This window comes from Shewanella canadensis (assembly GCF_003966225.1).
Taxonomy (GTDB): Bacteria; Pseudomonadota; Gammaproteobacteria; order Enterobacterales; family Shewanellaceae; genus Shewanella; species Shewanella canadensis.
In genome coordinates, this window is record NZ_RXNU01000006.1 from 230,687 (window position 1) to 288,357 (window position 57,671).

The 57,671-nt window shown below is 46.2% G+C and carries 44 protein-coding genes (2 of these 44 running past the window's edge); 20 read left to right on the forward strand and 24 right to left on the reverse strand.

Annotated features, from left to right (window positions below):
* The 4 genes from EKG38_RS13490 to EKG38_RS13505 all read left to right on the forward strand — a co-directional run.
* Positions 1-210: the 3' portion of a LysR family transcriptional regulator gene (locus EKG38_RS13490; RefSeq protein ID WP_126520759.1), read on the forward strand. It extends 720 nt beyond the left edge of the window; 210 of the gene's 930 nt are visible here — the last part of the coding sequence; the start codon falls outside the window, past its left edge; its stop codon occupies positions 208-210.
* 153 nt (positions 211-363) lie between these two features.
* Positions 364-1,623, forward strand: coding sequence for a guanitoxin biosynthesis MBL fold metallo-hydrolase GntH (gene gntH / locus EKG38_RS13495; RefSeq protein WP_126520760.1), 1,260 nt, complete (start codon positions 364-366; stop codon positions 1,621-1,623).
* Positions 1,624-1,912: 289 nt separating this feature from the next.
* Positions 1,913-3,511, forward strand: a complete 1,599-nt coding sequence (locus EKG38_RS13500) for an ABC-F family ATPase (RefSeq protein ID WP_126520761.1) — start codon at positions 1,913-1,915, stop codon at positions 3,509-3,511.
* Positions 3,512-3,790: 279 nt separating this feature from the next.
* A complete protein-coding gene (locus tag EKG38_RS13505; RefSeq protein ID WP_126520762.1) occupies positions 3,791-5,359 on the forward strand; it encodes a hypothetical protein in 1,569 nt (522 codons plus the stop codon).
* 172 nt (positions 5,360-5,531) lie between these two features.
* Here EKG38_RS13505 and EKG38_RS13510 read toward each other — a convergent pair whose 3' ends face one another.
* The 4 genes from EKG38_RS13510 to EKG38_RS13525 all read right to left on the reverse strand — a co-directional run bounded on the left by EKG38_RS13510 (position 5,532) and on the right by EKG38_RS13525 (position 10,237).
* Entirely contained in the window at positions 5,532-6,317 is a 786-nt protein-coding gene (locus EKG38_RS13510; RefSeq protein ID WP_185826853.1) for a helix-turn-helix transcriptional regulator, read from the reverse strand.
* A gap of 266 nt (positions 6,318-6,583) precedes the next feature.
* Positions 6,584-7,792: a NupC/NupG family nucleoside CNT transporter gene (locus tag EKG38_RS13515; protein ID WP_126520764.1), complete on the reverse strand. Its 1,209-nt coding sequence runs from the start codon at positions 7,790-7,792 to the stop codon at positions 6,584-6,586.
* A 480-nt stretch (positions 7,793-8,272) separates the two neighbouring features.
* A complete protein-coding gene (locus EKG38_RS13520) occupies positions 8,273-9,634 on the reverse strand; it encodes a leucyl aminopeptidase family protein (protein ID WP_126520765.1) in 1,362 nt (453 codons plus the stop codon).
* Positions 9,635-9,838: 204 nt separating this feature from the next.
* Positions 9,839-10,237: a hypothetical protein gene (locus EKG38_RS13525; RefSeq protein WP_126520766.1), complete on the reverse strand. Its 399-nt coding sequence runs from the start codon at positions 10,235-10,237 to the stop codon at positions 9,839-9,841.
* 904 nt (positions 10,238-11,141) lie between these two features.
* On the opposite strand from EKG38_RS13525, the gene EKG38_RS13530 reads away from it, so the two are divergent.
* Positions 11,142-12,605, forward strand: coding sequence for an MFS transporter (locus EKG38_RS13530; RefSeq protein WP_221767760.1), 1,464 nt, complete (start codon positions 11,142-11,144; stop codon positions 12,603-12,605).
* A gap of 132 nt (positions 12,606-12,737) precedes the next feature.
* Here EKG38_RS13530 and EKG38_RS13535 read toward each other — a convergent pair whose 3' ends face one another.
* From EKG38_RS13535 to EKG38_RS13545, 3 genes are all read right to left on the reverse strand, one after another.
* A complete protein-coding gene (locus tag EKG38_RS13535) occupies positions 12,738-13,493 on the reverse strand; it encodes a ribonuclease H family protein (protein ID WP_126520768.1) in 756 nt (251 codons plus the stop codon).
* A 148-nt stretch (positions 13,494-13,641) separates the two neighbouring features.
* Complete coding sequence (locus EKG38_RS13540) at positions 13,642-14,214, reverse strand: DUF1415 domain-containing protein (protein ID WP_126520865.1); 573 nt, start codon at positions 14,212-14,214, stop codon at positions 13,642-13,644.
* A 69-nt stretch (positions 14,215-14,283) separates the two neighbouring features.
* Positions 14,284-14,877, reverse strand: a complete 594-nt coding sequence (locus EKG38_RS13545) for a LysE family translocator (RefSeq protein ID WP_126520769.1) — start codon at positions 14,875-14,877, stop codon at positions 14,284-14,286.
* A gap of 195 nt (positions 14,878-15,072) precedes the next feature.
* Between EKG38_RS13545 and EKG38_RS13550 the strand changes: the two genes are divergently transcribed.
* The gene (locus EKG38_RS13550; protein ID WP_126520770.1) at positions 15,073-15,639 is read left to right on the forward strand and encodes a DUF4136 domain-containing protein; all 567 of its coding nucleotides are present in this window, start codon (positions 15,073-15,075) and stop codon (positions 15,637-15,639) included.
* 168 nt (positions 15,640-15,807) lie between these two features.
* Here EKG38_RS13550 and EKG38_RS13555 read toward each other — a convergent pair whose 3' ends face one another.
* The 4 genes from EKG38_RS13555 to EKG38_RS13570 form a co-directional block, all read right to left on the reverse strand.
* Positions 15,808-17,958: a TonB-dependent receptor gene (locus EKG38_RS13555; protein WP_126520771.1), complete on the reverse strand. Its 2,151-nt coding sequence runs from the start codon at positions 17,956-17,958 to the stop codon at positions 15,808-15,810.
* 284 nt (positions 17,959-18,242) lie between these two features.
* Entirely contained in the window at positions 18,243-20,309 is a 2,067-nt protein-coding gene (locus EKG38_RS13560; protein ID WP_126520772.1) for a methyl-accepting chemotaxis protein, read from the reverse strand.
* 423 nt (positions 20,310-20,732) lie between these two features.
* On the reverse strand, positions 20,733-21,572 hold the full coding sequence (locus EKG38_RS13565; RefSeq protein WP_246033165.1) for a DUF2797 domain-containing protein: 840 nt from the start codon (positions 21,570-21,572) through the stop codon (positions 20,733-20,735).
* Positions 21,573-21,806: 234 nt separating this feature from the next.
* Entirely contained in the window at positions 21,807-22,307 is a 501-nt protein-coding gene (locus tag EKG38_RS13570; protein ID WP_126520773.1) for a glycine cleavage system transcriptional repressor, read from the reverse strand.
* 182 nt (positions 22,308-22,489) lie between these two features.
* On the opposite strand from EKG38_RS13570, the gene EKG38_RS13575 reads away from it, so the two are divergent.
* The 6 genes from EKG38_RS13575 to EKG38_RS13600 all read left to right on the forward strand — a co-directional run bounded on the left by EKG38_RS13575 (position 22,490) and on the right by EKG38_RS13600 (position 31,408).
* Positions 22,490-24,748 carry an ABC transporter permease subunit gene (locus EKG38_RS13575; protein WP_126520774.1) on the forward strand — a complete coding sequence of 753 codons (2,259 nt, stop codon included), beginning with the start codon at positions 22,490-22,492 and terminating at the stop codon, positions 24,746-24,748.
* A gap of 369 nt (positions 24,749-25,117) precedes the next feature.
* On the forward strand, positions 25,118-26,770 hold the full coding sequence (gene pstA / locus EKG38_RS13580) for a phosphate ABC transporter permease PstA (protein WP_126520775.1): 1,653 nt from the start codon (positions 25,118-25,120) through the stop codon (positions 26,768-26,770).
* Between the two features lie 71 nt (positions 26,771-26,841).
* Positions 26,842-27,660, forward strand: a complete 819-nt coding sequence (pstB, locus tag EKG38_RS13585; RefSeq protein WP_126520776.1) for a phosphate ABC transporter ATP-binding protein PstB — start codon at positions 26,842-26,844, stop codon at positions 27,658-27,660.
* 71 nt (positions 27,661-27,731) lie between these two features.
* Positions 27,732-28,442, forward strand: coding sequence for a phosphate signaling complex protein PhoU (gene phoU, locus EKG38_RS13590; protein ID WP_126520777.1), 711 nt, complete (start codon positions 27,732-27,734; stop codon positions 28,440-28,442).
* 402 nt (positions 28,443-28,844) lie between these two features.
* Positions 28,845-30,812, forward strand: coding sequence for a BCCT family transporter (locus tag EKG38_RS13595; RefSeq protein ID WP_126520778.1), 1,968 nt, complete (start codon positions 28,845-28,847; stop codon positions 30,810-30,812).
* 233 nt (positions 30,813-31,045) lie between these two features.
* On the forward strand, positions 31,046-31,408 hold the full coding sequence (locus EKG38_RS13600; protein WP_126520779.1) for a YajD family HNH nuclease: 363 nt from the start codon (positions 31,046-31,048) through the stop codon (positions 31,406-31,408).
* A gap of 110 nt (positions 31,409-31,518) precedes the next feature.
* Here EKG38_RS13600 and EKG38_RS13605 read toward each other — a convergent pair whose 3' ends face one another.
* Complete coding sequence (locus EKG38_RS13605; RefSeq protein WP_126520780.1) at positions 31,519-31,755, reverse strand: DUF1289 domain-containing protein; 237 nt, start codon at positions 31,753-31,755, stop codon at positions 31,519-31,521.
* A 291-nt stretch (positions 31,756-32,046) separates the two neighbouring features.
* On the opposite strand from EKG38_RS13605, the gene EKG38_RS13610 reads away from it, so the two are divergent.
* The 7 genes from EKG38_RS13610 to EKG38_RS13640 all read left to right on the forward strand — a co-directional run bounded on the left by EKG38_RS13610 (position 32,047) and on the right by EKG38_RS13640 (position 40,629).
* A complete protein-coding gene (locus EKG38_RS13610; RefSeq protein ID WP_126520781.1) occupies positions 32,047-33,231 on the forward strand; it encodes a chemotaxis protein in 1,185 nt (394 codons plus the stop codon).
* A 221-nt stretch (positions 33,232-33,452) separates the two neighbouring features.
* Positions 33,453-34,706 (forward strand): methyltransferase, encoded by a 1,254-nt coding sequence (locus EKG38_RS13615; RefSeq protein ID WP_439332662.1) that lies wholly within the window; start codon positions 33,453-33,455, stop codon positions 34,704-34,706.
* A gap of 258 nt (positions 34,707-34,964) precedes the next feature.
* Complete coding sequence (locus EKG38_RS13620; protein WP_126520782.1) at positions 34,965-36,014, forward strand: 3-oxoacyl-ACP synthase III; 1,050 nt, start codon at positions 34,965-34,967, stop codon at positions 36,012-36,014.
* Between the two features lie 163 nt (positions 36,015-36,177).
* Complete coding sequence (locus tag EKG38_RS13625) at positions 36,178-37,065, forward strand: alpha/beta fold hydrolase (RefSeq protein ID WP_126520783.1); 888 nt, start codon at positions 36,178-36,180, stop codon at positions 37,063-37,065.
* A 96-nt stretch (positions 37,066-37,161) separates the two neighbouring features.
* Complete coding sequence (gene oleC, locus EKG38_RS13630) at positions 37,162-38,919, forward strand: olefin beta-lactone synthetase (RefSeq protein WP_126520784.1); 1,758 nt, start codon at positions 37,162-37,164, stop codon at positions 38,917-38,919.
* A 5-nt stretch (positions 38,920-38,924) separates the two neighbouring features.
* On the forward strand, positions 38,925-40,022 hold the full coding sequence (gene oleD / locus EKG38_RS13635; protein ID WP_126520785.1) for a 2-alkyl-3-oxoalkanoate reductase: 1,098 nt from the start codon (positions 38,925-38,927) through the stop codon (positions 40,020-40,022).
* A gap of 157 nt (positions 40,023-40,179) precedes the next feature.
* Positions 40,180-40,629 carry a GFA family protein gene (locus tag EKG38_RS13640; RefSeq protein ID WP_126520868.1) on the forward strand — a complete coding sequence of 150 codons (450 nt, stop codon included), beginning with the start codon at positions 40,180-40,182 and terminating at the stop codon, positions 40,627-40,629.
* Positions 40,630-40,788: 159 nt separating this feature from the next.
* Here the strand turns inward: EKG38_RS13640 and EKG38_RS13645 are convergent, their stop codons facing one another.
* On the reverse strand, positions 40,789-41,637 hold the full coding sequence (locus EKG38_RS13645) for an RluA family pseudouridine synthase (RefSeq protein WP_126520786.1): 849 nt from the start codon (positions 41,635-41,637) through the stop codon (positions 40,789-40,791).
* Between the two features lie 67 nt (positions 41,638-41,704).
* The gene (locus EKG38_RS13650) at positions 41,705-42,031 is read right to left on the reverse strand and encodes a DMT family transporter (RefSeq protein ID WP_342775846.1); all 327 of its coding nucleotides are present in this window, start codon (positions 42,029-42,031) and stop codon (positions 41,705-41,707) included.
* A gap of 511 nt (positions 42,032-42,542) precedes the next feature.
* On the opposite strand from EKG38_RS13650, the gene EKG38_RS13655 reads away from it, so the two are divergent.
* A complete protein-coding gene (locus EKG38_RS13655) occupies positions 42,543-44,291 on the forward strand; it encodes a phospho-sugar mutase (RefSeq protein WP_126520788.1) in 1,749 nt (582 codons plus the stop codon).
* A gap of 42 nt (positions 44,292-44,333) precedes the next feature.
* On the opposite strand, the gene EKG38_RS13660 is transcribed toward EKG38_RS13655, so the two are convergent.
* The 10 genes from EKG38_RS13660 to EKG38_RS13705 all read right to left on the reverse strand — a co-directional run.
* The gene (locus EKG38_RS13660; RefSeq protein ID WP_126520789.1) at positions 44,334-45,491 is read right to left on the reverse strand and encodes a sugar diacid recognition domain-containing protein; all 1,158 of its coding nucleotides are present in this window, start codon (positions 45,489-45,491) and stop codon (positions 44,334-44,336) included.
* Between the two features lie 74 nt (positions 45,492-45,565).
* Positions 45,566-46,339, reverse strand: coding sequence for a hypothetical protein (locus EKG38_RS13665; protein ID WP_126520790.1), 774 nt, complete (start codon positions 46,337-46,339; stop codon positions 45,566-45,568).
* Between the two features lie 178 nt (positions 46,340-46,517).
* Complete coding sequence (locus tag EKG38_RS13670) at positions 46,518-47,498, reverse strand: sensor domain-containing diguanylate cyclase (protein WP_246033166.1); 981 nt, start codon at positions 47,496-47,498, stop codon at positions 46,518-46,520.
* Positions 47,499-47,653: 155 nt separating this feature from the next.
* Positions 47,654-48,298 carry a uracil-DNA glycosylase family protein gene (locus EKG38_RS13675; RefSeq protein WP_126520791.1) on the reverse strand — a complete coding sequence of 215 codons (645 nt, stop codon included), beginning with the start codon at positions 48,296-48,298 and terminating at the stop codon, positions 47,654-47,656.
* Positions 48,299-48,341: 43 nt separating this feature from the next.
* Positions 48,342-49,004, reverse strand: coding sequence for a hypothetical protein (locus EKG38_RS13680; RefSeq protein WP_126520792.1), 663 nt, complete (start codon positions 49,002-49,004; stop codon positions 48,342-48,344).
* A 251-nt stretch (positions 49,005-49,255) separates the two neighbouring features.
* Positions 49,256-51,367 (reverse strand): MtrB/PioB family decaheme-associated outer membrane protein, encoded by a 2,112-nt coding sequence (locus tag EKG38_RS13685; protein WP_126520793.1) that lies wholly within the window; start codon positions 51,365-51,367, stop codon positions 49,256-49,258.
* A gap of 15 nt (positions 51,368-51,382) precedes the next feature.
* Complete coding sequence (locus EKG38_RS13690; RefSeq protein WP_126520794.1) at positions 51,383-52,384, reverse strand: DmsE family decaheme c-type cytochrome; 1,002 nt, start codon at positions 52,382-52,384, stop codon at positions 51,383-51,385.
* Between the two features lie 79 nt (positions 52,385-52,463).
* The gene (locus EKG38_RS13695; protein ID WP_126520795.1) at positions 52,464-54,446 is read right to left on the reverse strand and encodes an OmcA/MtrC family decaheme c-type cytochrome; all 1,983 of its coding nucleotides are present in this window, start codon (positions 54,444-54,446) and stop codon (positions 52,464-52,466) included.
* A 434-nt stretch (positions 54,447-54,880) separates the two neighbouring features.
* Complete coding sequence (locus EKG38_RS13700; protein WP_126520796.1) at positions 54,881-57,082, reverse strand: OmcA/MtrC family decaheme c-type cytochrome; 2,202 nt, start codon at positions 57,080-57,082, stop codon at positions 54,881-54,883.
* Between the two features lie 521 nt (positions 57,083-57,603).
* Positions 57,604-57,671: the 3' end of an OmcA/MtrC family decaheme c-type cytochrome gene (locus tag EKG38_RS13705; protein ID WP_185826854.1), read on the reverse strand. 2,086 nt of this gene lie beyond the right edge of the window; only the last 68 of its 2,154 coding nucleotides appear in the window; its start codon lies off the right edge, out of view; its stop codon occupies positions 57,604-57,606.

Below are 57,671 nucleotides of genomic sequence, written 5' to 3' on the forward strand. Positions count from 1 at the left end.
TATCTAACGACTAGAAATGCCATTATGATTGGCAGCGAGTATATTACAGAGCTCTACCCTGAGCTTCGAAGCTGCCCTCTTCCCGTCCGTGATGACGCATTAATTACGATGAATCTAGTAGGTTCCTTTTTACAGACTCGGCGTAGCAGTCCCCTGCATCAGGCTATTAATAGTGTTATCCAATCATGTTTCTCTAGTCTACATAAGTGATTGTTCATCAGGCTCAGCTCTATCAAAAATGAATATCTCCTATTCATAGCCTTACTCCCCCTATCGATTAATATGGGTGTCGAACAGTGATTCACGGCCGAATTATTTAAATGCACCAGGGATGTTTGCTTTAGTCGATAGGGTGGAAATTCCATGAAATACAGCTCCAGATTGATAACCTCTTTTCTTGCACTTTTCATCAGCGGACAAGCTTTAGCCGAAAAACCGGAAGACTTCCGCTTTCCAAGGGAGTGTAGCTATACCGAAGCCGGTTACCCGGTCCCTTTATGCGGTCTGCCGTTGACCAATACGCCAGTTGTTGCTGAATCGATAGAGGAGCTAAAATCTTACCCGACGCATTTTATTGCGGGTCAGGAAGCCTTGAATGTGGACGAGATGCGCATTACGACCATAGGGTCGGGCAACCCCCCGGTCAGACTCGGTCAGGCATCGACCAGCTGGTTGGTTGAGCTTGGCAATGGAGATAATTTTATCTTCGATATCGGAGGCGGAACTGTGCCGGCGCTATGGAGTTTAGGTATTCCTCTGTCGACGCTCGATAAGGTGTTTGTTACGCATCTGCATTTAGATCATGTAGGCGGCATCTTTAATCTATGGGATTCGATGGGCTGGGGGAGAAATACGCCGCTGCATGTGTGGGGGGCGTCGGGCCACACCCCGGAACTCGGTGTTGCGGCGTTTGTTGAGCATGTTGAAAAGGCGGCAGCCTGGCACGTGCTGAGTAAAACAGGAATCGCGGCGCGGGAGGGAATGGAGATAAAAGCTCATGAATTTGACTATAAAAAATTCAGCCCTGAAACCCCGCGTCAGCTTGTTTACCATGAAAATGATGTGAAGATTTATGCTTTCCCCGTAGATCATATCTTAGAGGGGGCTGTGGGTTACCGCCTGGAGTGGAATGGTTTATCTATGGCCTTTACCGGTGACAGTGAACCCACAAGGTTTGAGGCTGAGATGGCAAGAGGGGTCGATGTATTTATCCATGAACTGTTTATCGATGCGTCCACATTCGCAGAAAAAAATGCAATGCCGTTAGCCCTTGCTCAAAATATTGCTCACAAGCACACCTCGCCGGAGGAGTTGGGGCAGATATTTTCTATTGCTCAGCCAAGATTGGGGGTAGGAACCCACTTTTTTACTAATGAGGACACCATAGATGGGGCTTTTGCCGGGATGGAGAAAACCTATTCGGGCCCGGTGGCGATTGCTCAAGATCTGATGGTGATAAATGTCAGTAAAGAGCAGGTGGTGACCAGAATGGCCAGAACCGACCTGCTATCTTGGTCGGCGCCATCGCCAAAAACCGATACTGAGCCGACTTATGATGCTAAACCCACCGAAGGGTTAACGCCAAGTTGGGTGTCACAAACAAGGCTCGAGCAAGAACACTAAGTCATTTTCAAAAGACCGGTAGTATCATCGCTGCTGGTCTTTCTGCTCTCAGTTAAGCTCATAAATTTGAAATGATGGTGTTGTCTTGGGCTATCTTAAATCTTGCTTGCGATTCAAAGGCCAGTTCCATTTACTCACCTTGGATGCATTATATGCCAGAGTGGCGGCGTCTCCTGAACTTGATAATTTTAGCCTGATCTACTATACTTTCGCGCTTGATTTTGCTCACTCAAGCGCTGGCAGCGTGAGTTCGCCGCGCATCGCATAACTGAATTCGGAATACTTAAACTTGATTACTACAGCTAATATCACCATGCAGTTTGGCGCTAAGCCACTGTTTGAAAACCTCTCAGTCAAATTTGGCGGCGGAAACAGATACGGTCTGATCGGCGCTAACGGCTGTGGTAAGTCAACCTTTATGAAGATCCTTGCCGGCGATCTTGAACCAACATCGGGTAACGTTTCATTAGATGTGAATGAACGTCTGGGTAAACTAAGCCAGAACCAGTTTGGTTATGAAACGTTTAATGTCGTCGATACCGTTATCATGGGTCATGCTGAACTTTGGAAAGTTAAGCAGGAGCGTGACCGTATCTACTCTCTGCCAGAAATGACAGAAGAGGAGGGGATTCAGGTTGCCAACCTTGAGATGGACTTCGCCGAGATGGATGGTTATACCGCCGAGTCTCGCGCTGGCGAACTCTTAATGGGTGTCGGTATCGGTGTCGAGCAACATTTCGGTTTGATGAGCGAAATTGCACCTGGCTTCAAGCTGCGTGTCCTTTTGGCACAGGCACTATTTTCCGATCCAGATGTGTTGCTTCTCGATGAGCCTACCAACAACTTGGATATCGATACGATTCGTTGGTTGCAGGAGATGCTTAACCAGCGTAGCAGCACCATGATCATCATCTCGCACGATAGATATTTCTTAAACTCTGTTTGTACCCATATGGCTGACTTGGATTATGGTGAACTACGCCTATTCCCTGGTAACTATGATGAGTACATGATGGCAGCTCAACAATCGCGTGAGCGTTTGATGTCAGACAATGCGAAGAAGAAAGCCCAGATTGCTGAGCTTCAAGGCTTCGTTGCCCGTTTCTCTGCTAACGCATCTAAAGCTAAGCAAGCCACATCACGTGCTAAGCTCATCGACAAGATTAAGCTTGATGATATTAAAGCATCGAGCCGTGTGAACCCGTTTATCCGATTCGAGCAAGAGAAGAAATTGTTCCGTAATGCCTTAGTGGTTGAAAACTTAACTAAAGGCTTCGATGATAGCCCGTTATTTAAAGACATGAACCTCATGGCTGAAGTGGGCGAGCGCATTGCTATTTTGGGTGATAACGGTGTGGGTAAGACAACCTTACTGCGTACCTTAGTTCACGATATCCCACAAGATAGCGGAACAATTCAATGGTCTGAAAACTCATCGATTGGTTACTACGCACAGGATCATGAATCAGATTTCGAAAACGAGATGACCTTGTTCGAGTGGATGAGCCAATGGCGCAAGCCGGAAGATGACGATCAATCGGTTCGTGGCTACTTAGGCCGCATGCTATTTGGTTCCGATGACATTAAGAAGTCGGTTAAAGTGCTTTCTGGTGGTGAGAAAGGCCGTATGTTATTTGGTAAGCTTATCATGCAAAAGCCAAACATCTTATTGCTGGATGAACCAACTAACCACATGGATATGGAATCAATCGAGTCATTGAACAATGCACTCGAGATGTACGAAGGTACCTTGCTGTTTGTCAGTCATGACCGTGCATTTGTATCATCTCTGGCAACTCGCATCATAGAGATCAGCAAAGATGGCATCAATGATTTCAAGGGAACTTACGATGAGTTCCTGGTAAGCAAAGGTGTTGTTGAAGGCTAAGCCTTTCACGCTAACAAATTATTGAAAAGCCTCAGAGGAATCTGGGGCTTTTTTATGTCTGGAACATTTATGCATATTTGGCAGGGATGCATACAAATTGGCGTTATGTTTGGAACGTTTATGACCATCTTGTCATAAAGAGTGTCTTTCTTTCATATAATTGTTTTTGTCCGAGAATCTCGTTTCTCTTCGCAATTCGTTTACTTGTCCCCCGTAAGGGGGATGCCAAAACATATTGTTTATTCGATGCTTACGTTACGTATCAATATAAGGAATGAGATGATGAAAACACAAAGTAAAAAATCTCTTATCTATTTTGCTCTTGGCCTAAGCATTACAATGGTCGGCTGCGGTGGGAGTGACAATGATTCATCGCCAGAACCAGTACCTACACCCGTTGTTCTTAGTGGTGTTTTTTCCGATAGCCCCGTATCTGGTCTTGGATTTGAAACTGCTAGTCAATCTGGTGTGACGGACGCTGAGGGTCAGTTTGACTATCTACAGGGCGAGGAGGTGGTATTTTTCTTGGGAGGAACGCGTTTTCCATCTGTGACTGCTCAAGAAGAAGTTACTCCGATGGATCTCTATCAAACCGATTCAGCATCAGATACTGGTGTGGTAAACACCTTGCGTATTTTACAGTCTCTAGACCAAGATCATGATGCGGAAAATGGTATTCAATTAGCCGATGAGATAAATGAGATTTTGGCTGGAACGCAGATGGACCCCCAAGATCCACTATTTGATCAACAGGCGACTGCTGCACTTGTTGTTGCGGGAATGAGCGCCGATGATTTGGTTGATTCCAACGAGGCCTTAGCACATTTTGGCCAAGGGCGTCCGTATCAACTAGCAGATCTGACCGGGCGTTGGCACAGCGTATTCTTTTCTATTCCGGTAATGGGGACGGCGTCGCAAAATAGTTTGAGCTATACCGTTGAAAGTTGGGATGTGACTGAGCAGGCTAGTATCACTAGTACCGCATTGATTAAAAATCCGGGCAGGGAGCTGGATACAGAAACCTATGGCATAAGTATGGATGAAAGGGGAATGATCACACTTATTGATGAAGGCGTGGCTGGTCTGGATATGGGCTTGAGTGCTAATAAGGATATTATTGCTAACTACTTTGCAGATGACGATGGACTTGAACAAGAATTAGGATTGGCTATCAAGCTGTCTAATGGCCACAGTGTGAGCGATCTCGAAGGGCAATGGCATAACCTCTCTATAGAAACTCCAGTCGCTGACAACTTTAACCCATCAGAGTTCGGAGTTTGGGCCGACTCCATGCAGATTGATGCACAGGGGCACGCGGTTATCCATGAGATGGCGCTCCCCAACCAACAAGCACAAACAGAGACCGAGGAGCTTACATTCTCACTTAATGATGCCGGAAAAGTCACATTTGAGGGCGATGATGAAACCAGCTTGATGTACATATCTAGAAGTAATGACGTCATCGTACGCCATGGACACAAGGCAGGTAGAGCGAGCTTGGTGGTGATGCTAAAGTCTAGCCTTACTCCCTCTTTGGCTGACCTGCAAGGGGAGTGGCGATTGTATAATTTACAAGTGCCCAATGAGGGGGATATGGATCCTGCCGACTTTGGCTACTGGATAGTGAACTTGTCGTTTGATGATAAGGGCAATGCCACATGGAGCCATGTTGCCACCTCAGAAGGTGCCTCGTTAACAGATCAATCCATGACGATGAGCCTCAACAATGGTTTATTTACCGGGGATGAGGATCTTTGGGCGATGAATCAGGCGAAAGATCTTATGGTGGTGACGTCAATCTACGACGGAAAAGCAGCCTATGCTATCGCGATTAAGCAAGTACGCTAAGCTGGGTGTTGATATAGTGGCTTAGTCATTCGTTATAAAATAAAGCTAAATTGGAATATTTTTTTGTGATTGCGAAGCGCAACTTTAAGCCTATCTATTCCTCCGAGTTGATAGGCTTTTTTTTGATTGCTTTTAGTTAATGTTCATCTTTGAAGCTTAATGTATCTGCCTTTTATGGGGACATAGTGAAGAGCTTGTCATGGGCATAGCGGCTTAATAATTCATTTTGATGCCGGGTCCCAGTCTTATGCAACAGGCTTTTAATTTGGCTCTTGATGGTTTCTTTAGACACATTTCTTATTCTTGCTATTTCACTGCCTGACTCACCACCAATTAGTAGGTGTAAAACTTGATTTTCAGCTTGAGTGAGTCGGATCGGTTGGGGGACTAAAGCCCTCAGCGGAAAGGACTGTAGACATTGTTGCGATGCAAAATCGGCTTGTTGCTGCGCCAAATTATGGTAGTGAGTAGCTAAGACCCAAGGAGCCAGAGAATGACTAAGTTGTTGTTGCAGGGCACGAGCATTGCGGTCGAACGCCTTAGAGAAGCGATGAGCGGTAAAAATGAGATAGAGGTGTTTGGGGTAGCAGGCTATCTGGCTTAAAGAGTGATTGAATTTAAAATAAGGCTGCAGAGTGTCTAAAAATATCGGGTCTTGAATTTTTTGTATTGGTAACAGGTCATGCATGAAATGTGATGCTCCAATAAGCCCCTGTTTAAGGTAGGTATTGAGGTAAACATCGTGTGCTTTATGCTTGCCGTAGAAAGCAATATCTTGCTCTGATAGCTGAGGTGACCAAGTATGTTGAAATGATAATCCTGTATCGACAAGGGTGATGGTTATGACGTCAGCTTCTATCCAAGTTGAGAGGAGAGCAAAATCTTCCCCTTGTATCAGCCTGATATTCTGAGTTGCAATGAGTCCTTGCTGCCATACTGCGAACTTATTCCAGTCCATACTCTTCATTACAATAATAACTTTGGTAACATACAGGTAACATGTTGTGAGAGAGAATTTCAAGCTGTAAGGTAGGTTTTTTTGTTATCTTTGACCTAAGTCAAAATAGGGAGAGGAAGACGAAAATCCCCGAACTTAGAAAACTTCAGGACTCCTTACCTTATGTTTATGACAATAAGCGGATACCGTTATGACAAAAACTAAGCAATAAAAAGGCGAACCACTCGGTTCGCCTTTCGTGTATAGCTCTTTGTCTTGACTAATCGTTAAATACTGAAGAATATTCCGGCTAAAACTGCACTCATCAGGTTAGCCAATGTGGCGGCAAGAACGGCCTTAAAGCCTAAGTTTGCCACATCTGCGCTGCGCTCAGGCGCCATTACACCTATGCTGCCGAGCTGAATCGCAATTGAACCTATGTTGGCAAAACCACACAGAGCGAAGGTGATGATGATCTGAGAGTGGGCCGAGAGTTGATCTTTCACCGAGACAAAGTCCATGAAGGCGACAAATTCATTCAGGATAAGCTTCTGCCCGATGAATCCTCCTGCTTGCATCATCTCATTGGCAGGTACACCTATGATAAAGGCTACGGGTGCGAAGAGATAACCCAGCAGGCTTTGAAGCGTGACACCTTCGAAGTTGAACCATAAACCTAACTGTTCCAGACCAGCGTTAAACATAGCGATGACGCTGATAAATGCGATAAGCATAGTACCGATAGCCACGGCTACCCGCATACCATTCATGGCGCCGGAGGCTAAGGCGTCGATGGCATTGCTGTGCTCACTCTTGTTCATATCGATTGCCTGGCCTGCATCAGGAGTCTCGACTTCCGGTACCAGTAACTTTGCCATCATCAGACTGCCCGGTGCGGCCATAAAGCTCGCCGCGATGAGGAACTTAAGGTCTACACCTAAACCCGCATATCCACCTAAGACACTGCCCGCTACCGATGCCATTCCGCCGGTCATAACTGCAAAGAGCTCCGAGCGGGTCATTTTTGGCAGGAAAGGCTTAACCAGCAATGGCGACTCCCCCTGACTCAGAAAGATGTTTCCGGTGGCGACCAAAGACTCTGCGCGGCTGATGCCGAGTAACTTTTGTAGTGCTCCGCCAATGATTTTTATCACCCACTGCATGATGCCGAAGTAGTACAACATGGAGATGAGGGCACTGATGAATATCACCAGAGGTAATACTCTAATCGCAAATATGAATCCTGTGCTGGCCAGATCGCCAAACAGAAATTTAATCCCTTCGTCGGCAAATCTTAACACCGATGCGACGCCTTGACTGACGCTGCCCAGTACCTGTTGTCCCATGGGGACGTAGAGGACCAGGGCAGCAAAGCCTGCCTGAAGGGTTAGTGCACCGATAACGGTACGCCATTTAATTGCACCGCGATTTTCAGAGAAAATCCAGCCACAGAGTATAAGAAATAAGATCCCGGCCAAGCTAATCAACAACTGCATGATTTATCCAAGTTTGAACTACAAAGGAGTAAGTCGAAGATGATCGTATGCTTGTTTTGATGACGCTGGGGCACGCTTTTGATAAAGCGACATTTGACGTCGTCAAGTGAAGACACTTAGACGAGCGGTTTGAGTTGTCCGGCCATTGATACAAGAAAAGATCACCTTTAAAACTTACAAAAGTTTTGCCGGTCCAACTCCGTGGGTCGATCACTTGTCCTTGTAACAGCCAGCTTTGAACCTGAGGTTCGAGCCGGAAAAGGATTATACAAAAAACATTACAGATTAAAAGTAATTAATGTTGCTAAATTACAGTTTGACTAGATTGTAGACTGGCTGGCGATTTTTTATGGGATTTTATACTGAATTTAGCATTTTTGTTGAAATATTATTACTTAATAGTGCAGAGTGGTGGGAGAGAAAGAGAAAGGCCTGCAAGCAGGCCTTATGAGGTGGTATCGGTTGGTATTCGTTTATCGATTATTTATTGAAACGCGTCTGCAGGTAGTCAAATACGGCGCGGATACCGAAGGCTTCACCGCCAATAGGGCGACCGGGCAGTTTACGGTTATTCCAGGCCATCACATCGAAGTGACTCCAGCTGATATCTTCATCGACAAAGGCTTCTAGATAGAGGGCTGCAGTAATTGCGCCACCAAACGGTACCTTGCCGCAGTTTGCTAGATCGGCGATATCACTGCCGGTCAGCTCGAAGTATGGCTTATGAAGTGGCATGCGCCAGATTGGATCTTGAACCTTAAGGCCAGACTGAGTCATGTCTATAGCCACCTGATCATCATTACTGAAGAAACCGGGGAGCTCAGTTCCCAGAGCGATACGCATTGCACCGGTAAGCGTGGCGAAGTCTATCATAAGCTCAGGCTTGTCATTGTTGGCTTCGGCGAGCGCGTCACACAGGACCAAGCGCCCCTCGGCATCGGTATTATCGATCTCAACCGTGAGCCCTTTACGGGTTTTAATGACATCCCCGGGTCTGAACGCATTGGCAGATACGGCATTTTCTACCGCAGGAACAAGCACGCGGAGGCGGATTGGCAAGTTACTGGCCATGATCTGATGTGCTAAGCCGATAACATGCGCGGCGCCGCCCATATCTTTCTTCATCAGACGCATACCCGCGCCAGGTTTAAGATCCAGTCCACCGGAGTCGAAGCAGACCCCTTTACCGACTAAGGTGACTTTCGGCGCATCTTCATCTCCCCAGGTAAGGTCGATAAGACGTGGTAAGTTCTCACTTGCGCGGCCAACCATATGGATAGTCGGGTAGTTCTGCTCCAGCAGCTCGTCGCCCACAATTTGTGTGACACTTGCACCAAATTCGCTGGCTAAACTTTCCAGAGTCTCACCTAAATGCTGTGGCATCATATCGGCAGCCGGCGTGTTGACCAGATCACGTACAATAGAGACTGAACGCACCATCTTCAGTGCTTCATCGGCTTGTGCCTGAGTCGGCAATACAAGCTGAGGGAAGACCTTTTCACTGGCCTTATATCTATCGAAGGTATAGGCACCCAATCCCCAACTGAATGCGGCGACCTTTATCTGCTCATCAGAGCCGGTAATTGCATATTTTCCTGCTGGAAGCTGGCTAACGAGATCGCCACATAACCAGTAAGACTCAGTCTCAGCGCTTACTAAGATAACCTGTGCCAGCTCGCCGTTGGCCGAGGGGATAAGGCTCATGCCCTTGCCGGTAAACTGTGTGCTGCTTAGCCAGTTCTTCGTTTGCTGCTCTTGCTGCGCCAACCAGTCGGCATAAGAATCTGTGTGTAAGATGGTCAGTGGCGTGCCTGGAACGCCTGAAATCAATAAATCAGTCATGTGGGACTCGTACTCTCTGCTGGTAGTTAAAATAGTTAGGGAAGAGTGAACAACTCATTAAAAATTGAGTATATACCATTAGGGTAACAGGCTATGAATTCGGGGGGAAGCGGGGAGGGGATTTCGGTATCACAATACAGGTAGGAGTGTTATCCAGCTGTAGTTCAGATTGTATAATGCAGACTCAAAAGGAAAGTCAGAACATTAATCTTTACTGCCAGCCAACACCGGAGATTTTCGCTGTCTTTTTCTCTCTGACATATTATTAAATGAGCTGGGTAATACATCGACCCCGACCATTTTGCCGACTTTTACCACCAATGGGATAGTGATCGGAGCGAATGGCAATACTGCAAACATGCCAAGTCCCAGTCCTTTTAACAGATCCCCGAATTGCCTGTTAGCTTCTCGCAGTTCTTCACGATTGGCCTGCTTTCGGGTGTAACGTTTGTAGGTGACCAACATCTCTTTGGTCTCCTGCTTTTCCTGCGCCAATGCTTCCTTGAGGATGATTAGATCGCGTTTTATACGTATCGAAAAGCGCCGCTTGCTGATGCGGAAGACTCGAATGGGCGCTTTATGAACATGGGCGTATATTTTCATGGCGCGGATTGTCTCACAGGCTGTCTCATTGGCATAGTTATGGTTTCTTCTTTGTGTAAGTAATTCTTATGATTGTCATGTTGCTACTCTTTAAATCTAGTTTATAGGAAGCGGGTGAGTGGAATGACCATTGGTCTTATATTGTATCCACTCTTTTCATCAATGATTGGTTAGTCAGGAAAATGAGCGCGACTTCCTGTATATGATGTATACCAATCGGGATAAGAAAGTGATCTACTCAGAGTCTTTTGGCAAACTAATTCAAGGCGAATGGATGAGGGAATGGTGATCCCTTCTGAAGTCATTCAACGTAGAAGTAGGCAGCCAAAAACACTCCTGGAAGGCGAGTTTTAGCGCACCTGATACTGTGTTAACGAGCTTAAACGTAGAATAACTATGTTCTTCACTCGTTGCGAGCAACACGGTCTTGTATGTTCCCTACATACTTAAGACATTTCCTCCATCCCTGGAGGTCAGATGTTGTGAATGCCATTTATGCACGACTATATGGTCTATTTTATTCCATACAAAATAAGACATTCCCTCCTTCCATGGAGGTCAGATATAGGAGGTAGAGCGAAGCACGACTGAAAGGATTCAGGAGGTAGAGTAACGCATGGAGCAGTTACCGAGGATGCCAGAGCCGAGGAGCAATTAATGACCTTGCCTCAGAAGCGCTAAATTCTCGCTGAGCGATCACATCTTTATACCGATTTGTATTAGGTGTAAACAAATAGTAACGGCGCAGTGAGAGAGTTTTTAGCCATTAACTTTGGTTTTGCGACCAGTCACTCTGGTTCAATGAATTGATTCATGTAATATCCGCGCACGTTGATAAACATTGAAGTTTATTTAGTTACTAATACGAAGAGATCCGGTTATGTGGAATAGGTTGAACAGTTCGATGATGATTTGCCAAATGATGTTTGGCATGTCTTTTTACGGTGTCATGGTGATATTGACCCGTTTCTTTCTGGAAGATCTTAACTATTCAGAAGCCGATACTATGATGGTCGTCGGTGCTTTTTCTGCTATCGGCCCCCTGTTCGCCATTGCCGGCGGTTTTATCACCGATAAATTTCTGGGGGCCTATCGCTCCCTGACCCTGGCTTTCATCTGTTTCGCCGCAGGTTATGGCTTGTTGGTGCTGGGCGCATCGATTATCAATGTGCCTCTTAGTCTGGCGGGTATTGCCCTGGCCAGTTATGCCAGAGGCTTGATGTTCCCCTCTTACTCACCGCTTTTCAAGCGAACCTTCGCGACCGAAGAGGCTTTCGAGAGCGGGTATGCGGTTAACTACTCTATCAACAATATTGGTGCCTTTATCAGCCAATATCTGTTTCCGTTGGTCGTGTTAGTCATCGGCTTCAGCGGCAGCTATCTATTGTGTGCGGCGATGGCCCTATTGGCCTTTGTGTTGATGCTGATAACCCGTAAGCCCTTGCTTGAGGTCAGCTCAGAGATTGACAGACAGCCGGTCAGTATCAGGAACTGGGTGCTGTTTGTGATTAGTTCGGCCGCCATGATTGGCTTAGTCTTCTTTATGTTTTCTAATATGGATATCGGTAAGAATATCGTTTATGCGATAGGTCTGGGCGCCATCGGTTACTTTATCTCAATAATGGTGAAATCGGAAAAGCGTGAGTCCATGAGGATGGGAACCATATTAATCATGGTGCTGCTGACTATCGCCTTTTTTGTCTATTACGGCCAGATGATGACCTCGATGACGCTAGTGACGATCAATACGATGCGTGGCGACCTGTTCGGGATCATTCCTATTGCGCCAGAGGCATCTATGGCCATGAACCCTATGTGGTGCATGGTAGCTGGCCCGTTGCTCGCGCTGGCCTTTTCAGCTTTGGAGAAGCGTAATATTCATTTTACTATCGCGACTAAGGTAGGCTTTGCCTTTATCTTTACCGCCATCTCCTTTGGCATATTGACCTTAGCCGTGATGACCGTAGGTCGTGATGTTATTATCCGTCCCGAAGTGTTTTTGGTTATCCATTTCTTTCTGGCGTTTGCGGAAGTGATCGTTGGCAGCATGGTCGTCGCCTTCATTTTGTCGGTGGCGCCTAAACATATCGAAGCGTTCTCGGTCAGCTTGTTTTCGGTCGCGATAGCGCTTAGTGGCGTCGTCGGAGCCGTGTTCTCAACTTCAATTGCCGTTGAAAAGGGACAGGCTATCACACAGGAGGTTGTGCGTAGTCTGTATGGTGACTACTTCGGTATATTGACCATTATGGCTGTGGTGATGGTCGGTGTCGCATTTGCCGCATCTAAGCTTATCAAGAAGATGTTGGCTAACGATGAAGACCCGACTCAAGGTTTGAGTGAAGAGAAGATGGCGAAGGCTGAGGGATAAAGGATTTAGCTATTGATGATACCGCCCATTTCTCCTTTTGTAGAGGAATGGGCTGTTCTGTTGTATCGATTGGTATTAATTCAATTGTTTTTTTTGTATTAGATTAGAAGTAATATCTTTGAAAACTGAATATTAACCCGCTCTCAGGCTTAGAATCGAAGCCAGATCTATGGGCTCGGGATAGCGGCAAAACTGTGTGTCTTTCTGGTCGATAGCATATATCGACATTCTGTCGGCTAACTCATTGCCCTCAATGCCCACGTGTGCCGCTACATGCGAGATCTGGAGCTTCTCTTTTATCTCCTCATATACGGCGTGGGATAGCTGGATTATTTCAAGGTTTTTAATATCACCTGCGGTTTTTCTCTTCCAGCCTTTCTGCTTCCAACCATAGGCCCAGTTGGTGATACAGTTAATGGAGTATTGGGAGTCACTCAGGATATGAACACTCTTACCTTGTTTAAGGTTGTCTTGAGCGATTAGCAGTGCCTGATGCAGCGCATTTAACTCTGCTGTGTTATTGGTGCCGAAAGCGTTGTAGAGTCCATACCAAAGCTCAGACAGTTCACCTTCACGATATACAGCGATGCCAGAACCGGCCTTTCCAGGGTTAGGTTCGCAGCCCCCATCTGTATATATATCAACATCATAGTTTTTGCCGTTTTCAGGTGCGCCGGCCTTTTTTGGCACTGAAGCTGGCTTAGAGGAGGCTTTTTTAGCAAGAGACGGTGCTGCTCCCTTGCCAAAAGCCGCTTCGGCTTCGGCTTGGCTGGGAAAAGACTTATAGCGTGCCCCCGGAAATTTATCGACCAGCTTTTTAGTCTGATCCCAGGTCGTGAAGATCCCGGTTTCTCTGCCTTGCCACACTACGTAAAACTTCTTCGCCATTGTTATCTCTTCTATCTATGAGTAGGGCACATATTCTTATGATATGTGTGCCTGCTGAATGCTGTTCAAACTTACTTGTTAAAAATTTACCTATTAACGAGTAAGGACCAGTATTGATTCTGTAAACCTTTATGGAATTAATATGAAACTAGCTCTTTTTCCCCATACAACCAGACAATAATTTCGCAAAAAAATCACTGCCTTTCTTCTGGGAGAACTCGATGTTGCGTTCTGGAATCGATTCCGGATCATCATAAGTTGCCAGAGCCTGCTCCATGCTGGCTTCGCGTATGATATGCATGGTCGGGTATGGCGAGCGGTTAGTGTAGTTGGATGGGGCATCCATAGGTTCACCATCGAAACAGTAATCGGGGTGGAAACTCGCGAGTTGATACACTCCTTCATAGCCTTGTTCGATAAGCAGATCATTAGAGATATCGACGAGATCCAGATAGGGGTAAAACCCTTCGAACCCTCGAGGGACGATAAACAGGGTTGTTTCAACCTCGGGGTGAGCATCCAAGTGCTGGCATTCTGTGATCAAGGCCTCGAGCACATGGTGCATCTTAGCCTCATCGATAACGGCATAACGAATGCTGCGACGCTCAACTTCACGGCGAGCGAAAGGGCAGATGTTGTATTTCATGATCACACGTTCGACCCAGTTTTGCGTGTGCTGGGCGATGGCTTTAAGTTCAGTGTCCTGCTCTTGGTCTCTCATTTTATTCTTCTCTTGCTCCAGCTCTGGCTGTGTCATTGCGGCAGCCTTGCTCACTCGATGGATATCGGCTTATGGGGCGATAATAGGGATGATAGATGCTACAAGCAAGAGTGCCATAGAGATGTTGAAGATTTTTTGTTGGCGGCTATTTTTTAATAAACGTTTTAAGCCCACTCCAAATCCTAACCAGATGAAGGCGCTGGGTATGGCTACACATAAAAAAACGGTCGCTATGGTCAGTACTTGAGGCGTCAACGGAGATTGCACACTCGTGAATGCGGCAATCGCCCCGATGGACATTATCCAGGCCTTTGGGTTCACCCACTGAAAAGCGGCGGCTTGTATAAAGCTCAAAGGGTTAGGTGTGTTCTTGCCCTCGAGTTTACTGCTGCTATTAGCAATCAGCCAGGCGAGGTAGAGAAGATAGGATATACCGGCATACTTAATGATTGAGTGAATGATGGGGTATGCCTGAAACACCGTGCTCAAGCCTAAACCTATTGCGAGTACCATAGCGGGAAAACCGATGCAGATTCCTGATAGATGGGGAAGACTTCTCTTAACACCAAAGTTGACGCCAGAACTCATGAGCATGATGTTATTGGGGCCGGGGGTGATTCCAGATGAGAATGCAAAAAGTGCAATAGTTAAAACCAGTTCCATGTAGATCCGCTATTGGAGATATAAAATTGTATTTTAACGGAATTCTTCGATGAGCTACAGAGTAGATGTTAGTCGCACACAATTTGAATACTCGCCAATACTTTTTAGTTAACTAATTGTAATTACTTATGAGTCAGCTTAGGTTAATCTTTAACTGGTTATTATTGGATTATATTTAAGAGGGAATCTTACATCATGTTCAAAAAACTCAGCTGCTTATTGTTAACATTTATGTTGACCGCCTGTGTCACTGTCGATGTGCCTAAGTCCAAGCCTACGCGCGCCACTATGGTGACAAGCGGGGACCTTGGATTCCTGTCACAAAGCACTCCCCGTTTTGCATGGCACCCAGCATTGGCCAGAGTGGCAACAGAGAAGGGAGCCGATGATGATAAAGTTGTCGACCTTATGCGCACGGCGATGACTAAAGTGATGGAAGCTAAAGGTTATCGGCTGGTCTCTATCGATGACTCACCCGATCTACTGTTAGGTTTTGGTATCGCACTGGAATCAGAGATGAGCGATGCACAGATACTCGACAAAGCGGGCTTAGTCCCAGGCCTCTCAACTGTTGGAGTCGATGCCGATAAGCATGAAAAAGGCTCGGTGCTGGTGGCGCTGTTTCACCCTCGAATGGCAGAACCTGCCTGGCGCGTGTTAGCACAGGGGTTTACAGATTCTGAACAGAGCAGGGATGAGCGTCAGCAGCGAGTCGATGAACTTGTCTCACTCATGTTGGGGGCTGTGCCGAGTATCTTGTAGTTATAAAATTGCAGAGAGTGATTTACTGACTGTGATATCTCTGGTTATTTAACTTGTGACTCTACTCGCTTTAAGGGGCTGGTTTATGCCGGCCCCGATTTCGTTTTTATCAGTCAGTTATAATCAGTTATAAAAAGCCTGCCTTATAAATGTCACTCTATTATAGAATTAGAAGCTGGCTTTAAGCCCAAGGTTTACAGAAGTTCCTAGCCCCTTAGTATTATAACCATTATAAGTAAATGCCTGAGAGCGAGCCGAGTAGTAGTCTTCATTAAGCAGGTTTTCTATACCCAAAGACAGCTGCCAGTTATCTATGGTGTAGCTGCTGCTTAGATTGACCAGGTTATAGCTGCTCACAGGCCCCTGGGCGCCGACATAGTTACCGTTTGTTGGCTCGAAGCGATCGCGGTCGCCAACGTAGAGGTAATTAATGCCAATGTTTGCTTCATCAATTGGCTTCCAGTCGATGCTGGCGGTAAATTTAGGGGCAGAAATTGCCTTACCGTCGAGATAGACGTCATTCTCGGTATCTTTACCCTCTATCCAGCTATATGTGATGCCGGTACGTAAGTTATCCTGAATTTGATAGCTAAACTGAGCCTCATACCCCCAGATCTTCTGTGGTGCACGTACAGGCATATAGACGCCGGTTGCCTCATCATATCTGTTACCCGTACCCAGATCTGAGTTACTTCGGTATGCGGCGAGTTCGTAAGTCAGATCGTTAAACTGCCCCGAGAAGCCCACTTCGTAATTATCGACAACTGAGGCTTCGGTGCGGATGAGTGAGATATCATCGACCGTTGCGGTGCGCAGTAAGCGACCTAAGTCTGAAATATCGGCGCCTTGGGAGAAGCTTACAAAAGGACTGAAATGGTCATTCATATTGTATCTGACACCTAAGTTATAGGTCGTGGTGTCGTAATCGATATCTCCCCCTTTAACATCCATGGGGACCGAGCAGGTATTTGCATCGCGGCATACCTTAAGGGTCTCATAATTATCGACGGTGAGATCCACCCTATCTTGTCGCACGCCGGCTTTAATAATCCAGTCGCCGTCGATGATGACTTTAGTCTGCAGGTATGCTGCAAGGTTGGTCATATCGATTTCCGGTACCCAGATGCGCCCGTCATCCAGCGGTTGAGAGCTGACGTCGTTGAGTGCATCCAGGCCATAGATGAAGCTGACTTCGACATTATCCCAGTCTATCTGAGTATTTAGATTAACCCGCAGTCCTTTCTTATCTGATTTAATCAGTGACTGGCCGCCAGCGTACCCTTCACTCGGGTTAGAGAGGCTGGTTGAATAGAAGAACATGTTCTCGATGATCTGGGCGTACCCATCGACAGTTAACTGAGTATTGGCAAACAGCTCATCATCTACATACTTGAGCATCAGGTTATGGTTACCACGAGGCCCCTGTGGTACTCCGAGTCTTGGGTTACCGCTCGTGTCTTTGATGGCATAGGTTTTTACACCGGTATTGACGCTACCGACCACATCGACATAATCCGTTTCCTGCTGAGCTTCGTAGTAGTTATAGGTGAGCTGCAGATATTTCTCTTCATCGAAGGCATAACCCAGCTTAGTAAACAGGTTCTTGGACTTAGCTTCGGAGAGGCCATATTTAAGGCCTATGACATCGCCCTCGGCGTCACGCTGCAGGCCAGTTTCTTCGATGGCGCCACTGAGTACGTAACTGAAGTTATTATTTGTACCGTCTATCGAGGCATCGAAACGATAACCCGGCGTATCTTCAAATTTTACCGCGCTGAATTTACTCGAGGCACCAAGCTGTATTCTGGCCTCGTCGTCACTAGTGGCTTTCTTGGTGATGTAGTTGATGATACCGCCGGAAGCGCCGTTACCATAGATAGAGGTCGCACCCTTGATCACCTCGATACGTTCGATGGCTCCTGCATCGATGGAGCGAATACCTAATTGACCATTTCTCAGTGGTGTAGATTGAGGCACGCCATCTATCATGATCAGCGCCTGACGGCCACGCAGGCTTTGCCCTGAGTTGCTCGAAGTCCCTGAGCTTGGTGCCATGCCAGGTACACGAAATGCGAGGATGTTTTGTAGCTCAGAGCTGACCAACATATCTTGCTTTAGCGACTCGTTGTCGATCAGGGTAACCGAAGAGGGGACCTCATCGATTCGCTCTACCGAGCGGCTCCCCGTTATTATCATACGCTCCATTGACTGAGCTGTAGCGTATGTCTTATCTGCTGCGAGGGTGGCGAAAGAGGGAAGAGTAAGACAAAGCAATGCACAATGAGTGGCAAGGGCTGTCTTGCTTAATGAAAACGGCATGGTATTTCCTGGTAGGTTACAAAGAGGTGCGAATGATAACCACTCTCAGTTGTCTTTGCAGGAACTTTACATCTGTTGCATTTTTGTTGCGCTGACGGAGTATTGCATGTTGAATTCATAGCCTGGCGGGCGACATTAAAGCCTGCAAGATGCCAGCTTTTTTGAACTTTGGCTTTTCTGAGCTTTGGCTTGTTTCGACCGGGAAGGTAAGTTAATAGGGGGGAGTTCAGCCAAGACTCCGGGAGTCGAGCCTTGGCTGAGGGGCGTTGCTATCTGTGGTGTTATTATGCGAGTTTAAACTTACTGACTAGCACATTGAGCTGTTCGTTCGCTGCCGAAAGGTTTTGAGTACTCAACGCTGTTTGTTGGCCGTTTTGTAATAACTCAAGTGCCATGGCCTCTATGGTGTGCATATTTCGACTAATTTCATCGGTTACCGCACTTTGCTGCTCGGATGCCGTTGCGATTTGACTGCCTAAATCGTTAATTTCTACGATAGAACCTGTCATAGTATCAAGGCTGGAGGTGACTCGTGAGGTATTTTCGGCCACCTTCTGACAGCTATTCTTAGTCTCGGTCATCACTTTTTCCGCCGTTGCGGCATCGCGTCGTAATGTGGATAAGATCTGCTCAATTTGAGCCGTACTCGATTGTGTACGAGAAGCAAGCGAACGTACCTCGTCAGCGACAACCGCAAATCCTCGTCCCTGTTCCCCGGCGCGAGCGGCTTCGATGGCGGCATTGAGAGCGAGTAGATTGGTCTGCTCGGCGATCCCTCCTATTACGCCCAGAACCGATACGATCTGGTTGGTATTCTCGCTCATGGTATTGATGCTGCTGGTCGCCGTATTCATCTCCTCAACGAGGGCTATGACACTGTTGGAAGCATCGACAACGGTGACCTTAGAGGCTTTAGCTTCTTCGTTGGCTTGTTGGGTACTCGATGCCGTTTGCACCGCGCTTTGGGCCACGGCTTCGGCTGAGGCGTTCATCTGAGTGATTGCCGTAACAGCGAGTTCAGTCTCTGAGGTGTGACTATTGAGGGCCTGGCTGTTTCGCTCCGACTGGCTGTTAAGTTGTGTGATCCCCTCGGTGATCTCTTTAGAGGATTTAGATATATCAAGCATCATAGCCTGAAGGTAACTGATAAAATTATTCACCGAATGGCCTATATCCGCAAGCTCATCACGGCTAGCGATCTCCAATCGAGAGGTCAGATCTGCTTCGCCGGTGGATAGGGTTTCTATGCGGTTTTTTAGTACGACCATATCTGTGATAATTTTGTTTAGCAGCCAGACACAGAAAGTGAGTGCCACTATGATAAGTAAACTTGCCACTGCGATACTCTGGTAGATTTTACTGTCAAATATCTCACGGGTGCCCGCGGTTAGCCCCTGTTGAATTGAGGTGACATCGGATTCAAAGGCTCCGGTTCCTATGACCCACCCCCACTTGGGGAGGATTTTTCTGACATATGAGATCTGTGCTTCGCCGGTATTTGTCGAAGGGTTTGAAATCGGGAGCAGTATAAAGGCATCGGATTTTTCACCTAAGGCTTGCTTCGCCTTGGCGGCATTTTCTGTTTCTGTACCGATCAGATTTTTTTGGGAATGCGCAAGAATTGTACCCTTGGCATCTTGTATCCAGAATTCACCATTTTCACCGTACTTTGCCGCCATAACAGTCTGCAGTGCGGCCGTTACCTTATCCTGTTTCAGGGTGCTGATGTACTCACCGGTCGCAATGACCAGATTAAGTGGCTCAAAATAGAAGGAGGCTGAGAGCTTCTCTTCGACCTGCCCTGTGGTCGGATTCGAAAAGAAGTAGCTGGCGAAACCTACCTCATTTTCTCTCGCCGCTGCGACAATATTTCGGGCGTAATAATTGCCTTTTTCATCGACAACATCACGACTATTTCCCATCGATACGCCACCGATACCGGCGGCTTCGTTCGTCAGGGTATCCGCATCATAGGCAAACAGATAACGGCCCTTTCCCCACTGGTATTCGTTGATGAAGGTATAGACCATCATATCGGGTTCATCGGTGAGATCATTTTCATACATTCTATTGATGATATCGCGAAACATGACGATCTCATCGCCCAGAGCCTGTCTGATATTTTCGACTCTGGACTGTTGATAGAAGTCATTGACTGAACGGCTGAGGGTATCGACCTGACCGATGAGATTATGCTTAACTAAGCTCTCAACTTTGTTACTGATATTAAGCTCTTCTTGTTTGAGAACCGCCTGTTCGATCACGATCATGTTGGCGATAAAGAAGCTGGAAACAGCGATAAGTAAAGCGCCTACTAATATGATTAATTTAGCTTTAATTGTCATTTTCATGAAAACCACCCTAGGATGAATTCGATAGGACATAAGAAAAATCTAATGAATATTAAGTGCCAAAAAACACTCAAATACAACATGGTGGTTGCAAAAGTGTGAACCCGGTGTAACTTCGACTGCTCAAATGGGATCTGATTAACAAATATATTGAAAATGCCAGGCCATAGATGAAGATGGGTTGTGAAACATTATCCCTGGGAGAGTGGAGCTAACTAATTGGGAGTTATATATATTAGTGCAATATAGTATATGACTGTTCTGAATTTTTAGAGGCCGGATAAAATGAATAATGGGGTAGAGGTGGGTGAGCATACCCGGGTTTTAAAGTATGCCGTCTTTGCTAAGTTTTTCTAAAGAGGAGATGAGCATGAGTCGGGACTCTCCTGTAAAAGGGGGACCGACCCATGAACACCCGATCGGTTAGCCGACACTTATCTCGTAGGAGGTAAACTTGCGTAGGTTGATGACGCCGGTGTCGAAGATAAGATATTGCCCCTTAATTCCCTGTAAAACCCCGCTAACGATAGGATCTTTATCAAAGTTGTGCGAAGTTATCTTTGTCGGGAACTCGGTAACAGGGAAATGTATCTCCTGAATATCTTCATCTAGCTTCTCGATGGCGTATTCGCCATGGGCCATACAAATCTCATGAATTTTACTCTCAACCTGGGGTAAAAGCTCGGTAGCTTGAGCTTTAAGATCGATATTTTCCGCATTACCTTTGAGCATAGTGCGCCAGTTGGTCTTATCTGCAATCAACTTTGCCAATTCGACTTCCACTAAACCTGAGATCTGTCTTGTCGATACCTTTAAAATGGGTAAGCCCTGAGTGGCCCCTTGATCTATCCAACGTGTTGGCAACTGGGTATGACGGGTGATGCCGACCTTGAGGCCCGATGTATTTGACAGGTAGACATAGTGAGGGACGAAACAGTTGTCTTCTCCCCACTGTGGCTCACGGCAGGTACCTTGGTCAAAGTGACAGGTTTCGGGCTTCATGATACACATATCGCAACTTGCCAGCTTCTTCATGCAGACGAAACAGTGTCCTTGAGAATAACTTTTTTTGGTCTTTTTGCCGCAGTTACTGCAGCAAATTTTGCCGGTATGCGTCAAGGTAACTGTAGTGCCGATAAGAGGGTTCATGGCTAACAGCTCATCACCTATGGGCAGTTGGTATTGCACCAGCCCATCATTATCTAGTGTGGCGCGCATTTTTTTTATCGTACCTGAGACAGTACCCAACATTGAACCTGACATAGCTGTTCCTAGCATAAATATGACCTATTAAGATAAGGCATAGAATTGAGCTGGCGTTAACGACCAGTCTTCTGGATTGGTCACAGTCTAACAGATTGTTTAAGCAACCTCTGATAGATTTTTTCGATTGCTGCCAGTTAAAAGAAACATAAATGGGGAGAAAAGTTGAGTAGCATATTCATGAAAGAGAGTGAGTCTCACTCTCTTTCAGTCGCTTTTTAAGTGCTTAACAGTTTAAGTGCTGATTTTATCCAGAACCACATCATCACCTATTGCATATAGCGCACTCGACAGCTGCTCCTCTTGGTCGGGGGTTTTGATTCCCAGATCGAAATTAGCTCTGAAGAGAGGCACACCCGTGTGGCTCGCGCTCTCATAACGCGTGCTGAAGTGTTCAATATTAATCCCAAGTGCACTGATCTTGTTTGAAATGTCATGTACTAAACCTGGTCTGTCATAGGCCACAAGTGAATAACTAAAGTGTTTAATCTGATGTGGATTTTTATTGGTTTTAGCATAGGTCATGCTTAAACCTTCGATACACTCTAAGTTTTCGGCCAGAATATCCCAGTTGGAAGCGGGGACCTCTAAAAGGAGTATGGCAGCAAAAATTCCGTCGATATGACGAAGTTCAGAATCGAGCCAATTACCACCATGACGGCTAACCGCGTGCGCGATCTGTTCGACTAACCCTTTTCTATCTGCTACCTGTAGGGTGACTAAGTATCGTAACATGTTGATTTAGCTCCTCTGATTAAATATTATCTCTGGATTTGTACCTTGTAACACTAGTGTCATCTTTACGTCATATAATTCGACACATCAGAATAATGAGAGTGTTTCTAAGCTATTGTTAGCACAGCAATTGAAACAATCCCAGTGAAAACTCTACTGGCTATTTAATAAACGAGGTTCTAATGGTAACTCAGGTAATTAAACCTGATCCAAAGGCTAAAAACCTACTGATGGGTAAAGGCTCGAGTAGAAGAGCGATTACGGATAAATTAACCCAAGTTGGGGTAACGATTGGGGGGACGATGGTATTTGTCGCCCTGCTATTGATCTTCTTTTATCTGCTATACGTTGTTAAACCTATCTTCGATGGCGCCGAAGTTGCTCCACTGGTCAGTGTCGATATTGCCAATGATACGAGTCCGGCATTGATGGTTGGCAGTGATGAACAAAATGAGATCATCTACCGCGTATCAGAGTCTGGTCGGGTCGATTTTTATAATGTGAAAAATGGCCGGTTAATAGAAACACAAACGCTTTCTCTTCCTCAAGGTGTAGAGGTTGTTGGCAGTGCGACTTCGGTGGTCAGTGAGCAACGATTTGCCTTGGGCCTAAGCAATGGTCAGTTGTTACTTGCAGGTATCGATTTTGGCGTGACCTATCCTAATAACCAACGCGTGATCACTCCCAACTTAAGATACCCAGCAGGAAGGGAGCCGTTCACTGTCGATGAGAAGGGCTCACCGCTCAATAATCTGGTCTTTGGTTATAGCAGTGACAAGATGAGCTTCGCCTATCAAGACCTGGATAATCTTTGGCATCTCACCCGCCAGGAAGGCGAAGAGAACATGATGACCGAAGAGGTTGAATGGATTGCGACAACGGGTTTGATCAATGATGCGCCGCAGGATGTCCAGCAAAGATTAATGACTCCTGATCAGCGTCAGCTTCTATTGAGAAGCGGTGATAAGCTGTTTATCTATAATATTCGTGACGCTGACGATATCTCCCTACAACAAGTGCTTGAGTTAGAACTGGCTAAGGCGAAGGTCACCGATGTGAGTCTACTTGCCGGGGCGAGTTCTATCTTGGTTAGCTATGATTCGGGCCTGGTTGCGCAGTACTTTCAAGTCAATGGTGAGCGGGGGCGTCAATACCGGGAGATCCGTTCATTTGACACTTCCTCATCGGTTGCCAGCGTTGCCAGCGAATTTTATCGTAAAAGCTTTGTGACAGTGAGTGAAAAAGGTGATTTAACACTCCTGTATACCACCAGTGAACGTGAGTTATTTTCAGAGTCTTTTGATCTTAACAATCCTAAAAAAATCGGTTTCAGTCCAAGATCTAACGCACTTGTGGTGGAGGCTGGATCTAAACTGCACCTATTTACCGTCGAAAACTCTCATCCTGAAGTTTCCTGGAGTGCGATGTGGAGTAAGGTTTGGTATGAAGACTATCCGGAACCTAAATATGTATGGCAATCGACATCCGGTTCCGATGACTTTGAGGCTAAGTTAAGTCTGATGCCATTGGCTTTCGGAACCATGAAGGCCGCACTCTATGCCATGCTGTTTGCCACTCCACTGGCGATTGCCGGTGCGATCTATACCGCCTATTTCATGTCACCAAAGATACGTTCCATAGTGAAGCCGACAATTGAGATCATGGAAGCTTTACCTACCGTGATCTTGGGCTTCTTAGCGGGACTGTGGCTTGCGCCTCTGATTGAAGACAATTTGCCGGGCATTTTGGTGCTGCTCTTGTTGTTACCGTTATCGATTCTGTCTACGGCATTTGCCTGGCATAACCTGCCTGGAAAGTGGAAGCAGCGCCTGCCTGAAGTTTATCAGGAGCTGATGTTATTGCCGGTGATTATCTTCATCGGTTGGTTCTCCTTCGCTATCAGCCCCGCCATCGAAGTTGCCTTCTTCCATGGTGACTCGCGTATGTTTATTACTAATGAACTGGGGATCACATTCGATCAGCGTAATGCGTTAGTTGTCGGTATCGCTATGGGGTTCGCGGTTATTCCGACTATCTTCTCGATTGCCGAAGACGCTGTGTTCTCTGTGCCTCGCCACCTGTCAAATGGTAGCTTAGCCTTAGGCGCGACTAACTGGCAGACCTTGACCCGAGTGGTCTTGCTTACGGCGAGTCCGGGTATCTTCTCTGCGATAATGATGGGTCTGGGTCGCGCTGTGGGAGAGACCATGATCGTGCTTATGGCAACGGGTAATACCGCCATCATGGAATGGAGTGTATTCGAAGGTATGCGGACACTGGCCGCTAACATTGCCGTAGAGATGCCTGAGTCGGCGATTGGCAGTTCACACTACCGGGTGCTTTTCCTTGCAGCCTTTGTTCTGTTTATTTTTACCTTTTTCTTCAACACCATAGCCGAAGTGGTGAGACAGCGTCTGCGTGAACGTTATAGTTCACTTTAATGATGAGTATGGAAATGATGACTAGATATATGAACATAAATATGTGTGTATTCGATCAGGTGCTTTGGAGTATTCATCATGGGTAAGTGGTTTAAATCTGGGTCTCCATGGGCTTGCAGAATGACAGATGGTGCGGTGGCTTCTGAGCCGGAGTTAGTGTTTGGGAGTATTCGTCATGGGTAAGTGGTTTAAGTCTGGCTCACCTTGGGTTTGCAGAATGACAGACGGAGCGGTGGCTTCTGAGCCGGAGTGTGTGTTTGGGAGTATTCGTCATGGGTAAGTGGTTTAAGTCTGGCTCACCTTGGGTTTGCAGAATGACAGACGGAGCGGTGGCTTCTGAGCCGGAGTGTGTGTTTTGGAGTATTCGTCATGGGTAAGTGGTTTAAATCGGGCTCACCTTGGATATGGATGACAGGTGGGGCGGTAAGCATCAGCTTAATTGCCGTACTGGGATTATTGTTGATGATTGCCTGGCGCGGACTTAGCTATTTCTGGCCTGCAGAGGTTTATCAGTGGGAGCTGAACGATCCCGAAGGTCATCGTTACACCTTGATTGGTGAAATTTACGATAAAGAAGAGGTGCCAACCGAACGTCTTATCTCTGCGGGGCATGTGTTTAAGGAGATGCCTGGTGAAACCGTGACGCGTTATCTGGTGAAAACGGGTAACCGCGAGTTCGTTGGATTAGATTTTCGCTGGATATTAGCGACAGATATCATCTCGCGCACTTTGCCTGAAGATATTGCCGTGATTGAGAGAAGTAAAAATGGTGATTTCTATGGCTACCCGATTGCTGTGGTTGAAGATGGAACACGGCTCGCCCTCGATGATATCGAGGCCTCTTTTGAGGCTCATATCGAACGTGCCGTAGAGCTCAATGATCAAGCGGTAACACTGCAAAAGAGTGAAATCGGGTCGATAAACCATGAAATGGAGCAGCTTCGTCTACAGGAGAGACGTTATGAGTTAGATGGTCAACTCACCGAGGAGCGCAAGGCGGAGATAGATGTTAAGCAAGCGAGTCTACAGGCTGAATACTTGCTGCTGGAGAAGTCCTTCTTTGCCCTTCGCACCGAAGCGGCACGAGACTCAGTGATCATCAAAGATATGCGCGGCGAAGAGGTCGTGCTCAAACTCGATACGATTTTAGATGTTACCTATTCCAATCGTATCAGCCTGATAGGAAAAATCGGCCACTGGTTTGTCGGTATCGGCCGGTTTGTCAGCGATGACCCGCGGGAAGCGAATACTGAAGGCGGTGTATTCCCGGCTATCTTCGGTACGGTGTTTATGGTGATGTTGATGGCGGTTATTGTGACCCCTTTTGGCGTTATCGCGGCGATCTACCTGCATGAATACGCTAAGAAAGGGCCTGTGACTAAGATGATCCGTATTGCTGTGATTAACTTAGCCGGTGTGCCATCGATTGTGTATGGTGTATTCGGCCTTGGTTTCTTCGTCTATATGTTTGGTGGCACGTTAGATCAACTCTTTTACCCTGAGGCGCTGCCCGCTCCGACTTTTGGCTCGCCGGGAGTGCTCTGGTCTGCATTAACCTTGGCGATTTTGACGCTGCCAGTGGTGATAGTTTCAACCGAAGAGGGGCTGAGCCGCATTCCCAGTGCCGTACGTCAAGGCAGTTTAGCGCTTGGGGCGACAAAAGCTGAGACACTTTGGCGCATTGTTATCCCTATGGCGAGTCCGGCCATCATGACGGGATTGATTCTGGCGGTGGCCCGCGCTGCCGGTGAAGTTGCTCCATTGATGCTGGTGGGAGTCGTAAAGCTAGCACCGACTTTGCCAATCGACATGAATTTCCCATTTGTGCACTTGGAACGTAAGTTTATGCACTTAGGTTTCCACATTTATGATGTGGGTTTTCAAAGCCCTAACGTGGAAGCCGCGAGACCTTTGGTCTATGCGACTTCGTTCCTACTCGTTTCAGTCATCGTGTCATTAAACTTGACTGCTATCGGCGTACGTAACCACTTGCGCGAAAAGTATCGCTCGCTTGAGCATTAAAAACCATATATCGCCACGCAGTGGCATAAATAGGGCGGCCAAGCCGTTCTGTTAAAGTGATAGGATATAAAATGATTTCCATAGATAAGTCCGCTATGAATACTAATTCAGTCGATCTTAACAATTTGAGCCAGGAAGAGACAGCCCTGGAGATCCGCAACCTGGATCTAAAATACGGTGATAAACAGGCACTTTTCGATGTATCGATGAAGATCCCCGAAAAACAGGTTACGGCATTTATCGGGCCAAGTGGATGTGGTAAATCCACACTACTGCGCTGCATCAACCGGATGAATGATCTGGTTGATAACTGCCATATCGGTGGGGAAATTTTGCTCAACGGGCAAAATATCTACGACAAACAAGTCGATGTCGCCTCTCTGCGCAGAAATGTTGGTATGGTGTTCCAGCGTCCAAATCCTTTTCCTAAATCAATCTATGAAAACGTCGTTTACGGCTTGCGTCTGCAAGGGGTCAATAATCGACGCGAACTGGATGATGCTGCCGAACAATCTTTGCGTGGCGCCGCCATTTGGGATGAGGTGAAAGACAGGTTACATGACAATGCGTTTGGCCTTTCCGGTGGTCAGCAGCAGCGTTTGGTGATTGCCCGTGCGATTGCCATCGAGCCAGAAGTTTTACTTCTCGATGAGCCTACATCGGCCCTGGATCCTATTTCGACACTGACGATTGAAGAGTTGATCACCGAGCTTAAATCTAAATACACAGTCGTGATCGTGACCCATAACATGCAACAGGCGGCACGAGTCTCGGATCAAACCGCCTTTATGTATATGGGGGAGCTGGTTGAGTATGCCGATACTAACACCATATTTACGACGCCAAGAAAACGTAAAACAGAAGATTACATTACGGGAAGATACGGTTAATAGAGCTGATTAGTTTTCAGGTCCGGATATATAAATGGGCATTAACAGAATTGGAAAAGGTTTAAATTGCAATGGAAAATATGAATTTAAGTAAGCACATCTCTGGTCAGTTTAATGCCGAGCTGGATGATATCCGTAATCGTGTTTTAGCTATGGGCGGTTTAGTTGAGCGTCAACTGGAACAGTCTCTGGATGCTCTAAGTACACTGGACTCTGAGTTGGCGCAGAAAGTTATCGATGGCGATCATAAGGTCAATGGTATGGAAGTGGCCATAGATGAAGAGTGCACCCGTATCATTGCCAAGCGTCAGCCTGCTGCGAGCGATTTACGCTTAGTACTTGCGATATCTAAAACGATTACCGATCTGGAGCGCATCGGTGATGCTTGCGTGAAGATAGCTAAGGCTGCATTGGATAAACGCTCTAAAAACCAGCAGCCACTACTGGTGAGCATCGAGAACATGGGGCGTCACGCGACGCGCATGCTCAATGCCACTTTAGATGCTCTGGCGCGTATGGACGCCGAAGTGGCACTCGAGCTGCACAAAGAAGACATTAAGTTAGATAAAGAGTATGAAGGGATCATTCGCCAATTAATGACCTATATGATGGCCGATCCACGTTCAATTCCCGAAGTATTAGATGTGCTTTGGGCTGCAAGAGCTGTTGAGCGAGTGGGTGACCGTTGTCAGAATATCTGTGAGTACATCATCTATTACGTGAAGGGGAAAGATGTGCGTCATGTCTCCTATGAAGAGATGGAGAAAGACCTTAATTTTTAATTTGGCTGAGATAGCAAAGCGTAAAAATAAATTGTTTTTAAACAAGCGGCTATAAAGCCGCTTGTTTGTTTTATGAAGGTGGCTCAGATTTAAAGCTGAATTCAATGTATAATATACTTATCTTTGTGTATAGACAGATTGTATTCAATAGTGCCGAACTGATTAAATTCAGTAAATTTGGTCGTTATTTAATGGGATTTGTTGTTTTAGCTTTTGAGTCAAATGTTAGCTTGAAACCTTAGCGTAAAACCTGAGTATATAGCCTTATTGGCGTTCACAAATTGTGATTCCCGCCGCAGTTACAGTTATGCAAAACTGTATGATGCCTCACCGTCTAATGTTGGCCGGGATCTCTTGTAGTTGAGTGAGTTGTATCAACTATGTGCTAATTTCGAGAGTTTTATGTCGATCAAATCCAGTATTAATCCTCCTGTTTTTTTCTCGTCCGTTTTTTTAATTGCGTTAATGGTGTTTGTCGGGGCTATCTGGCCAGAGCAGGCACAAGCTGTATTTAAGTCAGCCCAGTCTTGGTTTGAACTTAAGGCCGGATGGCTTTACATCTTAGGTGTTGCCATCTTCCTCATCTTTATCATCTTTGTGATGGTGAGTCGTTTCGGTGATATTAAATTAGGTCCGGATCACGCCGAACCCGATTACAGCTACAAAAGCTGGATCGCCATGCTATTTTCAGCCGGTATGGGTATCGGCTTGATGTTCTTCGGTGTTGCCGAACCTGTAATGCACTATTTAGCGCCACCTGATGCGACGCCAGAGTCGATTCAGGCCGCTAAAGATGCCATGAAGATCACTTTCTTTCACTGGGGTATCCATGCCTGGGCCATCTATGCGGTTGTCGCACTTAGCCTGGCGTATTTCTCCTATCGTCATAAGCTGCCTCTTCTGCCACGAAGTGCGCTTTATCCTCTGATTGGTGAGCGTATCTATGGCCCTATAGGGCATGCGGTAGATACATTTGCCGTGTTAGGCACCATGTTCGGTGTGGCCACATCTCTGGGTTTTGGTGTGTTACAAGTTAACTCTGGGTTGAACTATCTGCTCGATGTGCCGGTAAATTCCTACGTCCAAGTCGGACTTATCATTGCGATTTCATTGATTGCCACACTTTCTGTTTTTTCCGGGTTAGACAAAGGAGTTAAACGGCTCAGTGAGTTGAACTTAGGTTTAGCGGTATTACTACTGATTTTTGTGCTGATCTTTGGGCCTACCGTCGAGCTATTACAGGCTTTTGTACAAAATACCGGGGGATATTTGAGTGATATTGTCGGTAAGACATTTAACTTATATGCCTACGAGCAGAAAAATGATTGGATTGGTGGTTGGACCTTGCTCTATTGGGGCTGGTGGATCTCATGGTCCCCATTTGTAGGAACCTTTATTGCCAGAGTTTCCCGTGGTCGAACTATCAGAGAGTTTTTGATCGGTGTGTTATTCGTACCAACTGCGTTTACCTTCTTGTGGATGACAGTATTTGGTAACACGGCGATCGATGCGATCATGAACCATGGCGCAACCTATCTGTCGGAAGCGGTTTCAAGTGATGTATCCGTTGCGCTGTTTGTATTTTTCGAACATATGCCATTCTCGACTCTGTTATCGACGATTGCCTTGTGTCTGGTTATCACCTTCTTTGTCACCTCGTCTGATTCGGGGTCACTGGTTATCGATAACCTAACCTCCGGTGGCGATCATGATGCGCCGGTATGGCAGCGTGTTTTCTGGGCGCTACTTCAGGGAGTTGTAGCTTCTGTTTTATTGCTTGCCGGCGGTCTTCAAGCACTGCAAACGGTAGCTATTGCCAGTGCATTACCTTTCTTATTAATCATGCTCTTGATGTGTTTTGGTTTATATAAGGCGCTTAAAGATGACTGGCTGAAGATCAACAGTGTGCAGCTTCATAATACGAGTGTGCAGTTCACCAAAACCAACGTGAACTGGGAAGACCATATCGATGTGTTAGTGTCTCATCCGAGTAAAGAAGATGCACAAAACTTTCTCGATAATGTGGCTACACCTGCGCTGACTAAGGTGTGTGAGAGCTTTATCAGTAAAGATATTCCGGCCGAATTGTTGAATTTTGATAATCGAATTCGTTTTGTTATCGCCAACGAGGAATATGACGACTTTGCCTATGGTCTGCGAATACGTGCCTTTTCCATTATCAATCCACTCGAGAGTGAACTCGATGAAGGTGAAACCGAATATTATCGGGTGGAGGTGTTCCTGGAGCATGGCGGGCAACATTATGACGTGATGGGCTTCACTCAAGATCAGATCTTGGCAGATGTGGTGACTCAGTATGAAAAGTACCTTCATTACCTGCACCTATCCAGTTCAGAATACCTAGGTTAGGAGAGTGGTTAAGAGCCAGCTTATAAACTAAATAATCAAGCTAAGGTAAATCGAGATAAGGTAAATATTTTGTCTCAAATACTTGGTTAAAATCAAACAGCCCTGATGGTATCATTAGGGCTGTTTTTTTATATTCACTCATTTAACGACTGATAATCGTGTCAGGAGCCTCAACAGGGCTCACTTAACAATGGGTCTGGATAAGCATTCAAATACAATTTGAGATCAAAGATATGTCAGCAAATCAAGGCCAAAGTAAGTTAGATAAAGTATTGGCAGAAGCCAGAGAGTATAAAGCGAAACGAGAAACTGGCTATCGAGAGCAAGCGCTTAAGCTCTACCCCTGGGTCTGTGGGCGTTGCACGCGAGAGTTCAATAATGCCAATTTACGTGAGCTAACTGTGCATCACAGGGATCATAATCACGATAATAACCCGTCTGATGGGTCTAATTGGGAGTTACTGTGTCTATATTGCCACGATAACGAACACTCTAAATTTGAAGAGTTGATCCAATACGGAGCGACTAAGGAAGCTAAAGTAGAAGCGGCAACTTACAATCCTTTTGCCGATCTCAAAGGCATGATGAAGAAGTAAAAGTCAGCTCGTAAAATACCTGAAAGGGTTTCTGGCTTTGAGAGAAAGAGATATGCTGCATATCTCTATCTCTATCTCTATCTCTATCTCTATCTCTTTAGCAGGGGTTACTATGCTGTTTCTTTGAGGCGAGCCGCCACCTCCTGCCATCTATCCTTGCTTATTTTTTCACTGTTCACCCCTTTGCCTAACTCTGCTTTACGGCCAGGGATATTCTTCCAGACTTGGGCCTTGAACGCATCATCGGCTTTACTCCAACCCACTATTTCATCGATATTTCGATAACACCCCATGCAGATATCATCTTCGTTTACACCGCACTTCGCCACACAAGGAGATTGAATCATGTCACATCCATTTTTAATTTAGTGTCATACATTATTATGGGGGGGCGATTTTAATGTTCTTTGTCACAGTATTCAAGACTTATGAGTGGTAGGCGTGGTGTATTCTAAGTAAGAGATCTTTGTTGCAAAGTCATTAGTCGATTGGGTGTTTTCATAAGTAACACCGGAATGAATAACCGATAGCGGGATAGGTTATAGGTTATAAGTGGTTAATCAGTTAAACTCACAAACAAATTTATTTACTTTTTATACTAACTTTTCAACGGATTGCGAAAAGTCATAGGGGGCTTTATGAACGTGTTATTACGTTTAACGGTTATGGTCATGCTAGGTCAGCTTTTGACTGCATGTTCTTTATTGGAAATTAAGCTCGAAAGTGGCATCGAGCCACTGCCTCAAGAACAATTGAATATGCGGGTATTCAGCCGCGATTTTAGCAGTTCATTTTATAGCAAGGTCGAGCTCACGGCCGATGAGATCGCATCCTTTGAAGACGCTGGTGAGCAAGTTATTTATCTCAAATCCAATGCATTGATGTGGAAGATCTATTCTGAACAGGCGCTGCAGAGGACTATTTTTCAAACCTCACCGATCGCAGCAATGGTCGATACCTGGGCGTTTACGGCGCAGATGACCGCATTCTATGAAGCAGGTGCAGGTCAGTCTCTTTTTGGTTCTCAACAGAGCCGGGCAATAGAGAGCAGTAGAGAGTTGCAATCTGAGTTCGAATCTACGGTCAAAGGCTTCTTAAAATCCGAAGAATTTAACAAAAATCGTGATTTTATCGAACAGTACGTCGTCGATAACCCGCTGACCGAAATGACCTTTAGCCGGAAATCGGCATTTAATGATTGGTTAAAATTCAGAGAGATAAATGAATTTGAAGCGGTGACAACCTTTGGTTCTGTGCCTGAGGTGATGAGTGATATCTCCGATCGTATGGCGATGATCTCTGAGCAGATGCCAAAAATACTGGGCTGGAAGGCTGAACTCTATGCATTGCACTCTAATATCAATGCTGAGGAGATACAGAAGACGTTGAATCATATCAGCGTCACATCGGCAAAATTTCAAGAACTTATGGCACAAAGCCCCGAGATGATGCAGACATTGGCGGTCGATATGCGTCGTGAGTTAAGCCCGTTATTACAGCAGCTCAGTGATTCAACCGATAGTAAATTGGCCCAGTTATCTACCGAGCGACAAGCGTTGGAACTGATGGTTAAGAGTGAACGTATGGCCTTAGAAGATATGGTCGCAAGAGAGCGTGTCGCGGCCGCCGCCAATTTAGATGAACTTTCTAAACATACAGTCGAGATCGTGTTTCAAGAGCTGACAAAAACACTCAAGAGTTTGATTCTTTACTTTGTGCTTTTCCTCGTGGTGGTGTTCTTTGCCCCCTTAGGTCTGGGTGTCTGGCTAGGTAAGCGTATGGAGAGTAAGAAAGTTCAAAAAACGAGTGACCTTCAAGTTTAGTACTCGCCTGAACGCTGTCACCCATAAACTCATTATTTTAAAGCGGGTGACGGCGATTGAGTTAACAGCTATTGATTTATATTCTTCGTGACTCGTGACTTTTGCCGAGTATGCATCTGAATGCTTCTGTTTTATAATCCCAGTTTGTAGCTTGCTCTGCTCAGTGTAGATCTCAACGCTGCCTCTGATATCCTGTAAAGAGAGTGACCACTATCCAGTCTATGCAAAATACTCCGCCAAAGCCCATGCAAAAGACCCAGCAAAGTGCCTTATTTAAAAGGCTCGATACCTTGTTAGTTCAAAGTCGTGACTTATGGCAAGTTAAGGCGTTCGATTGCACAGCGCTTCCATGGGCGACTCAGTTCCCGCGTTTAGCCGAGCATGTTTGGTCGATTGCTGATGAAGATATTGATGATGTTGATATAGCGCAGTCTTCTCTTATTGCCGCATTATTGCCCTCTCTGACTGAAGACCTGATGGAGGCTGGACTCGAGTGGGAGTTGAGCCTGCTGGATATCACAGCGCCGCTGTGCGATAAGCCAGACAAAGCGCTAATGCCCGATAGAGAGCTGTCTCATTTCAGCTCAGGTATTAAGGGACGTAAGTGGGAACAGATCACTGCTTTTGCAGCGCAATTAACTCGGTGTGATAGTGATGTGTTGGAATGGTGCGCAGGTAAGGGGCATTTAGGGCGTTTGATTGCAAAGGCCCATAATCGTTCAGTCGTCAGTCTCGAGTGGCAACAAAGCTTGTGTGAAGCCGGTACTGCCTTTGCTGAGCAGTGGCATCTACCACAAACCTTCATTTGTGCCGATGCATTTGCAGCCAAGCAAAGCCAATTAAAGGTGAGTCAACAGGCCGTTGCACTGCATGCTTGCGGTGATCTACATATCGAGCTGCTGCGGTTAGCCTCGACGGCCGGGACCAGGAATATTGCATTTTCACCTTGTTGCTATCACCTTATTCGTGCCAAAGAGTACGAAGCACTCTGCATCGGAGGGCGTAACAGCGCGCTGAAATTGAGCCGACATGATCTGCAGTTACCACTGCAACAGAGTACGATTGCCGGCAGTAAGCAACAGGAGCTGAGGCATCAGGAGATCGCCTGGCGCCTTGGGTTTGATTCATTGCAGCGTGAGGTTCGAGGTTGCGAGCAATACTTGCCAATTCCTTCGATAAAACAGAGTCAACTCAGTGGCGACTTTAGTGCTTTTTGTCTCTGGGCCGCACAAACAAAATCAGTACCTTTAACAGAGAATATAAATTTCGAGCATTTTGAACAATCAGGTTTAAAACGTCAGCGCTTGACCAGAAGAGTCGATCTGGTTGCTCACCTTTTTCGAGTCGTGCTGGAACATTGGTTGTTACTGGATAGAGTTTGTTTTCTTGAAGAGCAAGGCTATAGTGTCTCTCTCAGAAAATTTTGTTCAGAGCGGGTTACACCGCGTAATTCATTAATTCAGGCCGAAAAATAAACAAAAATGCGTTTAAATGACAAAGTTAAATCTAAGTCACTGTTTATTAAGGTTCGTCGGGTTAATGTGTGAGCGTTTTCTAATCAAAGATCCGCTGCTTTGTAGTTAAGCATTGAGTTAATTTGTGAATAAATCGGACCTTAGACGGTTTTTTATTGAATCATTAGCTTTTTCTTGCTCAAATGTCGGGTTAACACTAAATAACAATATTTATTGGCTGTCGAAGCGCCGATATAGTGAGCGAAATAATACTGTTTCATGAAATATTCCCGAGTATTTATCAATAGCCTGGCATATGAACTGGCACCTGAAGTGGTGTCCACTTCCGAATTAGAATCTCGATTGGCACCGCTATATAAGAAATATCGCATTCCTATGGGGCAGCTTGCCGCATTAACGGGGATCCAGGAGCGTCGGTGGTGGCCCAAAGGCCACAGACTGTCCGACGGAGCCTTGGCTGCGGCGCATAAAGCCATCAATGAAACTGGTGTTCAGGTTGGTGACCTAGGTGCCGTCATTTATACCGGTGTGTGCCGCGACCAGCATGAGCCTGCAACGGCGTGCCGTATAGCCGCCGAACTTGGCGTGTCGAAAGATACGGCAATCTATGATATCAGTAATGCCTGTTTAGGTGTCTTGTCCGGTATCTTAGATATTGCTAACCGCATTGAGTTGGGTCAGATTAAGGCCGGTTTAGTTGTCTCTTGTGAATCGGCGCGTCATATTGTCGATATCACCATAGATAATATGCTGGCCGATCCTACCATGCAGAATTACGCTCAGTCTTTGGCAACCTTGACCGGTGGCTCAGGTGCTGTTGCGGTGCTTCTGACCGATGGTAGCTTGCCTCTTCGAGGCGAACGTCAACACCAACTACTCGGTGCTAGTCATCGTTCTGCTCCTGAACACCACAATCTTTGTCAGTGGGGCTTACAGGAGGCGGGTGTGCATCTTTATCGCGAGTTTATGCGTACCGACGGTGTAACCTTGCTTAAAGAGGGCGTTGAACTGGCACGTGACACCTGGAGCCACTTCTTAGATCAACGAAATTGGCTGGTTGAACAGGTCGATAAAGTGATCTGTCATCAGGTGGGAGCATCTAACCGTCGCCAAGTGCTTAATGCACTCAATATTCCTCAAGAGAAAGAGTTTCCAACCTACAAATTACTGGGCAATATGGGCACGGTTTCTCTGCCTGTTACAGCCGCGATGGCTCACGACCAAGGCTTCCTTCAGAAGGGCGATCAGGTCAGCTTCCTTGGCATTGGCAGTGGCTTAAACTGTATGATGCTTGGAATTAAGTGGTAACGCCTGATCAGGGAATTTATCGCTGATCTTGACTGATAATAAGCTGCTAACTCGGTAATTAGTCTCTCACGGTTGCCGGGTTGCCCTTATTGACTCGGTGTTAGCACGCTATCATTAATGGCCCATAATCTGGCCATCAAAATAAGAATATTTAGGAAGAGTCATGTTAGACACTCTGTTTCCCTTCAAGCGCAATTATTTAGACAGAAATGGCAATAAGTTACAGTACGTGAACGAAGGGCAAGGTGAGCCAGTGGTTATGGTTCATGGTAATCCCAGCTGGTCCTTCTATTACCGTAACGTGGTTACCGCCTTGAGTGGCGCTCACCAGTGTATCGTCCCCGACCATATAGGTTGTGGCTTATCGGATAAGCCCGACGACAGTGGTTATGATTACACCCTTAAGAATCGTATTGACGATCTTGAGGCGCTGCTTGAACACTTAGATGTGAAAGATAATATCACCTTAATCGTGCATGATTGGGGCGGAATGATTGGTATGGGCTATGCGGCTCGCTATCCTGAGCGTATCAAGCGTCTTGTCGTGCTCAATACCGGTGCCTTCCATCTTCCGGAGTCAAAACCCTTTCCTTGGCCGCTGTGGATCTGCAGAAATACGCTGTTGGGCACAGCATTGGTGCGTGGATTTAATGCATTTTCATCGATCGCATCCTATGTCGGCGTAAAACGTAAGCCGATGTCGAAAGAGGTGAGAGAAGCCTATGTCGCTCCCTTTAATTCATGGGCCAACCGTATCTCTACATTGAGGTTCGTTCAGGATATCCCACTTAAGCCTGGCGATCGAAATTATGAGCTGGTGTCGGAAATTGCAGCCAGTCTGCCAAAATTTGCCAATGTGCCTACGCTTATCTGTTGGGGATTGAAAGATTTTGTCTTCGATAAACACTTTCTTGAACAGTGGAAAGTAGAGATGCCTCATGCAACAGTGCATGAATTTGCCGATTGTGGGCATTATATTCTTGAAGATGCGAGTGATGAGGTGGTCGGTCATATCACTCAGTTTATGACAATTGATCCTGTCGCTGTTTAATACTCGCAGTTATTTTTACTGCGAGAGGATAAAATACAAATAAGCGGTCAACATTGACCGCTTATTTACTATTAGCAATGAGAAAGGTCATCGAACATGTCAGCCTCTTTAACTGCCAGCCACTCTTCAAAGGTGAATAACAGTGAACCCGGCGCTAATCTCTGCCGCCATCTCAATCACGCCGCTTCAGATATACCCACAGAACTTGCCGTCGCGGTACAACAAGCATCCGGTTCAATATTTTCTGCTAAAACCTTAAGTTATCAAGAACTCACCTTTGCCGAGCTCGATAATCTCAGTGATAAGCTCGCCCATGCTTTACATGCATATGGGATCAAACGTGGCATGAAAGCCGTGTTGATGGTGACGCCTAGCCTGGACTTCTTCACTCTGACCTTTGCACTCTTTAAAGCCGGGATTATTCCAATTCTTGTGGATCCGGGAATGGGCGTTAAGAATCTCAAGCAGTGCTTTATCGAGTCTCAGCCCGATGCATTTATCGCCATCCCTAAGGCGCACCTGGCCAGAAGGCTATTTTCTTGGGGAAAAGATTCGGTTAAGCATCTTGTGACTGTTGGCGGCAGTGGATTATGGGGTGGGGTGAGCCTAGATACCCTGATGGAAGGTGTCACGTCAGCTTCCTCGTTAAACGCCTACCAGATGGCTTGGCTCGATGAAGATGAGATGGCCGCAATCTTGTTTACCAGCGGCAGTACCGGCACGCCAAAGGGCGTGGTTTATTCTCATAAGATGTTCGAAGCGCAAATAACGGCGTTAAAGAATGATTATGGTATCGCCCCCGGTGAACGGGACTTAGCGACCTTCCCATTGTTTTCTCTGTTTGGTCCGGCGCTTGGCATGGCCTCAATTGTGCCGGAAATGGATGCCAGTAAGCCCATTACCGCTAATCCGGATTATCTTTTTGCCGCGATAGAGAAATATCAATGCTCTAATATGTTCGTCAACCCGGCCTTGATTGAACGATTAGGGCAAGCGGGTGTAACACAAACGCAGACACATCAATTATCGAGTATCAAACGGGTTATCTCTGCTGGCGCGCCAGCGACTATTGCCTCGATTAAGCATTTTAGTCAGATGTTAAATGATGACGTCGAGGTGCTTAACTCCTATGGGGCAACCGAATCTCTGCCTCTGAGTAAGATGGGGAGTCAGGCACTGTTTGCTACAACGGATGTGACCGATTCTGGTGGCGGCATCTGTGTGGGAACCCCCATAGAGGGAGTCGATATCGCGATTATCGATATCAGCGAGGCGCCGATTACACAATGGAATGAGAGTTTAAGACTAAAGCCGGGCGAAATTGGTGAGATAGTCGTAAAAGGCCCTATGGTCAGTCGCAGCTACTACAGGCGAGACCGCGCCACCGAGCAGGCCAAGATCGTCGATGGCGGCGCCATTCGCCATCGTATGGGCGATTTAGGTTATCTCGACGATGAAGGTTATTTATGGATGTGTGGCCGTAAGGCCCACAGAGTCGATGCGAGTCAGAGTATGAAGGGAGAGCCTGCCCGATATTTCTCTATTCCCTGTGAACGGATTTTTAATACTCATCCGCAGGTGAAACGTTCGGCGTTAGTGGGGATCGAAGTCAAAGATCAATCGGGTGCCTCTGAAGTTGTGCCTCTACTTTGTTTAGAGTTAAACAAGTCACTGTCATGCTCTCTCGGTGCAGGATTTTATGCAGAGCTCAATGCTATTGCCGAAAAGCATGCGCAGACTCACGGGATTAAGCGTTTCCTGATCCACCCTGAATTTCCTGTGGATATTCGCCATAATGCAAAAATTTTCCGTGAGAAACTGGCCGTTTGGGCTCAAAAAAATCATAAGGAATAGTTAAGATGTCAGCCAGCAATCTCTCTGCCGCTAACAGGCAAGTGGCTCTCGAGCACTATCATATTGATGAGCAAAAGGCGCTCAAAAAGTTAAGTGGTCAGGTTAAGCGGGCGTTTGTCACCGGGGCCGGCGGTTTTTTGGGAAAGGCCATCTGCCAGCGTTTGATCGCGGCAGGCGTTGAGGTTACCGGCTTTGCCCGTGGCGCCTATCCGGAGCTTTGTGCCATGGGCATTAATATGATCCAGGGGGATATCAGCGATAACCTTGCTGTAATCGATGCAATGAAGGGCTGTGATCTGGTGTTTCATGTCGCGTCTAAAGCCGGGGTGTGGGGCAGTAAGCAAAGCTACTTCTCACCCAATGTCGATGGTGCAGCCAATATCATTAACGCCTGTAAGCGGCTCAATATCGGATATCTGGTCTATACCAGTACCCCCAGCGTTACCTTTGCCGGTGTCGATGAGGCGGGAATCGATGAAGCGGCGCCCTATGCCGATAAGTATCTCAACTATTATGGTGAGTCGAAGGCGATTGCCGAGCAGATGGTGCTCGATGCCAATGGCTCTGGTTTGAAAACGGTCTCTTTAAGACCACATCTGATCTGGGGACCCGAAGATCCGCACTTAGTGCCCCGCGTCATCGAACGCGCCCGTGCCGGACGACTCAAGTTGGTGGGCCGTGAAGATAAACTGGTCGATACTATCTATGTCGGCAACGCCGCTTATGCCCATATTCTTGCTGCGATAAATCTGACTGAAAAGTCATCCTCTGCGGCGGGCAGAGCCTACTTCTTAAGTAACGATGAGCCCATTACTATGGCCGCCATGCTCAATAAAATATTGGCCTGTGTCGATCTTCCTGAAGTCGATAAGCGAGTACCCGCTAACCTGGCGTACGCTGTCGGCGTGATCCTTGAAACGATTTATGGCGTACTTGGCAAAACAGAAGAACCCTTGATGACACGCTTTGTCGCAAGGCAGCTCTCTACCTGTCACTATTTCGATATTTCGTCGGCGAAGCGAGACCTGGGTTATTCGCCCTTAGTGAGTATTGACCAAGGCATGGTGAAACTGAGAGAGTACCTAGAAGCCAATCCAGTTTGATACAGGCTGTGGTGAAGTGCGCTGCACTGTGACTCTAAATATGTATGACTTTAGTTGAGCGTGACTATAGCTAAGCGCGGCCTTAGTTAAGAATAGCCTTAGTGATCCCGTAAAAGTAAGTACTAACATTCAACATCTAACTTTCAGGGAGTGAATGATGCAAAATCCCATCGGCGATAAGCTGCTTGTAAGAACGGCCAGTTGTAATTGTGGGCAGTTATCTCTTACTACCACAGGTGAGCCCAAACGAGTCTCTGTATGCCACTGCACTGCATGTCAGAAACGTACCGGCAGTGCCTTTGGCGTTCAAGTTAGATTTCCTGCAGAAAGTATCGGTTTTACCGGACTGAATAAAAGCTATCACCGAACCGGTGACACTGGCTCGTCGATCTGTTTTCATTTTTGCCCCGACTGTGGTGGAACCTTGTGGTTCATTCTCGATGGCTCGCCCAGCGATGTGGTGATCCCTATGGGGAACTTTGCCGATGAGCAGGCTTTTCTCGAGGAGCTGTCGAGTCAAAAGTTACCGCCCCCTAAGATCGCTATCTATGAGGAGCGTGCACAACCTTGGGTCATACTCGAGGGGATAGAGGAGAGATATGACTGAATAGCTATTTCCCGCACCTCATCGTGACCTCAATACTTTTCAGTTCATCTCTGGTGTCGGAGCCCAGCAAAGCGGCTTTGGTTATCATGGCTCTCCCGATGGTTATCGCAAATTCAGCCAGATACGAGTCATCAGTAAAGCGATTGACTAAAAAAATGGTTAAAGCTCAGGCCTGAGCCTCTGTGGTAGCTCAAACTCATTCTCTTCGCCGGTTATAGGGCAAGGAAACTTAAGGTAACAAGAGGTCAGTTGTAGGTTTACCTCTGACTCATCGGCAATGCCGTGCTGGCGGTCTCCGACTACGGGGTAACCAATCGACGCCATATGAATACGGATCTGATGCTTTCGCCCCGATTCAATCTTTACCTGCACGAGTGAACGGTTTTGTTCGCTATTATATTTGAGAAGCTTTGCATGTGAACGGGCTGGCTTGCCATCGACTTCACTATCGATAGTCACCAATCCATCGACGCCATAATTTGAAAAGTGCCCCTCAACGATGACCTGATAATATTTATCTAATAGCCTGAGTTCAAACAACTTGGCTAATGCTGCCGTTGTTTTCTTGCTGTGACCGATAAGCACTAACCCTGTGGCGGCCCGGTCTAATCGGTGAATAATAAAAGCGGGACGGTCCGGGGTTAAATGGGTCTCGGCGTAACGGTTAATCGTCGTATGATCGCCCCATTTTGAACCCTGACACAGCATGCCGTAGGGTTTATACCAGAGGCTGTACTGTCCTTCGTCAGCAATAAGCTCCGCGTCAGCAACTTCATGCTCAAGTACGTCTTGGTTATAGTAGAGATGGAGTTCATCACCTATTTTCAGCGCTCTCTTGGCGCGGCGTAGTCTTTGAGTGTGCTTGCCACGCGTTAACCAGACGGCCCCCTTATTCATAGCCTGTTTGATTAACTGTTTCGATAAGCCGGATTCCAGTGCCAATAACGCTGCGGCGTCCGACACTAACGAGGTCACTTTAATATGGCTTTCTATTTGGTTTTTGCTCATTGATAACAATCTGTGCTGCTGAGGGACGACCGCATTTTACATTATTTAATGCAATTGGTATTAAATATCAGTGCAGCGAGGGGGTATTCATATTAATCAGCGATACACCGATAATGATTAATACCATACCAAAGATCGTATCCAGATTTGGCATGTTGCCCTGCATTGCACCAATCAGAGCGATCAACACTATGCCCGCGCCACACCAGATTGCATAGGCAACGGCCGTAGGGATATTGGTAGTGGCAAGGGATAGAAAATAAAAAGCACTCGCATAACCAATTCCACAAGCTAACGAGGGCAAAATACGAGTAAATCCCATGGTTATGGGGAGCAAGGTGGTTGCTATGACCTCGGAGATAATAGCGATAGCCAGATATAAATAGCTGTTCATCATGTGTTCCTTCAATGTGGGTAGGTCACTAATGCGATAAAAAATGGCCCTACTGGAAGATAGGGCCGAAAAAACACTAAGTAGATAAAAAGGAGAAGCAGGTTAAAACGATTTATCACTTCTGTTACTCGCCGGACGATGATGAGATCCGCAAGAGTGAAAAGTGAAAACCGGATTAAATCCTGTTTGACTTCGAGAGCCATTTTGCCTGCCATCTGTTTACCAATCATCATTAAGACAATTTATGAAGCTTGATAATCATGGATGTCTGATATAGGTCATATTAGCGCTTTAAAATTAATTCTTGAATTAACCCTATTTTGTCAATGTCGCTTAATGTACGGAACTTGGGGGCGATTTTGGGGGAGGGGTGGGCATTCATTCAGATCATTTCCTATATTTAATGCAAATATGCTTGTCCTCATTCTTGGTCAGGTTTAATCTAAATAGAAATCATTTCCAATATCGCAAAGTAAGCGACGATGCTCTTGGATAATAGCTGGAGTGCAATATGGATACACAATTAAAGTTTAAGGTTAATCATTGGCTCGAAAATGATCCCGATCCCCGCACTAAGCAAGAGCTTCAAGGCTTAATCGATGCCAATGATGAAACCGAGCTGAAGCAACGCTTCTCGGGGCGGTTACTGTTTGGTACCGCGGGTCTGAGGGGCGTTGTCGGTGCTGGTCCGATGCGAATGAACCGCTTGGTCGTACAGCAGACCTCGGCTGGTCTTGGCTTATACCTTAAGCATCAGACTCGAGATGTCGAAACCCGCGGAGTCGTCATCGGTTATGACGGGCGACATGACTCTAAACAGTTTGCCTATGATGCCGCAGCCGTTTTAACGGCAATGGGCATTAAGATTTATTTGACCTCTGAAGTTGCGGCCACCCCCCTCGTCGCTTTCGGCGTGATTCATTTTGGCGCCGCGGCGGGGATTGTGGTGACCGCCAGTCATAACCCGCCTCAATACAATGGTTATAAGGTGTATTGGGGCAACGGGGCGCAGATCATCCCGCCTCACGACAGTGGTATCGCGGCTTGTATCGACAGGGCGGCCACTCAAGCCATTGTCATGCAGGAGTTAGAAAAAGCGATAGCCGATAATAGCTTAACTATGCTCGAGGCTGATTTTTATGAAGCTTACCGTCAGGGGGTAAGAACAGCCGAAATTTTACAGAATCATACTCGTCCGGAATTGGTCAGCCTCTCATATACGGCTATGCATGGCGTAGGTGCAAAGATGGCGGAAACAGTGCTCAAGGATGCGGGGGTGACCCAAGTGTATTCGGTTGCGACGCAGCGTGAACCCGATGGTGACTTCCCTACGGTCAAGTTCCCGAACCCTGAAGAGAAAGGGGCGATGGATAGGGTGATAGCCGAGGCAAAAAAACATAACACCCTATTGGCGTGTGCCAATGACCCCGATGCCGATCGCTTTGCCGTCGCCGTACGCAAGGGCGAATACGAGAGCAAAGGAGAGACTGGAACGGGAGAGTACCAGATGTTAACCGGCGATCAGGTCGGTGTGTTACTCGGCCATTACCTGCTTACTCATGCAGCCAAAAATCAAAGATTGACCTGCACGACTATCGTCTCATCGAGTCTGTTATCCAAAGTTGCCGCGAGTCTCAATGCGACCTGTCGTACAACATTAACAGGGTTCAAATGGCTCACTAATGTAGGCATGAGTGAGCAGACCGATGACAATCGTTTCCTGTTTGCCTATGAAGAGGCCTTGGGTTATACAGTTGGCTCTATGGTATGGGATAAAGATGGCTTATCCACATTAGTGGCTTTTGCTCAACTGACCGCCGAACTTGCCAGTAGGGGACAAACTATTTGGGATAGGTTGGATGAGATATACCGTGAGCACGGTTTTCATCTTAATGCTCAGGTGAGCATTGCTCTAAAACCTGAAACGCCTAATATCGGCGCCTATCTGCGTGACAACCCGCCATCGTCGATAGCAGGTAAAAAGGTGCTGGTAAGCGATGATATTAGCTTGGGTCTGCGCCGGTTCGAGGATGGTCGCACCGAATCTATTGCCTTGCCAGCCAGCGATGTGCTCATTTATCAACTGGAGGGAGGAGCACGGGTTATTGTCAGGCCCTCGGGTACCGAGCCTAAGATTAAGTGTTACTACGAAGTGGTGGAAACGATGACATCTACTGACTGTCTAACTAGTGTTCAGGCCAGGGCGCAAGCGGTGATGGATGAATTTATCTCTGCTCATCAACAGTCGTTACCTAAATAATAGCTTAGCTATCTGAGCCCCGATTTGTTAAACCATCGGTGCTCAGGCGGGGTGAGTGGGTACCAGCACCTGACCTAAATAAAGCTGCAATAATCCGTCTAGCTTCTGAATATTAACGCCGGTGATCTGCTGTATCTTCTCTAGCCTATATCTTAAGGTGTTTCTATGGATGAATAGGGTATTAGCGCAGAGTTGCTGATCGCCAAAGTGTTGTAAGTAGACTGATAATGTCTTATTCAGTTGACCATTTTTATCGGCACTGAGTAAGGCTTGATAAGGTGTTGTCAACTCCTGGCCACGCCAATCACCTTTTAGGCCGGAGAGCAGGACTAACAGTGAGAAATCGTCATAAAGATACTTATTTTCACTCGGACGTAGCAGCTTGCCTGCATCGAGTGTCTCTTTGGCCGTTTGGTAGGAGCGGCTGATATCGGCCGCATTGGGGAAGAAGTGACCTAAGGCAATTTTAAGTCTGACATTCATCTCTTTTGGAATGCGCGTCAGTAACTTATCGATACGAAGGCTCTCCAGCTCGGGATCCCACTGTTTACCATCGAGAAAGGCGGGCTTTAAAATGACTAACTCTGTCATCGAAGTCATGGCCACTAAGTTTCCGCGTGAAGGATTTTCCAATAGATTAAGCACTTTCTTGAGTATTGAGTTTGCAGAGGTTTGCTCCGTATCTCCCTGCACTTGAATAACGGCGGCTACACGTGGCTCAGTCAGATCGATTCCGAGTTGAGCCGCCCAGTCCAGAAGATGAGTGCTAAAACCATTTTCAGATTTGATCAGTTGAAAAATAAACTCCTCTTTCTGTCGATATTGCCACAGTGCCAACTCTAATGAGTTAGCCTGTTCGACAATCAGTTCGGCAGTCATTTTAAGGAGTTCACCATAACTGCGCAGGCATTCAGGTTCTCCGGTTATACCGATAACACCAATGATCTCCCCCTTATAATGTAATGGGAGGTTAATACCTGCTTTGACGCCGTGTAAGTCTGACGCGGTGGCTGCCGTGATCTCGACGGTACGATTTTGGCTGATGGCGAGCAGGGCGCCCTCATGGGTTGCCCCTATTCTGAGGGGATCACCCGAGCCTAAAATAATGCCGTGGTGGTTCATGACATTGATATTATGGGCTATTATTTTCATCGTACGAGCGACGATTTGCTGTGCCAAACTTGAGTCAAGAAAGTACAAGATGAAGATCTCCCATAAATTTTGTCAGCTTAAGGCATTTTTTTGTTGAGGGCCATCTTCAGTTTCGGGCACCGCTATTCTGAGTATTGTTTTATTGACCAACTCGATGGTGAGTCCGGATTTGCAACAAGTACGTTCAGGTGATTAGTCTCGAGGTGAGAGATTGATGTTTGAACGAGATAGTTTGCGGTGTTGCTGAAGCTGGGTTGTGTACCTGCTGGGATCACTATGATAGAGGTTTCAGCTAAGCTAGCGTCATAGACATGCACACTTGAGGTTTGAGTGAAACTCAGATTCAGTGCTAGCGCTTTCTTGGTATCGACATCGTAGATGTCAACGTCGCCAGGGGCGAGTGCATTGGCATGGGTAAAGCGATAGCTATGCTGCACCCCGTCTAGTTTATTGACCCTACGCAATGTTTTCTTCTCTAAACTGGGGCTCTTACCCATTGCGAGAAGGAAAAAATTCGGTTGCGATGAGTTAAACTCCATGGTTATTGTCGATAACACAGATTGGTTATTATATGAATCCTTGACGGTGAAAGTTAGGTTAGCTTTAGGTAAGCCTTCCCAGCCAAAGCTTGATGTACTTCCCTTCAGGAGGTAGTTGAGATTTGATGCTATTTCAACTTCATCTATGCCTGTATTTTTATAAAACAGGTCAATTTTACTGTTTAGTCGAGCAGATTCGGTCGCCGAAATTAAGTTTATTACGTCGGCTCGAAATTCATGTTTACTGGATTGTTCTGTCGGCGTGGTATTTTCAGCGTTTGCACCTCCTCCACCACAAGCCGTTAGTATTGAAGCGATAAGAAATACGAGAAAAGTATTACAAAGAGGTGAGGTCACGATATAGGTTCCATCTATAGTTGATCCGGTTTAGCGTTATTTTATCCCTGTTATCTTGCTGATATCAACCGATGGTGCAGTAAAGTAACTGCATTGTCGCAGTTTGTGCTAAAAGGATGTCGACACCTGATAGTTACAAGGTATCAAGCGGTGTTATTCCGTCTCTTAGCATCATAACTCACTTTTTATTCAGTTTATTCTGATACATATAATCGTCTGCAATTTTGAGTAGATCTTCTAATTCCGTTTTTTCGTCAGGGTTTATCACCGCATATCCATAGGAGTACTTGATCTCCGGTTGCAGGTGTTGCTGTGTTAACAGGTCGTTCATTCTATGGGTAAACAGATTTACACAGCTCTCACTCTCGGCATGGATCAACACGATAAACTCATCTCCTCCCCACCTGGCAACGAGATCGCAGCTCCGGCTATTTTTCTTGAGTGTTTTGGCAAACGTTTTAAGCATGATGTCGCCGATGTCATGACCAAAGGTGTCATTGGCATGCTTGAAATCATCGAGATCGAAGTAAAGTAAGATGAGTTTCCGGTTCAGTCGATGAGCCAGCTCCTGTGTGCTTCGCAGCAGATCGCTAAAACCACGACGATTGAAAACTTGTGTTAGTGGATCCGTATAGCTCAGAGTGAGTAGTTGATTCTCCTTGTAAAGGTGACGTAGATCGCTATCTACCACCTCTTTTATTACTCCAAGGGCATTGATGTAGGTTTGAGGGTAATTGGTCACTTTAGTGTCTAATACGCAAAGTGTGCCAAACACACTACCATCGGGCCAGGAGATGGGGAGTCCAAGGTAAGAGACATAATTATCTTCTGTGTATTCAGGGTTATCACTCCATTGTGGATCTAGCTTAGCGTCCCGGACGTACAGTTTGGAGTGATTTTTAACCACTTGATGACAATAGATATTACTGTTTAAATTGCTGCTACCTGGCTGATAATGGGTCTCAGGTTTTTCTGAGGCAATAATGACTTCAATTCCCTTCAGATTCGCTTGATTAATAAATGTTGCAGGAGCATTAAACATGTCAGCGACTGTATTGACTAAGCGCTGCCAACGCTGCCAGTCGATCTCCTCTATCTCAAGATTCAAAATAGAGGAGTAAGGATAAGGAGGAAGTGTCTTACCGGGCAATTCGCTCACAAAGTGGCCTTATCTTATTAGTTGGTATGCTTAAGTTTAGCCAACTACGAACTTTTTGTGAGTAATTGCGAAATTTTAAGTGACTTTACCTGCTCTAGCTTGAAGACTTTAACTGCTCCGGCTTGAATAAGAGACTACGCGTTGATATTTCAGAGCTAACTTATGATGCTCTTAACTCTGAGTTTGAGCTGAGGAAGGATCTCTGTTTCAAATTCCGGGTGCCGTTTAAGCCAGATGTTATTTCGAGGGCTCGGGTGGGGCAGGACGATTTGTGATGGCCAGTACAGCTTCCAGTTTGCCACAGCAGATGTGACTGATATCTTGGAGGATTTTTTTGAGCCCTTGTCAGAATCGGGGAGACCATTACCGAGATGATAGTCGATAGCGTACTGCCCAAGGATCACGGTTAGCTCGACTTTATCTAAGTGCTTAAGTATCGCTTGTCGCCAACTCTTGGCACAGATGGGCATCGGAGGCTTGTCGCCGGATTTTTTTTCGTGTCGAATGATATTGCCCGGGAAACAAAATCCCATAGGCAAAATGGCAAATAAGTTTGGGTCGTAAAATTGCGAACTCGTCACACCAAGCCACTCTCTAAGTCTATTACCGCTCATATCCTGAAACGGCATGCCTTGCTCATGGGCCTTCAATCCGGGTGCTTGGCCTGCGATAAGAATTTTTGCATTGGCACCGATTTGAATGATTGGTTTTGGCGAACTGGGAAGCTCTGCCTGGCAAATTCGACAGGCAGAGATCTGATGGATTAAAGCATCGATCGTATCGCGATTACTTAACGCCATTATTCATCGTTATTATTTAAGAATAGTATTGTCACTATAGCGACTATGAGGTAAACATCTGTAGGGTTTTATATAGCCAATAAGCCATCAATGGGTAGCCGATGATTAAGGCTGAAAATGAGATGATACGGGCCTTGGTATCGGGTTGGCTCTGCAGCGCCACATGAGCAACCAAGGCTGCAAACAGTGCCACCGGAGGGATAAGGTAGGCAATGGCGAGAAACAGGAAGGCGCCAAGGGATAAAATCATCGGGCCGTATGGGCTCGGAGCTCGTCCATTAAGGGTGAGTTGAAGTGGAAGCAGGGCCAGGGCAATGGCTACGATAATCAGGCCTATATTGAAGGCTATATCGGCAAAGCCTCTGTGATCCATCACGGTAAGGGCTAATGCGATTAATGGAATAATGAGTGAGCAGAGGGTATGGATTTTACTGAAGCGCTGACTCTGATATTTACCGGCGAAAAAGAACAGGGCATTCAATATCAAGTTCAATAATGTAAAGCCACCTAAGACTAAGATGATAAATGCCGTTGCCGTCGAGCCCGCAGCACTAAAAGCGAAGGCGGGGGTGGGGAGCAGTAGTAACAGTATGCCGCTTAGAGAGACTGACTTAGTGTTCGTTATTGAGCTCATCACTTTACAAAAAATTGAGACTGATTTTGCTAGTTTTGTGTCTGTAATGGCAAGATTAAACAGTGAAGGCATGGGATCTCATGAAGCTATGAAAAAGTTGCATTACGATCCACTAAAGTGAACCACAATTCAAGCCAAATTCGAGACTGGAGACAGATTTAAGTGATAGTTCAGATCCAGTTCAAGGTTTGTAAGTGAGCGCTTTTAAGTTGAGTAAAACCCCCTCGCGGTTTTAGGATATGAGTTTGAAGGCTAACATTCAGGTCAAAATAAAAAGGCCAGCTCCATATTAATGGAATCTGGCCTTCCTTATAGCTTATAGCTTACAGTCTATAACTCATGCTCAACATAATAAGATGTGCTGTGTAGTCGTGGCTGTTAGAACCAAAGCTGACTACGTTCCAGATACCATCTGGTGCTATCTCATTTGCTGCATCATTATCTTGGTACTTCTCCATCTTATAATCTAATCTCAAAGCCATTTTTGGTGTGGCTTGATATTGACCATAGATGTTGACGTTATGAGCTTTAGCATAGTAATCCCCATAATCACCTGTAATACCTTGAGTGACTTGAGTGTTACTGTCTGAATCAGAGTAAGTGTAGTCAACGCCTAAACGTAACTTCTTCTCCATCAGATTGTTATAGCTAAACCCGGCACCGATAACATCGACCTGATCTTCGACTGTGCCAGTCCAGTTTGGCTCGGCAAAGTTGCTGCTGCCTGCTTGGTCTGAGTCGATGTTCTGACGGTTATAAAAGGCCGTCACAGTCATATCATCGTTGAGCAAGTAACTGACACTGGCATCGTAACTCAAATCTTTCGATTCGGTCAGACCGATTTGAGTGTCGTTGTAGTCATCAATCGCGTAACGAGTACCAAAGTCTAATGTAAGCGTATCGATTGGGCTGTGAGTCACACGAGCTTCAATCATAGTACGCTTACGGTCGGCCATATTGTACTTACGTAACAGGTCGTTAGACTCTGATGAGGTCCACTCAGATGCCTGATAGTCAGAACCATCACGCTCGCCATAACTACCTTTGATCCACATATCCCAGTTTTCAAACGCGCTTAGACGGAATTTACTCCAAAGCGTATGTTCGTTAGTGGTTTCGCGATCTTGGTAACTGCGGTCATCGGTACGGTAATCGTAGCCGGCTTCGAGTTTCATTCCACGAGTAATACGATAATCGACACCTAACTTAGCGCGTTGGGTGGTGATATCGTAAGGCGTGTTATAAGCCGCTTGACCATTGACCTCGTCGATACTGATCTGAGTCCACTGCTCAACATTGGTCTTGTTATCACGATCTGTGTAGTCATAACTCGCATTAAGGCGAACACTACGATTAATACGTGAGATTAACTTGAGGTTAACCCCAGTCATATCGACACGACCATCGAGAGATTCCGCCGGTGCTTGATAACCATAACCGGAAGTCACAAACTCTTGATCTTGAGTCATCTGACCGTAGTGGACGCGACCGCTCATGATCGTCTTGTCGGCGGTCACTTGTCCCATCAATGAAACCGTATGAGATTCATTATCCGGATCGAGTGACATATAACCGCGTGTCGCCGCACCAAAGGTTGGGTTAAACGCGTTATCGAAGCCTAATTGACTATATTCATTTTTGAAGATAGAGCCATTGTAGTTAATGGCTGTAAACCAGTTGTCGCCAGCGAAGCGAACACCTGCTTCAATGGTATCAGTGGTGTAATCAACCGGCTCGGCAAGCATCATCGACTGATTAAAGAAGCTCCCAGATGTTTGCTTAAGGCCCGATTTATCTTCACGTTGATAGTTGACGTAGGTGCTCCATAACTCTTCACCTTGGTACTCGATGCCCATCCCGGTACGCTTACGCTTGAGCGATAGCTCTGTTGGGTTCAAGCTGGAGTAGAGCTGGCTCATATCTTGGCTGGAACCTGCAGTTTGCCAGTTACCGGGCAGGGTGAGGTCATCTCCACCGACGCCTTGATATGGAGTCATCGCACTGTCAGTCTTGTAGGTCGCAATTTGACGGTAGTTCAGGTTCAAGTTGTATTGACCTGTCTTACCAGCATTGATATCTAAGCGGCCATTTTCCATGCCAAGATTATCGGCTTCGATGCTGGCTCGGTAACCACCTTTGCCTGCATAGGTAAGATCGGCGTCGACCTTGCCTGCAAACTCATCTTCGGCGGCAAAGGCGTTTGCCGAACGAATGTCGTCACTGTCGTTGTAACCCACGCCGACACCGACGGTGCCTGCAAAGCCTGTTTCAACTTCACAACGTTTACAGACCCATTTCTCGAACTTAACCTTAGTTGTGTTCGCATTTTGAAGGCCGTAGCCTTCGGCTGCAACAGCAGTACTAGTCATTAATGTTCCGGCTACACCTGCGTTAGCAAGTAGAGCGAGGGTGACTAAATTTAATTTGAATTTCATCTTCTCGTCTCCTGATTAACGCTGGAACAGCTTGCCAGATGGATGGTTAGAACCATGGATCTTGCTGTGACAATTTAAGCAACTGTTGCCACCAGTGAAGGCATTATCACCGACACTTGAACCTTGACCTGTGTTACCAAAGTTGGCTCTGCTTGCATGGCCATCGCTGGCGTGACACTGCTGACAAAGTTGTGGAGCACGAGTCTTGAGCATGGCTTCATTAACCGAGCCGTGTGGGTTATGACACGTCACACAATCTTCAGTTACGGGTGCATGCTCCCACAGCTTTGGGCCACGTTTCTCGGCGTGACATGAATAACATGTCTCGTTGACGCTTGGTTTAACCAGGTCAGAATCGGCTAGCGTACCGTGTGGATTATGACAATCGCTACACACCATTTGAGCCCATTTCATTGGGTGGCTGGAGCGCTTGTTCATGTCCGCTTTTTGCTTGGTATGACAGCTGGTACAGACTTCCATCTCTGTGTTTTTAGAAAGCACTGGATCTTTGTCAGTATGAACGGAGTGACAAGATGCACAGGCAACGTCGGCATTGTCATGGTGTCCACCATTCCACGCCATACGCTTGTCATCCTGGTGACAGCTCATGCAGACACTGTTTTGCTTCTCGGCAGACAGAGTCGAGTCAGGACCGAAGGCGATCATCGGTTCCTTACCACCCTTGTTATGCTTACCCAACGGACCGTGACACGCTTCGCATTGGAGGCCTGCCATCGGGCTTTTGCTCGAATCAATTGAGCCGTGAACACCTTTGAAGATATCCATGACTTTTTCTGATTTCTTGTGACACATTAAGCAAGAGTCTGCACCTTTAGATGAGTATTTACCTTCGGCAAATTTTTGGTCTAAAGTCGCTTCAACTTCATCAGGTGTCATCTTAGCGTCCCACTTAGAGGCTGTTGCAGTCGATGCAAAGCCGAGTGAGAGTACCGCTGAAATCATAAGTGCTGGCAATACTGCCATCGAGAGTGTTTTAAATTTGTTTGTGATTTTCATATTAGACTTCCTAATTTGCACAAATAAGAGAGAAAACGGGGGAGTCAACTCCCCCTCTTTTCAATAAACCTTTGGCAAATTACATCTTCACCTGAGTGTGATCGCTGATGGCAGGGTTATGACAGAAGAAACAAGTTTCAAGCTGTGCTGCATCGTTCGCAGCTTCATAAGAACCATCGATAATCGCACCTTGACCAACAGCGTGAAGCTTAGTGCTGTCTGACGTATGACAAGAAGTACAGGTTGCGGCAATAGGCGTGGTGTATCCTGCAGGCGTTGCCAGTGCACCTTTAACTTTGAACGCGTCAAGGTTAAAGTCATTGTGACACTGAGCACAGTCTTTGATGATACCTTGCTCACCGTGAACCACGTGCAGTTTCATCTCGAATGCGCCTTTGTTACCGCCGCTCATGTATGTACCGTCTGGTGTGTGACAAGCCACACAGCCATCGACACCCACAGTCATCTGACCGTTAACTTCGCGACCAAGTTGCTCAGTCATGATGAAGCCGGCGTGATAACCTTTATGAAGCTCAAACGTTTCACCGTGACAGCTTTCACAAGTGGCGAAGTTCACCGAATCGATATGACGAGTACTAGGCGCTTCACCAGAAAGTGTGCCATGTGCCAGTTCAGCTTTCATACTGGTGGTCGCAACGCCTTCTGCACAGTTGATGAGTTCAGCACCATCACTACATACTTCCAGACCGATAAAGCTAAATGCAGTGTCTGTATCTGTGCCCGCAGCACCGAAAGGTAGGACACCTGTATTGATAACCAGGTTACCATCGGCGATTTCAGCATTGTTGGCTAGTGCGCCACTTTGGACAAGATCCAGTGCGACTTTGTGCTCACCATTTCCAGGACTTGGGTTATAACCCATGATTGGGAAGTTAGGGCCAACGTTTGTGATGCTCTCTACTCGCTTAATCTTTGGCAGCAAGTTAGTGGCATCCAGTACATTACCGGCACTATCGGTAAAGCTGATGGTCAGATTGGCACTCTTATCATCCTGAACCGCTGTAAGCGTTGCATTCATGCCAATTTGATCGATAACGGCTTTCTTCTGGAGCGCGTCTTGTGTGTGAAGCTCTTCGGTCCAACTAGCGTTGTGACACGCAACACAGTTGCTGTTGTCAGCCTGTTGTGAGTGACCCTTGCCTGCTTCGAAGTCGATGTTAACGTGACAGCTGGTACAAGTTTCCATGGTTGGAACGCGAGTCCAGTTACCCCATTCAGTCAAACCTTCTGTGCCATCTTCTGGCGCAACGTGACAGTTTGTACAGTCATTTTGAACGATATGCTGAGCCGTCACTGCATCTTTAGTGAACTCGCCGGTATCTCTGTCGGCTTTGTAGCCTTTGGCAGAGTTATGGACGTTGTGAACTAGGTGGTTCCACTCAATTTCTGGCTTGCCACGCTCTTCAGCGTATTCTTTCGTATGACAAGTCGCACAAGTCTCTTGTGTCATGTAGCTGTGATAAATTTTCTCGCCTTCGGCATGACAGGCATTACAGCTAGCGGTTGAGACGATATCCTTGGTGTATGTGGCTTCATAGCCTTCACCACTGAAATCTTCTGCGATCTCGGCTTGAGGAACCGGTGTGACGCCGTCTAACAGTGTTGAAGCTTTGGCAATCACATTATAGCGTTGGGTTAATGCTGAGTTGTATCCTTCAACTTCGATGTCGAAGGTGTAACTGCCATCTTGGTTATCGATGAAAGTTTTTTGTGAGCCGATAACCTGCCACTGTGCATTATCGCCTGCACCGGTTGAGCCTTGTGGAAGTAGCTGGGCAACTTTTTTAACTTCAAAGTCTTTCAGACCAACTACGGGAAGATCTTCTTCGTTTGTGGCGAAGACTTCGATGCTAGGCATGCCATCGACATAGGTGACCTTAGTCACGTCTAAGTTTAACGTATTGATATATTCGGCAACCGGACCGCCAGGCTTGCCGTTATTGCCATCATCACCATCACTGCCACCACAACCTGTTAAGGCCATAGAGACGGCGCTTGCTGCCAGAAGCAGCGCAAATTTATTATTTTTTACGTTCATCATTTTTTCCCTGCATAGGTTTGACATTGGCTTAAGTGCTGGTTGCAAGATGATAGTGATTCTCATTTGCATTTTTTCATTATAAATGTGCTACTTAGGTCAATGCTGGAAATAAAATTCCCCAATGAAAGGCTAACGTAATAGGGGCTGAAAATCTGCAAATCAGCTCTTAATGTGTGACCTAGATCAGCCTATTTATAAAGGGGTATAGGGGGGGGGGAGGAAAGCTTAGTCTAAATCAATAAAATGCTGATTTTATCAGCGTTTAGGTCAACATCTTGTTTGAAAATGATACAAATTTGTTTGTTTTTATGAAAAGAGATTTCTGTATTCAAGATAGTAAAAAGGGAGGCATTGCCTCCCTTTATTTAGGTAGCGGTGATGACTTAGATTATGACTAAGATAATCACCGCTAAAGCTACTTCATTATCACAAAATTAGTGACCGTGAAGTGCTATTACTTTCTCTGGTGAGTGACAAGTCTGACAAGTTTCAGCAGCACGTGTTCGAACGTCTTCTGTACTTGTACCGTCAAGGATACCACCGTTAGAGACAATGTGAGACTTAGCAGCATCGTCAAGGTACTTCTGGTGACAGCTTAAGCAAGTACCGGCATCAGATGAAACGAAGATACCTGTGCTATCCAATGTCTCCATATTAGGGTAGTTCCAAACACGCTCTGGAGAGCGGCCCAGCTCAAACCCGTTATCGGTATGACATGTCTTACAGTCTGTTTTAACAACTGTTTTAGAACCAACACCCGCATACTTCAGGTAGTGACCATCTGCGTGGTGCGCCTTGTAAGCGAAGCTTGTTGGCTTGTCAAACTTACCAGAATTACGCTCAGACTCTTTGACAGCCTTATCTGAAGTGTGGCATGCCTGACAGTTGACACCGTTAGAGTCATGGTAGAACTCGGCGCCGTGACAGCTGTGACACTTGGCATCATCGACAATTGAACGACGAGCAACAGCTGGCTCTTCAGATTGACCATTATTCCAGATGAAGCGCATTGGCTCGTCTTGGATGTAGGCCGCTTTTGCGTTACCAGCAATGGTTACACCATCGTCATCGTAGCAAGACATAGGCTCAACAAGCGGACGACCGTAGCCACCTTTCTTAAAGCATGTCTTAATAACAGGAAGTAGCTCGAAGCTCTTACCATTGATGTCTGCAGGTAACTCTATGTTTGCACTGACAACACTGAACGTCTTGTTAGCTTCATCATAGGTAGCCTGTGATGAATCATATAAGCTAATACGACGCTCTGAGTATTTACTACCCGTTTTGTATGCAGGGTAATCGGCATCGACATCCCAAGATACAACGATGTATGGGTTTGAATAACCTAGTTTGTAGATAAACTCTTTAGCAATTGGAGTACCAGCATCATCAAGAAGCTGTACATCAAAGCTCAGGCCTTGACCTTCAGGTTTGATATTGCTGAATGTTGCCGAGTAGTTCTTGCTTACGTCATAGGCTTTAGTTGCATCGCCATGAGCTTCAACACCACTGCGAGCATAACCCTCTTCGATATGGCAAGACATACAATCAGTGCTGCTATGCATTTGAGAAGGTTTCTCTGTATGACAACCTACACAAGCCGTGTTACTCAGGTTTGCTTTAAACAGGTCGGCATTTGCCGGTGCATTTTCGCCTTCAACGTGACAAGAGGAACAATCTGCAGCAGGCTTCTGCGGGAACATCACCTTGCCATAATCATGAACGCCGCCGCCATATCCGATAACTTTATATGGAGCCGGAACCATGCCTTCTGGCGTGCTGGTCATTCTCTCTTGACCTTTGTGGATCGCATGGATCATAAAGGTAAAGTCGACGCTGTTGCCACTTTCAGGATCGCCTGAAGTTGCAGTGTGACAAGATGCACAGTTTTCGATGTTGATGCGGCGACCGCCATGAAGCTCGAGGCTCTCTGGCTGATGACAGCTGTAACATGTTTCGATTGAAACAACGTTACGAGTCTGAATACCTTCGGTTGCGCCACTCGATGGCTGCCAGTCGTAGTTGGCATTGGCAGCAAAGCTTGAAAGCTCAAGTTCCATAGTGGCGCGTTGAGTTTCATCTGCATTGTAAGTAACTTCGACAGGTTCAACGACACTACCGATATTTTGCTGGTAGGTGTAGGTGTAACTACCATCTTCGTTATCGACAAAACAAGTCTCACAGTCGCCGGCTTTCTCTACGTTAGCCTGGAACTGATTTGATGGGTTGATATGTGATTCACCTTCAGGAACCCAGTCCGGATTCGGTGCTTTTTCAGCATTGATATAAGCTTCCCATTGGTAGCCTCTATCAACTTCGGTTTCACCCATCATCTCGGTGACATGGCTCAGTTGAGCGATACCGAAACGTAAGTCGTGATCTTTGGTTAAACCAAGAACGGCGACACCGTTGTCATTTTGAAGCTTGAAATCGACAGATACGACTCCCGCTTCTACTGTAGCGTTAGTAAATATCGCATTTACACTTTTTGCGGCGTCGATGTTTACACCAACAACGCCATCTTTGCCGTCTTCACCATCTTTACCGTCGCTGCCGCAACCGGTAATGACAAATGACAGCAGTCCTGCACCTAATACAGCTTTTGTCGCTGCACTAAAATTGAACTTTTTCATCATGATTATTCCCTGCAATAGTTTTAATCATCACTAAACAAATCTAATTAAGCTCATCTTTATATGAGAGTGATTCTTATTATCAAATCGTTAATAAACAAGTGTTTAGTGTGTGGAATTAATTTCCACCTATAGGCTATCTAAGCAGGGACTTTTTAGCAGGTGTTTTAAGCGCTTTATGTGAGTTAGGTCCGACTATTTCTTTAGGGGTAGGTAGATCGGACCCGTTTTTGAGACAGAACAATAAATATTCCTTTTATTTTAACCATTTTGTTGGAGAATTGTTCAATTTCAGTGTAATGGATTTTCCAATTATTTCGGCATAATTTATTGTTTAGAAGGATATAAACAAGAGTTTGCGAAAACGTCTGTTACAAGTGTTGAGTATAGGTGTTTTTGAGACTGGTATCGGGTTAATAACCGTATCTTGTTGGCTAGAGATATTAGCTCTGCTCTTGCTCTTTTAGACGGGCGACTAGAAAAAAGGGAGGCTAGCCTCCCTTTTGCTTGGCTAGAGTAGAACGTTAATTACCATGTAAAGACGTTATCTGCTCTGGTGTATGACAGGTCGAGCAGGCTTCGCTGGCACGAG

What these genes read in the sequence shown, in the direction of transcription:
- gntH (WP_126520760.1), top strand. Translation starts at nt 364, where the DNA reads ATGAAATACAGCTCCAGATTGATAACCTCTTTTCTTGCACTTTTCATC.
- EKG38_RS13505 (WP_126520762.1), top strand. Translation starts at nt 3,791, where the DNA reads ATGATGAAAACACAAAGTAAAAAATCTCTTATCTATTTTGCTCTTGGC.
- EKG38_RS13510 (WP_185826853.1), bottom strand. Translation starts at nt 6,317, where the DNA reads ATGGACTGGAATAAGTTCGCAGTATGGCAGCAAGGACTCATTGCAACT.
- EKG38_RS13515 (WP_126520764.1), bottom strand. Translation starts at nt 7,792, where the DNA reads ATGCAGTTGTTGATTAGCTTGGCCGGGATCTTATTTCTTATACTCTGT.
- EKG38_RS13520 (WP_126520765.1), bottom strand. Translation starts at nt 9,634, where the DNA reads ATGACTGATTTATTGATTTCAGGCGTTCCAGGCACGCCACTGACCATC.
- EKG38_RS13525 (WP_126520766.1), bottom strand. Translation starts at nt 10,237, where the DNA reads ATGAAAATATACGCCCATGTTCATAAAGCGCCCATTCGAGTCTTCCGC.
- EKG38_RS13530 (WP_221767760.1), top strand. Translation starts at nt 11,142, where the DNA reads ATGATGATTTGCCAAATGATGTTTGGCATGTCTTTTTACGGTGTCATG.
- EKG38_RS13535 (WP_126520768.1), bottom strand. Translation starts at nt 13,493, where the DNA reads ATGGCGAAGAAGTTTTACGTAGTGTGGCAAGGCAGAGAAACCGGGATC.
- EKG38_RS13540 (WP_126520865.1), bottom strand. Translation starts at nt 14,214, where the DNA reads ATGAGAGACCAAGAGCAGGACACTGAACTTAAAGCCATCGCCCAGCAC.
- EKG38_RS13545 (WP_126520769.1), bottom strand. Translation starts at nt 14,877, where the DNA reads ATGGAACTGGTTTTAACTATTGCACTTTTTGCATTCTCATCTGGAATC.
- EKG38_RS13550 (WP_126520770.1), top strand. Translation starts at nt 15,073, where the DNA reads ATGTTCAAAAAACTCAGCTGCTTATTGTTAACATTTATGTTGACCGCC.
- EKG38_RS13555 (WP_126520771.1), bottom strand. Translation starts at nt 17,958, where the DNA reads ATGCCGTTTTCATTAAGCAAGACAGCCCTTGCCACTCATTGTGCATTG.
- EKG38_RS13560 (WP_126520772.1), bottom strand. Translation starts at nt 20,309, where the DNA reads ATGAAAATGACAATTAAAGCTAAATTAATCATATTAGTAGGCGCTTTA.
- EKG38_RS13565 (WP_246033165.1), bottom strand. Translation starts at nt 21,572, where the DNA reads ATGTCAGGTTCAATGTTGGGTACTGTCTCAGGTACGATAAAAAAAATG.
- EKG38_RS13570 (WP_126520773.1), bottom strand. Translation starts at nt 22,307, where the DNA reads ATGTTACGATACTTAGTCACCCTACAGGTAGCAGATAGAAAAGGGTTA.
- EKG38_RS13575 (WP_126520774.1), top strand. Translation starts at nt 22,490, where the DNA reads ATGGTAACTCAGGTAATTAAACCTGATCCAAAGGCTAAAAACCTACTG.
- pstA (WP_126520775.1), top strand. Translation starts at nt 25,118, where the DNA reads ATGGGTAAGTGGTTTAAATCGGGCTCACCTTGGATATGGATGACAGGT.
- pstB (WP_126520776.1), top strand. Translation starts at nt 26,842, where the DNA reads ATGATTTCCATAGATAAGTCCGCTATGAATACTAATTCAGTCGATCTT.
- phoU (WP_126520777.1), top strand. Translation starts at nt 27,732, where the DNA reads ATGGAAAATATGAATTTAAGTAAGCACATCTCTGGTCAGTTTAATGCC.
- EKG38_RS13595 (WP_126520778.1), top strand. Translation starts at nt 28,845, where the DNA reads ATGTCGATCAAATCCAGTATTAATCCTCCTGTTTTTTTCTCGTCCGTT.
- EKG38_RS13600 (WP_126520779.1), top strand. Translation starts at nt 31,046, where the DNA reads ATGTCAGCAAATCAAGGCCAAAGTAAGTTAGATAAAGTATTGGCAGAA.
- EKG38_RS13605 (WP_126520780.1), bottom strand. Translation starts at nt 31,755, where the DNA reads ATGATTCAATCTCCTTGTGTGGCGAAGTGCGGTGTAAACGAAGATGAT.
- EKG38_RS13610 (WP_126520781.1), top strand. Translation starts at nt 32,047, where the DNA reads ATGAACGTGTTATTACGTTTAACGGTTATGGTCATGCTAGGTCAGCTT.
- EKG38_RS13615 (WP_439332662.1), top strand. Translation starts at nt 33,453, where the DNA reads ATGCAAAATACTCCGCCAAAGCCCATGCAAAAGACCCAGCAAAGTGCC.
- EKG38_RS13620 (WP_126520782.1), top strand. Translation starts at nt 34,965, where the DNA reads ATGAAATATTCCCGAGTATTTATCAATAGCCTGGCATATGAACTGGCA.
- EKG38_RS13625 (WP_126520783.1), top strand. Translation starts at nt 36,178, where the DNA reads ATGTTAGACACTCTGTTTCCCTTCAAGCGCAATTATTTAGACAGAAAT.
- oleC (WP_126520784.1), top strand. Translation starts at nt 37,162, where the DNA reads ATGTCAGCCTCTTTAACTGCCAGCCACTCTTCAAAGGTGAATAACAGT.
- oleD (WP_126520785.1), top strand. Translation starts at nt 38,925, where the DNA reads ATGTCAGCCAGCAATCTCTCTGCCGCTAACAGGCAAGTGGCTCTCGAG.
- EKG38_RS13640 (WP_126520868.1), top strand. Translation starts at nt 40,180, where the DNA reads ATGCAAAATCCCATCGGCGATAAGCTGCTTGTAAGAACGGCCAGTTGT.
- EKG38_RS13645 (WP_126520786.1), bottom strand. Translation starts at nt 41,637, where the DNA reads ATGAGCAAAAACCAAATAGAAAGCCATATTAAAGTGACCTCGTTAGTG.
- EKG38_RS13650 (WP_342775846.1), bottom strand. Translation starts at nt 42,031, where the DNA reads ATGAACAGCTATTTATATCTGGCTATCGCTATTATCTCCGAGGTCATA.
- EKG38_RS13655 (WP_126520788.1), top strand. Translation starts at nt 42,543, where the DNA reads ATGGATACACAATTAAAGTTTAAGGTTAATCATTGGCTCGAAAATGAT.
- EKG38_RS13675 (WP_126520791.1), bottom strand. Translation starts at nt 48,298, where the DNA reads ATGGCGTTAAGTAATCGCGATACGATCGATGCTTTAATCCATCAGATC.
- EKG38_RS13680 (WP_126520792.1), bottom strand. Translation starts at nt 49,004, where the DNA reads ATGCCTTCACTGTTTAATCTTGCCATTACAGACACAAAACTAGCAAAA.
- EKG38_RS13685 (WP_126520793.1), bottom strand. Translation starts at nt 51,367, where the DNA reads ATGAAATTCAAATTAAATTTAGTCACCCTCGCTCTACTTGCTAACGCA.
- EKG38_RS13690 (WP_126520794.1), bottom strand. Translation starts at nt 52,384, where the DNA reads ATGAAAATCACAAACAAATTTAAAACACTCTCGATGGCAGTATTGCCA.
- EKG38_RS13695 (WP_126520795.1), bottom strand. Translation starts at nt 54,446, where the DNA reads ATGATGAACGTAAAAAATAATAAATTTGCGCTGCTTCTGGCAGCAAGC.
- EKG38_RS13700 (WP_126520796.1), bottom strand. Translation starts at nt 57,082, where the DNA reads ATGATGAAAAAGTTCAATTTTAGTGCAGCGACAAAAGCTGTATTAGGT.